This is a genomic window from Microbispora sp. ZYX-F-249 (assembly GCF_039649665.1).
In the GTDB taxonomy this organism is placed as follows: Bacteria; Actinomycetota; Actinomycetes; order Streptosporangiales; family Streptosporangiaceae; genus Microbispora; species Microbispora maris.
Genome location: NZ_JBDJAW010000014.1, coordinates 114,273 through 171,034, shown reverse-complemented (window position 1 = coordinate 171,034; position 56,762 = coordinate 114,273). Strand labels below are relative to the sequence as shown.

The window sequence follows — 56,762 nt, the reverse complement described above, 5'->3', positions numbered from 1 at the left end:
GCGTGCCTACGTGAAAGAGTGGGACGATGCACGACAACGAGGTCGTGGCCGTCGGCCCCGGGCCGCTCGCCTTCGACGACGTGGTCCGGGTCGCGAGATACGGCGCACCGGTCGGCCTGACGGACGACGCGATCGCCGAGATGGCGGCCTCCCGGGGGCGGATCGAGGAGCTCGCGGAGGCCGACACCCCCGCCTACGGCGTCTCCACCGGTTTCGGCGCCCTCGCCACCCGGCACATCGACCCCGCGTTGCGCGGCCGGCTCCAGCGCAGTCTCGTCCGCTCGCACGCGGCCGGTTCCGGGCCCGAGGTGGAGACCGAGGTCGTGCGGGCCATGATGCTGCTGCGCCTGCGCACGCTCGCCACCGGGCACACCGGCGTGCGTCCGGCCACGGCCCGGGTGCTGGAGTCCCTGCTCAACGCCCGGCTCACCCCGGTCGTGCACGAGTACGGCAGCCTCGGCTGCTCGGGAGACCTCGCCCCGCTCGCCCACGTCGCCCTGACGGTCATGGGCGAGGGCGTCGTGCGGGACGCGGAGGGACGGCTGCGTCCCGCCGCCGAGGCGCTCAAGGAATGCGGCGTCGAGCCCGTCGAGCTGGCGGCCAAGGAGGGGCTCGCGCTCATCAACGGCACCGACGGCATGCTCGGCATGCTGGTGCTCGCGCTGCACGACCTGTCCCGGCTCCTCACCACCGCCGACATCAGCGCCGCGATGAGCGTGGAGGCGCTGCTCGGCACCGACTACGTGTTCGCGGCCGACCTGCAGGCGCTGCGGCCCCATCCCGGCCAGGCCCTGGCGGCGGCCAACATGCGGACGCTGCTCGCCGGCTCCGGCGTGATGGCCTCGCACCGCGACGGCTCCTGCACCCGCGTCCAGGACGCCTACTCCCTGCGGTGCGCCCCCCAGGTCGCCGGGGCCGCCAGGGACACCCTCGCCCACGCCTCCGCCGTCGCCGCCCGCGAGATCGCCAGCGCCGTCGACAACCCCGTCGTGCTCGCCGACGGGCGCGTGGAGTCCAACGGCAACTTCCACGGCGCCCCGGTGGCGTACGTCCTGGACTTCCTGGCCATCGCCGTGGCCGACCTCGCCTCGATCGCCGAACGGCGCACCGACCGGATGCTCGACGTGGCGCGCAGCCACGGGCTCCCGGCCTTCCTCGCCGACGACCCGGGGGTGGACTCCGGGCACATGATCGCGCAGTACACCCAGGCGGCGATCGTCTCCGAGCTCAAGCGGCTGGCGGTGCCGGCGAGCGTCGACTCGATCCCCAGCTCCGCCATGCAGGAGGACCACGTCTCGATGGGCTGGTCGGCCGGCCGCAAGCTGCGCCGCGCCGTCGACGGGCTCACCCGCGTGCTCGCGATCGAGCTGCTGACCGCCGCCCGGGCGCTCGACCTGCGCGCGCCGTACGCGCCGGCGCCGGGGACCGGCGCGGTCGTCGCGGCGCTGCGCGAGTCCGTCGCGGGGCCGGGGCAGGACCGCTTCCTCGCCCCGGAGATCGAGGCGGTCGTCCGCCTCGTCGGCAGCGGCGCCGTGGTCGCCGCCGCCGAGTCCGCCACCGGCCCCCTGGCCTGAGGTCTAGAGGGCGGCGACCACCTCGACCTCGATCATCAGTCCCGGCCGGAACAGCCGCTCCACCTCCACGGTCGTGCTGGCGGGCGGCTCGCCGGTGATGAAGCGGCCGCGGACCTCGCCGTACTCGCGCAGCCGGTCCATGTCGGTCAGGAACGTCCTGATGTGCAGGATCCGGTCGAACGAGGAGCCCTGGTCGGCCAGGATCCGGCCCAGGTTCTCCATCACGACCTCGGACTGCCGGGCCAGGTCGCCCTCGCCGACGACCTTCCCGTCCTCGTCCAGCGCCACCTGCCCGGACACGAACAGCAGGTCCCCGAAGCGCACGGCGTGCGAGTAGTAGCCGTTGGTGGCCGGCACCGAGGGCGGGTTGACCGCGCGCACCGCCTTCCCGGTGGTCTCCGCCGCCCGGGATGCCGCGAAGGGGACGACGGCGGTGAGGTCGTGCCCCGCCAGCCCGGCCGCGACCGCCCCCGTCAGCAGGTCGCGGGCGGCGGCGGTGACCGTCTGGCGGCTCCCCGGCCCCTCGGTGGCCAGCCGCAGGTCCTTGGCGGCCAGGCCGAGGGCGTATCGCGTCTCGAACGGGCCCGACTCGGCCACGGGCCGCAGCCGCTCCGCCAGCCCGGCCAGCGGCGTGGCCCCGAGGACGTCCAGGAGCGCGGTGCGGCCCACCCCGAGCGCGTCCGCGTAGGCCAGCGTCTCCGCCAGCCCCACCTGGGCGGTCACCAGGGCGCTCATCACGGCGAGCTTGGTCGCGGCGCCCGCTCCCGGCCCGCCCGCCTCGTGGACCGTCCCGAAGACGCGCAGCACGTCCGACACGCGGTCCAGGTCCTCGCGGACGCCGCCGGCGAGCACGACCAGCGTGCCCTCGGCGGCCGGGCCCACGCTGCCCAGCACGGGCGCGTCGACCAGGCCCACGCCCGCGGGGAGCAGGCCGCGCAGCCGCCGCACCGCGCCGGGGCCGATCGTGGACATCTCCACCAGCACCGACCCCGGCCGCAGCCCCGGCAGCGCCGCCCGCACCACCTCGGACACCGCCTCGGGATCGCTCAGCATGGTGATCACCACGTCCGCTCCGGCGACGGCCGCGGCGGGGGAGGGGGCCGCCTCCGCGCCCGGCACGTCCCGTGGCGTACGGTTCCACACGGCCACCTTGTGGCCGGCGGCGACGAGGCGTCCGGCCATCGGAACGCCCATGCGGCCCAGACCAAGAAAAGCAATCATGTCCCTGGACGTTATGGGAGGAAGAAACCATTCCACCAGCGACTAGATTGCATGGCATCAATTCCCCTCGCTCATGGATCGGAGCATGTTCGACACCGACGCGCTTGTGCTGCTCGACGTCGTGGCCCGTACGGGGTCGTTCACGGCCGCCGCGGTGCAGCTCAACTACACCCAGTCGGCGGTCTCCCGGCGCATCGCGACCCTGGAGGCCCAGGCGGGCGGCCCGCTGTTCGCGCGGCTGCCCAGGGGGGTGCGGCTGACGCCCGCGGGCCGGACGCTGCACCGCTACGCCCGCGAGGTGCTGGAGCGGCTCGGCCGGGCGGGGGAGGAGCTCGCCGCCATCCACCAGGGCACCGGCGGGCGGCTGCGGGTCGGCGCGTTCGCCACGGCCAACGCCGTGCTGGTCCCCGCCGCCCTGCGCGAGCTGCGGGCGACCCGCCCGGAGGTGGCGGTCAGCATGGTGGAGGGCCTCAGCACGGCGCTGATGGACGGCCTCGGCCGCGCCGAGATCGACATCGCGGTGGTGAGCGACTACCCCTCCGGCCTCGGAGCGGGTCCGGAGGTGGAGGTCACCCCCCTGCTGGAGGACGAACTGCTCGTCGCCCTCCCCGCCGACCACCCGCTGGCCGGGTGCGAGAAGGTGGACCTGCGCGACCTGCGCGACGAGAGCTGGATCGAGGGCGCCCCTCCCGGCACGGTGACCATGCTCGGCGCCGCCTGCGCCCGGGCCGGTTTCGCGCCCAGGGTCGACCTGCGGATCGGGGAGTGGACCGGCAAGCTCGGCTACGTGGCCGCCGGGCTCGGGGTGACGCTGGTGCCCGCCATGGCCGCGCCCGCCGTACGCGGAGACGTGGCGCTGCGGTCGCTCGGCGAGTTCGCGCCGCGCCGCACGGTCTACGCGGCCCTGCCGCGCACGGCACCGCTTCCGGCCGCCCGCGCGCTGCTCGGCCTGCTGTCCCGATCCGTCCCCGGCTGACCTTCCGGCCCCGGCGGGGGAGCGACAATGGACACGTGTACGACGCCTTCGCCCATATCGGGGGCCGCCTGGCCACGGGCCTGAGAGAGGTGACCACCGACCTGGCCGCCCTCGACGGCTCCGGCTGGTGGGCGGTGGTCGTGTCGTACGAGGGAAAGGTGGTCTGCGCGCGGTTCGACCGGGTGCGGCCCGCTCCGCTGCCCCCGCCGCGCGGCCCCTGGCGGGGACCCGCCCGCGACGCCTGGGCCACGTCCCTCGACCGGGAGGGCTACGAGCGGGGCGTCCGGCGCATCAGGGACTACATCGAGCGGGGAGAGGTCTACCAGGCCAACCTCTGCCGGGTCCTGTCCGCGCCGCTGCCCTCCCCGGACGTGGATCCCCTCGCGCTCGCCACGCGGCTGGCCGAGGGCAACCCCGCGCCGTACGCGGCCGTGGTCGGCGTGCCCGGGCTGACCGTCGTGTCGGCCTCGCCGGAGCTGTACCTGTCCAGGAGCGGCGAGGTGGTCGAGTCCCGGCCGATCAAGGGCACCGGCGTGACGGCGGACGATCTCCTCGACAAGGACTACGCCGAGAACCTCATGATCGTCGACCTCGTCCGCAACGACCTCGGCCGCGTGGCGGAGGTAGGCTCGGTGACCGTGCCCTCGCTGTTCGCGGTCGAGGAGCACCCCGGGCTCGTGCACCTGGTGTCCACGGTGCGGGCGCGGCTCGCCGGCGGCGCCGGCTGGCCGGAGCTGTTCTCCGCCACCTTCCCTCCGGGTTCGGTGACCGGGGCGCCGAAGTCGTCGGCGCTGCGGATCATCAACGAGCTCGAACCAGAGCCCCGGGGGCCGTACTGTGGGGCCGTGGGCTGGGTCGACGCCGACCGGCGCGAGGGGGCGCTGGCGGTCGGCATCCGCACCTTCTGGATCGAGCACGACACGATCCGGTTCGGTACGGGAGCGGGCATCACCTGGGGGTCCGACCCCCGGAGGGAATGGCGCGAGACCGAGCTCAAGGCCGCCAGGCTCATCGGCCTCGCGTCCGGGGACGGCCCGCGACATCGGTAACGAACGGAGCAGGAGATGTCTGTACCCATCTGGGTGAACGGGGAGCTGTACGAGCCCGACAGGGCCGTGGTCTCGGTGTACGACCACGGGCTGATGGTCGGCGACGGCGTGTTCGAGACGGTCAAGGCGGTGAACGGGGAGTCCTTCGCGCTGACCCGCCACCTCGACCGGCTGGCGCTGTCGGCCAAGCGGATGGACCTGCCCGAGCCCGACCTCGGCGCGATCGCCGACGGGGTGCGCCGCTGCCTGGCGGCCGCGCCCAAGTGGCCGCTGGCGCGCATCAGGATCACCTACACCAGCGGCCCCGGCCCGCTCGGCTCCGACCGGGGGTCGGCCGGCACGAACGCGATCGTCATCGTGGGCGAGCAGGCGCCGTTCCCCGCCACCGCCGACGTCGTCGTGGTGCCCTGGCCCCGCAACGAGCGCGGCGCGCTGGCCGGCGTCAAGAGCACCTCCTACGGCGACAACGCCAAGGCCCTGGCGTACGCCAAGGAGCGCGGCGGCGCCGAGGCGATCTTCGAGAACCTGGCCGGGCACCTGTGCGAGGGCACGGGGAGCAACATCTTCATCGTCACCGGCGGGCGCCTGATCACCCCGACGCTCGCCTCCGGCTGCCTGGCCGGCGTCACCCGCGCGCTCACCCTCGAATGGTGCGGCGGCGAGGAGGCCGACGTGCCGATCTCGGCGCTGCACGAGGCCGAGGAGGCCTTCCTCACCTCCACGACCCGTGACATCCAGCCGATCGGGGCCGTGGACGGGAAGGTGCTGCCCCAGGCGCCCGGGCCGGTCACGCTGGAGGCCATGAAGGTCTTCGCCGAGCGCTCGGCGGCCGACGTCGACCCGTGATCCTCAGTAGGAGCGCTGGCTCTGGGCGTTGAGCTCCTCCATCCGCACGGCCTTGGCGGGATCGGTGCGGGGGTCGTCCACGCGCAGCACGTCGAGTCCCTTCGTGATGTCGCTGGAGTAGATGTAGCCGTTGTAGTAGTAGGCCGACCAGGAGCCGCCGAGATGGAGCTCCGGCGCCAGCGGCCCGCGCTCGAAGTAGGCGATCTCCTGCGGATGGGCGGAGTCGGTGAAGTCCCAGACCGAGACTCCGCCCATGTACCACCCCTGGACCATCACGTCGCGGCCCGGTACGGGCACCAGCGCCCCGTTGTGGGCCACGCAGTTCTCCTGGGCGTCCTGGGCCCGGGGGATCTTGAAGTAGCCCTGCCGGACGAGCTCGCGCTCCGGCGTCAGCGTGTAGATCGCGTCCGCGCCCTTGGTCTCGCTCACCGAGGGCAGGCAGGTGGCGGCCACCCCGCCGCCCATCTCGTCGCTGAAGACGACCTTGGTGCCGTCGTTGTTGAACGTGGCCGAGTGCCAGATGGAGAAGTTCTCCTCGTCGCGCACGGTCTGCAGCAGCTTCGGGCGCACCGGGTCGGAGATGTCCAGCAGGACGCCGTCGCCGAAGCAGGCCCCGGCGGCCAGGTCCTTCTCGGGGTAGACGGTGATGTCGTGGCAGCCGCCCAGGCCGTCCTCGCCCGCCGCCCTGCCCGCGAACAGCTCGGGCTTGGCCACGACCCGCGCCTCGCCTGGGTCGCCGACGGGAACCGCCACGATCGAGATGTTCTGGTGGGGCGGCGCGCAGTTCGTCGTGTCGGGCTCCGGGCCGGGGGAGGACACGTACAGGTAGACCGTCCCGGCGTCCTTCCCCGGCACGACCGCGTGGGTGTGGGAGCCGCACTCCGTGCGTACGGACTTCAAATAGCGCGGATGTGCCTTGTCGGAGATGTCGAAGACGCGGATGCCCTCCCACGCGCCCGCGGCCGCAGGGTCCCCGGCCTCGCTCGCGCAGGTGTCGTCCGTACGGGGCTCGTCGACCGACAGGAACAGCAGGTCGCCGGAGACCGAGATGTCGTTCTGCCCGCCCGGGCACTTCACCCGCGCGACGGCCTTCGGGTGCTCGGGGTCGCCGATGTCGTGCACCGTGAAGCCCCCGTAGTTGCCCACGAACGCGTAACGGCCCTGGAAGGCCATGTCGGTGCCCCAGTCGTCCGGGCCGTCGAACGGCGCCGCCAGGGGGACGTTGGCGACCACCTTCATGTTGGGGCTGTGCCTGATCTCGTCGCGGGCCGGAATGCCGTCCGTGCCGTCCGTGGCGGCCGTCGGCGAGGGAGCGGGCCCGGCGGGGGCGCATGCCGGGGCCAGGAGGACAACGGTCGCCACCAGCGCGGCCTTCAGCCTCGGTCTGCTCACATCGCCCCCATGTCCGCGGATCATCGCCCACTATGGAAGTTATGTCGAGCCCGCGGCCGGTGCGGACCGGTTTGGTAACGGTTGTGCTGGCAGTTGCGCCCGCGCTGGCCGCCTGCTCGTCCGGGGCCGCTCCACCTGCGCGCGCCGACGCCCCGGTGATCGCGCCCGGCGCCCCCGGGCGGTCCGGTTCCCCGCCGGGCCGTTCAGCCGCTCGGACAGGGCCGGTGGCGGCGGACGTCCGGTTCGCCGAGGCGATGGTCCCGCATCACCGGCAGGCGCTGGAGATGGCCGGGCTGGCCGCGGCGCGCACCGGCGACCCGCTGGTGACCGCGGTGGCCGGCCGCGTGCTGGACGGGCAGCGCCCGGAGATCGCGGTGATGGAGGCCTGGCTGCGGGGACTGGGCCGTACGCCGCCGTCCGGCCACGGCCACGTCACGAGCGATTACGGCATGGCCGGTGAGGAGGAGCTCAACCGGCTGCGTACGGCGCGGGGGCGCGCCTTCGACAGGCTCTTCCTCACGCTGATGATCCGGCACCACGAGGGCGCGGTGAGCATGGCGGCGGAGGAACTGCGCCGGGGACGAGACCACACCATGCGGACGATGGCCCAGGACGTCGTCACCGGCCAGCGGATCGAGATCGCGCGGATGAAAGGGATCCAGCGGAAGCTGGGCTGATTTCTAGGAGCTCCACAGCATGTTGGTGAGCTCCTCGTCCAGGTCCATGAAGTCGGTCTCACGGCCGGCGGAGACGAGCTCGTAGGTCCGATGCAGGAACTCGGTGAGTGGGGCCAGCGGCACCTCGAACAGGGCCTGGCCGAAGGGTGAGGTCAGGCTGATGTTGAGCGTGCGCTCGCCGTCCGACCGGGCCGGCCACACCTGGACGTCGCCGTCTCCGACGCGCCGCACGATGCCGACGGTCAGCAGCTCGCGGGCGAAGATCCACTCGACCGGCTCGTCATTCCCCACGTGGAAGGCCATCCGGATGGCGTACGGATCCTCGGCCGTGTAACTCAGCCCGGCGAGCAGGGGGACGGTCGTACGGTCGGGGACCACAAGCCGAAGGCCTAGCTCGGCAGAGACGGTGGTGCTGTTCATCGTCAGCCAAACCTTTTCGTCGTCGGGTCCCCTGTCAGGGGCTTTCACTGCGTCTTCACTGTCCGGTCGGGCCTCGCCGGGCGCTCGCGCTACGAGACGAACGAAGAGACCCGTAGGAAAGATTCCGCCTCCAGGCCCTTCTGTAACGCACATCACAGCTTGACATTCGGTCATCTACCAGCTCAAACATCACCAACAGGCTTGTCCTTACCTCTGCTTTGCGTGTCGGCGGGGCCGCGCCGGCGATGCCATTGCGGGCGAATGATCTCAGGTCGTGCGTATAGGTCGAGCATGGAGCATCACGATGCTATGACACCACACCCCCACGCCGGGGACGGTCTGGCGAACCTTTCGAAGGTGTTGACGAAGGCGGGACGATCGAGGCGACCGGGCCGTGCTTTCGCCATCACCCCCTCGAGTGCGGTATGGTTTTCCCCGTCGGCGCCGCGAGGCGCAGACGATCCCGGGCGATTAGCTCAGCGGGAGAGCGCTTCGTTCACACCGAAGAGGTCACTGGTTCGATCCCAGTATCGCCCACCACGTTCGTGCAGATCAGGAAGCCGGGCCGCTGTCCAGCGGACCGGCTTTTTGTTTCGCCTGAGTGACTACCGTTCCGGTGGCCCGCCGTTCCATGGATCGGTTGCACCATCAGTCCACCCAGTGGAACCAGACGTCGAAGATCGAATAGTGCGGCCCGTCGCCGAGGTTGGTATCGATCTTCAGGCGGGGCAAGGCCGGCCGGCTGAGGAGGCGAGGGCCGACGAGCATGATGCGGTGTCGATGCAGGACCTGGGAGATCTGTTCGCAGCCTTTCTCCCATCCGAGGATCGGTGTTTCGGCGACGGTATCCAGCGATGGCATGGAGTGGTGCCCGTGACCGGCGGGGTGATGGGAGCGCTCGGCGGGAGACAGGATGCATGCGATCGGGGCGAGGCGGCACAACGCCACTGACAATCCTTCAACCGTCGTATAGCCGTCTGGATCGACGCGGCGGGCGGATCCGTCTCGCCGGGTCAGGAGGACGTCGACGAATGACGCGTAGCCGGAGCCGTAGTGTCCGAACTCCGCGTGCTCAACGACCAGTTCGGGGATTCGGTTGAGATCGGCGACCACCCGGCGCAGGTGGCCCTCCACGGCCTCGGCCCCACTCGCGCAGGCGCTCTCACGGCCTGCCAACTCGTCCCGGGAGGCGCTGATCTGCGAATCGCGATCGAGGAGGAGGGCCTCGACGTCCGCAGGTACGTGATCGTCCGTGCGCATGCCGACAGTCTGCCGGGACGACGTGAGTTGATCGATGTGGCGGAACATTCGGGGTGCCCCAGGCTGCGGCGGTAGCCTGATGGCATGACTGCTGAGCCGGTGCATCACGCCGAGGACGACCCTGCGGAGATCTTGCGTGTGCTGCCGGAGCGGTGGCATGAGCAGTTTCTCAGCGAGTACCACAGCGCGTTGGATGCGGCCCACGAGGTATGGCGGTTCCAGCAACTTCGTGAGTTGTTGCGCGTGTGGCGGCTACATGCGACTGCGGTGTCCAATCCGGACTTCGCTCGTGCCGAGCAAGCGGTTCGTGAGAATCGGCGCGATGAGTTCGTTTCGATGGAGGACGCTTTTCCTGGTTGGGCCGACCACCGATGAGCTACCGCGTGAAGCTTCACGTGGCGGCGTTGTCTCAGATGAAGGGCCTCCCAGAGGAGGCGCTCGATGCTCTGATCTTGCGCACGACGGATCTCGTAGAAGAGCCTTGGGATGCGCGCGCCCTCTACAAGGACGAGCCTGAATTCCGCATGAGCACCTTCGGGGATTTCGGCGTCTTGTACTTCAAGGTGGACGAGGCCGAGGAACTCATCACGATCTTCAATGTGACATGGGCGGGGTAACTCGAGACGTAGAGCCGCGTTGCGTCCGGTGGTCCGCCTGAGTGACGAACTGGGTGACAACGGCCACGGACGCCCGTAGAACCGTACGGACGTCCGCGGACGGTCAGCCCAGGTCAACGCCGCTTCAGCGGCACGTCGGCGGTGTGGCCGATCTGCTTCACACCGAAGAGGTCACTGGTTCGATCCCAGTATCGCCCACACAGCTCAGAGGCCACTCGCGACCACGCGGGTGGCCTCTTCCGGTCTTCCCCGCGTCTGCTGCTTCGTCGGGTGACGTGTACTGATGTGAAGTGACAGTGGGAGCTCACGCCGCGTATCGCTGATCTACGCTCGGGTCTGTGTATCCCTGGCTTGATGCGTACGTGTGGGTTGCGGACCCTGGGCCGCCGATCCTCGACCGGTTCATCTCCACCTACGTGGATGTCGACGACCCCGGTGATGAGCGGCTCGCCGCGTTCCGGCGGATCTACCTTTCGGGTGTGGCGAACGATGCCGATCTGTGTGCGATCGACGAGTTGAGGCCCCGCAGCGGCGGCGGGTTCTCGCTGTACCTGAGAGGGCGCGACCATCAAGGAGCGATCATCACGATCACTGATGAGGGCGCGGCCGTCCTCGGCCTCAGCGTCGAGGCTCCGGACGACCTCGCGCCGACGGTTCGGCGCGCCGAGGAACTTGTCGATCATCTTCGCGCGGAGTTCTCCTCGCCAGCAGGATTGGCGGGCGTGGAGCTGCCGCCGCCGCAGACGCGTGCCGAGTGGGACGATGACGGTTTGGTGTTGCTCCGCGTGGGTGCGCCGCCCTTGCACCCGTCGCCGTCTGCGGAGATCGCGGGAGACAGATGACCCGGCAGGGCTCGTCGATGCCATGAGAAGGGCGAGCTGCAGGCCGCACGCGCCGGCTGGAGGACGAGGAGCCGGAATCTCGATCGACTCTGTGAGTCCCTGCTGGGTAGCGTCGGAGCAGTAGTCCGACAGTTGCGGAGGCGGTGGGTGGGGCGGCGTCGTAGGAGCCCTCAGGAGAAGAAGGCGCTGAGCTATGCCAAGGATCGCCGCAACGACTACGGCGAGAGCGACAAGAGCTCACGCAAGAACATCGCACGGAGCAAGAAGCTCCCGCATCGGGCCAACCGGCGGAATGCAAACCTCGTGCTTGAGGCGGCCAAGGGCGTTGTCGATGAAGTCGCCGGGGCGGCTGCGGAGGAGCGTCTTCTGACGCGACGGCCGAAGTCGTGGAAGAAGTGGAGGGATGCCCCACTCGGGGAGATCGTGCAGGACTCACTCAGGCGGCGCATGGATCTCGGATTCGGTGGCCGAGAGAGCGGCTCGGCCCGCATCCAGCGCGTTCGCCGGCGCATGCGGCAGCCGGTCGAGTGAAGTCGAACCGGAGTCAGGAAGGCGGGCCCGTGGTCCAGTGGGCCGGCCTGGCCGACGAAGGCCCGCCCGCTCAGCGTCCCCGCCGGTGACCGCGGCGTTCGTCCCCCACGCCGACGAACTCACCCGGCACGCCGGCGCAGGTGGTGCGGCGGAGTGTCCGGTCTGGCCGAGCTGTCAAAGGTCGGCCTTTTCAATCCCTCCCTTCGGTATTTATCAGTTCCTCGGGTGCATTGATCAGATATGCGCGGTGAGGATCGGGGTGCAAGGGGAGGAGGGAAGCGCATGATCACACAGGAGCAGATCCCCGCGGTGCTGGACCACGACCTCTTCGACATCAACGGAAACAAGATCGGCGAGGTCAAGCACGTCTTCCTCGACGAGGTCACCGGCAGGCCCGAGTGGCTGTGCATCAAGACCGGCCTGTTCGGCATCAAGGAGTCCTTCGTGCCCATGCGGGACGCGGAGCTGGTCGCCGACCACGTCGAGGTGCCCTACGACAAGGACCGCGTCAAGGACGCTCCGAACATCGACGTCGACGCCGGCGGGCATCTGTCGGCCGATGAGGAGCGCGACCTGTACCGCTACTACGGAATGAGCTGGGAGACCTCCTGGCGGGAGGCCAACCGGCCCGGTGAGGGCGGCTGGGCGCACGAGGGCGGCCTGCGTGAACGTGAGCGCCTCGGCTACGGCGAGACCGGTGGCGTGGAGACCGGTGGCATGGAGACCGGCACGGACATCGGCACCGGCACGGGCACGGGGATCGGCGCCGGCACGGGCACGGGGATCGGCGCCGGCACGGGCGGCATCGAGGACGCGATGACGCGCCCGGAGGAGCCGACGGACCTCGGCGCGACAACCCACGAGGGCGATCGGCCCCGGTTGCGCAGATACACCGTGACGGGCGAGTAGCGAATCGCGTCCCGTCGCGAAGGCAGAGGGGCGACCCTCCCACTACAGGGGCTTCGTCCGGAGGGGACAGATGGCGGTCTCCCGATCGCGAGACCGCCGGATCGGGGGAACCAATGCGCAAGATGCTCACGAGCCTGGGGCTGGCCTTCCTGCTCGCGCTCGCTCCGGCCGCGGCCGCCACGGCGGAGACGCCCGTCGCGCCGGCCACGTACAGCCAGCCCAGTCCGTCACCGCAACCCGGCCAGGGCAGGGACGATGGCGGCAGCGGAGGCCTGTGGGGTCTGCTGGGCCTGCTCGGTCTGCTCGGCCTCGCCGGTCTGCGCAAGCAGAAGCACCGCGTCGGCACGGCCGAGCACATGTCCAACCGTCCGTACAGCTGAGGCCTGCGGCGGCACGTGTCCCCGCGGCGGCCCGCCGCGGGGACACCGCTGTGTTCGGAGGCCCGCTGACAGGTTTGGCCCTCCTACCAGCGGGTACGGCGCGCGGACTGCTCGTAACCGCTTGATGGAGGAGTCGCACGATGGATGCCAGCAAGCCTGCCAAGGCGGTCAAGGAGGTCGTGGAGAACGCAGCGGAGAAGGTGACCGACTTCCTGACGCCGGACGTGCCCGGTTCGCCGGGCAGCGCCCCGGCGCCCCTGGAGGAGCCGACGACGCCGCGCGACCCGCTGCCTCCGAAGAAGGAGCAGGGCGCTCCCGCGACCGTCACGCCGACCGGAGCGGAGACCGGCGCGCCCGCCACGGCCAAGGGACAGCAGGGCGCCCACCTCACCACCGCGCAGGGGGCGCGGCTGCGCGACACCGACCACTCGCTGAAGGCGGGCGATCGCGGCCCGACCCTGCTGCAGGACCACCATCTGCGCGAGAAGATCACGCATTTCGACCACGAGCGCATCCCCGAGCGGGTCGTCCACGCCCGGGGCGCCGGCGCCCACGGCGTCTTCGAGGCGTACGGCACCGCCGAAGCGGTCACCAAAGCCGGTTTCCTGAAGAAGGGGAAGAAGACCGACGTCTTCGTGCGGTTCTCCACGGTCCTCGGTTCGCGCGGATCGGCCGACACGGTCCGCGACACCCGGGGGTTCGCCACCAAGTTCTACACCGACGAGGGCACCTTCGATCTCGTCGCCAACAACATCCCGGTCTTCTTCATCCAGGACGGCATCAAGTTTCCCGACGTCATCCACGCGGGCAAGCCGCACCCGGACCGGGAGATCCCGCAGGCGCAGAGCGCGCACGACACGTTCTGGGACTTCGTCTCGCTGCACACCGAGGCGCAGCACCACACGATGTGGAACATGTCCGACCGCGGGATCCCGCGCTCCTTCCGCATGATGGAGGGCTTCGGCGTCCACACCTTCCGGCTGGTCGACGAGGCCGGGGAGACGGTGCTGGTCAAGTTCCACTGGAAGCCCAAGCTCGGCGTGCACTCCCTGACCTGGGAGGAGGCGCAGATGCTCGGCGGCATGGACCCGGACTTCCACCGCCGCGATCTCTACGACGCGATCGAGGCCGGCGCCTACCCCGAGTGGGAGCTCGGCATCCAGGTCTTCCCCGACAATCCCGACCAGACGTTCGAGGGCATCGACCTGCTGGACCCGACGAAGATCGTGCCCGAGGAGCTCGCGCCGGTGCAGGCGATCGGGAAGATGACGCTCGACCGGACGCCCACCAACTTCTTCGCCGAGGTCGAGCAGGTCGCCTTCCACGTCGGGCACCTGCCGCCGGGCATCGACGTCACCAACGACCCGCTGCTGCAGACGCGGCTGTTCTCCTATCTCGACACGCAGATCACGCGGCTGGGCGGCCCGAACTTCGCGCAGATTCCGATCAACCGTCCGCACTGCCCGGTCAACGACATGTTGCGCGACGGCTTCCACCAGCACGCCGTCCACGCCGGCGTCGCGCCGTACCGGCCGAACTCCCTGGACGGCGGCAACCCGTTCGTGGCCGGCGACGGCGAGAAGGCGTACACCGACGTGCCGGTCGAGGTCGCCCAGGCGAGGAAGGTCCGTGCCAACCCCGTCTCCTTCGACGACCACTTCAGTCAGACGCGCCTGTTCTGGCTGAGCATGACGCCGGTGGAGAAGGAGCACATCATCCGCGCCTACACCTTCGAGCTGGGCAAGTGCTACGAGCAGGCGATCAAGGAGCGTCAGCTCCAGTGCCTGGCGAACATCGACCCGGTCCTGTGCCGGGAGGTCGCCACCGGGCTGGGGCTGCCCGCGCCGGAGCCGACCCTGCCGCTCGCCGAGCCGGCGCCCAGCCCCGCGCTCTCGCAGGTGGGGAAGGAGTGGCCGGGTGACGGCCGCATGGTCGGCATCGTGGTCGACGACGGCGCCGACCTCGACGGCGTACGCGACCTGCGCAAGGCCGTGTTCGCCGCCGGGATGGTGCCGCTGCTGATCGCGCCGCACGGCGGCATGCTGGGCGACCTGCCCGTGCAGCGGACCTTCGCCACCGCCCGCTCGATCGAGTTCGACGCGCTGCTGCTGGCGGCCGCGCCGGCGCCGGCACCGGACGCGCTGCCCGCGCGCGACGCCAAGGCGGGAGCGGGCGATGCGGCCATGGTCGATCCGCGGGTCATGCTCATGATCGACGAGTGCTGGCGGCACGCCAAGGCGATCGGCGCGTGGGGCGGCGGCGCGAAGCTGCTCGCGCAGGCCGGCATCACCGGCACGCCGGGCGTGGTCTCCGGTGACTCCGCCACCGAGGTGTTCACCGCCGTGCAGCGGTTGATGGCCGCCCACCGCGTCTGGGAGAGGTTCCCCGCCTCGGTCGCCTGACATCGGGCGCCCGCACGGCCTCCTCCCCCCATCCGGGATCGGGGGAGGAGGCCGCCGGGCCGCCGCCCGGCGCGAACGGTTCTGTGCTCGGTGCCCGGCCGGCGTACGCGGCGAGGAGGAGCGACGAGCTTCTGCTCGACGTCGGCGAGCGGACGGCTACCAGGTGATCGGCATCGTGGTCAGGCCGTGTACGACGGTGAAGGACCGGAACAGGGGCTCGCCCGCCAGTCGCAGGCCGGGGAACCGGCGCAGCAGGGCGGGGAACGCGATTCGCATCTCCATGCGGGCCAGGGGAGCGCCGAGACAGTGGTGGACGCCGTGCCCGAACGCCACGTGGCCGATGACGTCCCGGCGGATGTCCAGATCGTCCGGGTTCGAGACGAGCCCCGGGTCGCGGTTGGCGGCGGGCAGGGAGCAGATCACGGTCTCGCCGCGGCCGAGGGTCCGATCGCCCAGCCGGACCTCGGTCGTAGTGATCTTGACCGTGCCGGAGTGCACGATGCTCAGCCACCGCAGCAGTTCCTCGACGGCGGCGTCCACGCGGTCCGGCTCGTCGCGCAGCAGCGTGAGCTGGCCGGGGTGCCGCAGCAGGGCGAGGGTGCCCAAGGACAGCATGTTGGCCGTGGTCTCGTGCCCGGCGAGCAGCAGCAGCGTGCCGATACCGGTGAGTTCGGGGTCGCTCAACTCGTCGCCGTGCTCGCGCACGAGCATGCCGAGCAGGTCCTCACCGGGGTCCTTCCGCATCGTCTTGATCAGGCCCGCGATGTACGCCCGGGCCTCCGCCGCCGCGGCCGCGCGTTCGTCGGGGGACAGGGACGCGTCCAGCATCCGCTTGGACGTCCCCTGGAAGCCGGCCCGGTCGGCGTACGGCACGCCCAGCAGTTCGCAGATCACCAGGGAGGGAACCGGGAGGGCGAAGTCCGTCACCAGATCGGCGGGCGGTCCGCCGCGCTCCATGGCGTCCAGATGGTCGTCGACGATCTGCCGGACTCGGGGCTCCAGCCCGCGCATCCGGCGGACGGTGAACTGGGCGGTGAGCATCCGGCGCAGCCGGGTGTGCTCGGGCGGGTCGGAGCCGAGCAGGTTGCCGGCGCGCATCGCGGCGGCCTCCTCCGCGCTGGGCGGTGGCGCGCCGGGCGGCCGGAGCGGAGGCACGAGCGCGTTGCTGTACAGCTCCGGATGGCTCAGCACCGTACGGACATCCTCGTATCTGGTGACCAGCCAGGCGTCGGTGCCGAACACGGTGCGGATCCGGGCGACCCCCTCGTCGTTCCGCAGTGCGGTGAGCTCCGGGACGGGATGGAATCCGTCCCTTCGCATGTGCAGGGGCGGGGACATGTCGCGCACGCGACCTCCTCGAATCACCGGCAGTCTGATGATCACCTTGCCACAGTTCGACGATAACCATCAGGTGCCCGCCGTGGACGGTCGTGACGTGACTTCGGCGCCGGCGTGCGATGCCGTCCGGCCGGGCCGCCGCGGGTCAGGGGGCGAGTCCGGCCAGGGCGGAGGTGTAGATCTCGACGGCCTCCTCGATCCGGTGGACCAGGCAGTATTCGTCGGTGACGTGCGCCTGCTCCGGCTCGCCGGGGCCGCAGATGACCGTGGGCCCCCCGCCGCAGGCGGTGGCGAGGACCGAGGCGTCGGTGAAGTAGCTGGCCGCCGGATGCTCGCCGGGCGCGCCCGCCCCCGCGTCGACCAGGGCCCGCACGAAGGGGTCGTCCGGCTCCGTCCAGATCGCGGGCAGGTCCACGAGCACGTCGAGGGTCGCCTCGTCGCCGAGCGCGGCCTGCAACCGCTCGCGGAGCCGCCCGTGGTCCTGGCCGGCGACGGTCCGCAAATCGATGGTCGCGGCGGCCAGGTCCGGCACGGAGTTCACGTTGATCCCGCCGCGCACCGTCCCCACGTTCACCGTGGACGGACCGAGCCAGGGGTGTTCCGGCACCCCGGGATCGAACCGCTCGACGGCGCCGATCACACGGGCGAGCTTGTAGATCGCGTTGTCGCCGAGGTGCGGCATCGAGCCGTGCGCCGTCCTGCCCCGCGTGGTGGCCTCCAGCCAGAGCGCGCCCTTGTGCCCGAGCAGCACCCGGTTGGCGGTCGGCTCGGCCACCAGCAGCGCGCGCGACCTGCCCACCAGGCCCGCGGCCACCATGCCGGCCGCGCCGTCACAGCCGGTCTCCTCACCGACGGTGAGGACGATCTCAAGCGCCACCCGCGGCCCTGCGCGGCGCACGTGCCGCTCGGCGGCGACCACCAGGGCGGCCACGCCGGCCTTCATGTCGCTGGCACCACGTCCGTACAGGCGGTCGCCGTCGATCTCCGCGCCGTGCGGCGCGTGCCGCCACGCCTGCCCGCCCAGCGGCACCGTGTCGAGGTGCCCGGTCAGCGTCACCGGCTCGCCGGTGCCCCAACGGGCGACCAGGCCGGTCCGGCCGGGCGCGTGCTCGTGCCGCCGCACCGCGAAACCGGCGTCCGACAGTCGTCTCGCGAGCGGTTCGGCCACCGCGGCCTCGCCCCCGCCCACCGAGTCGATCCTGATCAGCTCGCGTGTCAGTTCGACCGCCTCGTCCACCCCGGCTCCTTCCCCTGACCTACTCTGCGACGCCGGCCGCCGACGGCCGGCTGGTCTGCCGTACGACGAGCCTGGGCGTGATCGCGATCCGCTGCGCGGGCCGCGGGTCGGCGGCCTTGACCTGGCCGAGCAGGCGCACCGCCTCCGCCGCCATCTCCTCCACCGGCTGGCGCACCGTGCTGAGCGGCGGGTCGCACATCGTCGCGTGTCCCACGTCGTCGAACCCGACCACCGAGACGTCCTCGGGGACGCGCGCCCCGCCGAACCGCAGCGAACGCAGCAGGCCCACGGCGATCTCGTCGTTCCCGCAGACCACCGCGTCCGGCAGCCGGCCGGAGTCGAGCAGCCTGCGCCCTGCCTCGATGCCCCATTCCAGAGTGAACTCGCCCAGCAGCGGCGGCAGGATCTCCACCCCGGCCCGCGCCGCGGCGCGTTCGAACCCGCTGAGCCGCAGCCGGGCGGAGGAGCTCACCAGCCGGCTGCCCGCGAAGACCACCGAGCGTGCCCCGCCCGAGATCACGTGCTCGACCGCCAGGGTCACCCCCGCCTCGTCGTCCACGCCCACCCAGTCGGCCGTGCCGCCCTCGATGTGGCGGTCGAGCTGCACGAGGGGCACCCGGCGGGCCGCGTCCAGCACCGCCGGGACGCTGGCCTCGATGTCGCACGGGCTGATGATGAGTCCGTCCACGCGCCGGGCCAGCAGGGTCTCCAGCCTCCGCGCCTCGACCTGGGGTTCGTACCGGGACGAGCACAGCAGCAGGTCGGTGCCGGAGTTCTGCAGCTCGTGCTCCACGGCCTCCACGATGGTGGTGAAGAACGGGTTCCCGATGCCCGGCACGACCATGCCGATGGTGCCGGTGGTCTGGTCCCGCAGCGCCTTGGCGACGGCGTTCGGCTGGTAGCCGAGTTCGGCCGCGGCACGCGCGACCCGCTCGGCGACCTCGGGCGTGACCTTGCGCCGCCCCGAGAGCGCGCGGGAGGCCGAGGCAACGGAGACGCCAGCTGCCCGCGCCACGTCGTGAATCGTCACGCCCATCGTGTAATCGATTTCCCTTGATCTTTACCAACGATCGACCTCACGGCGCCCTGTGGTGCCGAGATCACACGGAACGATAGAGGTTCAGTGAGAAAACCGCACCTTGACGGTGCTTTTTCGGTCCCACTAGCATGCCCGAAACTCGGGTAATCGATTACCCATCCGAACCATCCCTACCCCGCCCCCCCGAAAGGCTCATCTCTGATGGCTCGATCCACGAGACTCATCCGCCTGACCGCGGCGACGACGATCCTGGCCACCGGCCTGCTGGCGGCGGCCTGTGGCGGCTCGGACGACTCCGGCGCCTCCGGAGGCTCCGGCGGCGACCGGCCGAGGGTCGGACTCGTCCAGATCAACCAGCAGGCGATCTTCTTCAACGAGATGAACGCCGGCGCCCAGCAGGCGGCGAAGGAGGCGAACGTCGACCTCACGATCTTCAACGCCAACGACGACCCGGCCAAGCAGAACGAGGCCATCGACAACTTCGTCCAGCAGCAGTTCGACGCGGTCATCGTGGTCGCGATCGACGTCGAGGGCATCAAGCCCGCGGTGAAGATCGCCAAGGACGCCGGGCTGAAGGTCGTCGCCGTCGACGCCATCGTCGACTCGCCCGCCGTGGACACCCAGGTGGGCGTGGACAACGCCGCCGCGGCCCAGCAGGCGGGCGACTTCGTCAACAAGTGGGCCCAGGCGCAGGGCCTGACCGCGCCGAAGATCGGCGTGGTGGGCGCGCTCAACTCCTTCATCCAGAACATCCGCAAGGACGACTTCAACAAGACCGTCGAGGGCGCCGGCGCGAAGATCGTGCAGACCGTCGACGGGCAGAACAAGCAGGAGGCCGCGATGTCGGCCGCGGAGAACCTGCTCACCTCCCGCTCCGACATGAACATCGTCTACGCCACCGGCGAGCCGGCCCTGCTCGGCACGGTCGCCGCGGTGAAGTCGCAGAACGCGGGCGACCGGGTCAAGGTCTTCGGCTGGGACCTGACCAAGGAGGCCATCAGCGGCATCGACGCCGGGTTCGTCGCCGGGGTGGTCCAGCAGGACCCGAAGACCGAGGGCTACGAGGCCGTCAAGGAGGCCCAGGCCCTGGTCGGCGGCGCCCAGGCGAAGAAGAAGATCGACGTGCCCGTGACGATCGTGACCAAGGACAACGTCGATTCGTACCGCGCCACGTTCAAGTGAGCGGTGAAGGGACTCGCATGACCGACCAGAAGGCGGATCGCGTTGATCGGGTGGTCATGCGCGACATCCGCAAGCGCTACGGAATGGTCGACGCGCTGCGCGGCCCGACGCTGCGCGTCGGCCCGGGAGAGGTGGTCGGGCTCGTCGGCGACAACGCGGCCGGCAAGTCCACCCTCATGAAGGTGCTGGCCGGCGCCGTCGTGCCGGACTCCGGCGAGATCGTATTCGACGGCCGGCCGGTCGCCTTCGCCAGCCCGAAGGACGCCCGCGAACTGGGCATCGAGATGGTCTACCAGGACCTCGCGCTGTGCGACGACATCGACGTGGCCGGGAACCTGTTCCTCGGCAGGGAGCCGCGCAAGGCCGGCGGCATGATGCTCGACGTACGCAAGATGCACGCGGACGCCCGTCGCCACCTGGACGCCCTGAACATCCGGATCCCGCTGACGGACATCCCCGTAGGAGGACTGTCCGGCGGCCAGCGGCAGGCGGTCGCCATCGCCCGGGCCGTGACCTTCGGGCCCAAGCTGCTCATCCTCGACGAGCCGACGGCGGCGCTCGCCGTCGCCGAGGTCGAGACCGTCCTCGAACTGATCAAGACCGTCTCGGCCCAGGGCGTGTCGGTGATCCTCATCACGCACCGCCTGCAGGACCTCTTCCGGGTCTGCGACCGGCTGTGCGTCATGTACGAGGGCACGCTCAGGGCCGACCTCGACGCCCGGAGCACCAGCCTCGAACGGCTCGTGTCCGAGATCGTCGCCCACGACGAGGAAGACAAGGAGGGGAGGCGACGGTGACCGCCACCAAGACCGGGACCGGTCACGGGACCAGCCAGCGGGTCGTCACGACCAGGTCGGCCCGGGCCAACGCCCACATCGGCCGGCACGCGCAGACGATCGCGATCGCGGTCGTGCTGGTGGTCCTGCTGATCTTCTTCGCGTTCTCCGCCGACCGGTTCGCCACGGCGGGCAACCTGCTCAACCTGCTGCGGCAGATCGCCCCCACGCTGGTCGTCGCGACCGCGATGACCTTCGTGATCAGCACGTCCGGCATCGACCTGTCGGTCGGCTCCACGGTCGCGCTGTCGGGTTCGCTGCTCGCGATCGTGCTGCAGCACGGGTGGAACCCCACCCTCGCCCTGGTCGCGATCCTCGCGCTCGGCGCCCTGATCGGGTTCGTGAACGGGTGGTTCTCCTCCTACCAGAACATCCCGCCGTTCATCGTCACCCTCGCGATGCTGTCGATCATGCGGGGCACGGCGCTGCGCGCCACGGAGGGCTACTCGACCCCCATCGACGGAGACCTCTGGATCGTCCAGATCGGCCAGGGCCGCGTCGCCGGGGTGCCCGTCCCGGCCATCATCGCCGTGGTCGTCGCGCTGATCGGCTGGCTCGTCCTCACCAGGACGCCGTTCGGCCGCTACGTCATCGGCCTCGGCTCCAACGGCGAGTCGCTGCGCCGGACCGGCGTGAACACGCGAAAGGTCGGGCTGACCGTCTACGTGCTCGCCGGCCTCGCGGCGGCGGTCGCGGGCGTGCTCATCGCCACCCGCCTCAGCTCCGGCTCGTCCAACGCCGGCAGCGGCTTCGAGCTGGAGGTCATCACGGCCGTCGTGCTCGGCGGCACCAGCCTCTTCGGCGGCCGGGCGAGCATGCTCGGCACGATCCTCGGCGCGCTCACGCTCGGCGTGATCGCCAACGGCCTGGTGCTGCTGCACGTCTCGCCGTTCTACGTGCAGATCGTCCAGGGCGGCATCCTGCTGCTGGCCATCTTCGCCAACAGCAAGGTGTGGGCGAAGTTCGGGGCGATCCGGAAATGACCTCCCCGGCCCGGCCTCCGGCCGTGACGACGGCGCTTGTGAACACCGTGCTCGGCCCGGTGTCCCCCGACGACCTCGGGATCACGCTCTGCCACGAGCACCTGCGCAACGACGGCGCCCGCGCCTGGCACCCCGCGCCCGAGGGCGACGCCGAGGGCGAGCTGATCGCCCGCGACCGCCTGCGGATGGAGTTCCTCGGCAGGCTCCGCAACGACCCGTACCTCTCGCGCGACAACGTGTCGCTGGACGACACACCGGCCGCGATCGAGGAGGTGCGCCGCTTCGCCGAGCGCGGCGGGCGCACGGTGCTGGAGGTGACCCCCGAGGGGATCGGGCGGGCGCCCGGCGAGCTGGTCGCGATCGCCCGCGCCACCGGGCTGAACGTCGTCATGGGGTGCGGCTTCTACCTGGAGAAGAGCCACCCCGCCCGGGTCCGCTCGATGACGGCGGCGGACGTCGCCGACGAGATCGAGCGCGACCTCACCGAGGGCGTGGACGGCGTTCGCGCCGGCGTGATCGGGGAGATCGGCGTCTCGCCGGACTTCACCGCCGAGGAGGAGAAGGTGCTGCGGGGCGCGGCCCGGGCGCAGGCCCGCACCGGCGTGCCGCTCTCGGTCCACCTCCCCGGCTGGGTGCGGCACGGCCACCGCGTGCTCGACGTCGTCGCCGAGGAGGGCGGCCTGCTCGCCGGCACCGTGCTCTCGCACCTGAACCCCAGCGGGGCGGACCGCGACTACCAGGTGTCCCTCGCCCTGCGCGGCGCCTACCTCGGCTACGACATGTGCGGCATGGACTACCTCTATCCCGGCGAGGGCCAGTCCCCGTGCGACGAGGAGAACGCCGCCGCCGTGGCCTGGCTGGTCCGCGCCGGGCTCGGGAACCGGGTGCTGCTCTCCCAGGACGTGTTCCTGAAGACCATGCTCGTCCGCTACGGCGGCACAGGCTACGCCCACATCCTCACCCACTTCGTCCCGCGCCTGCACCGGCACGGGCTGACCGCCGGCGACACCACCCGGCTGCTCGCGGACAACCCGCGCGAGCTCTTCCTCGCCGCCGCTCGCGGCCACTGATCACAGACGTAGAAAGAAGGAGACGTTTTCCATGACCCGCGTGCTCGTCGCCGGTGAATCGTGGGTAAGCGTGTCGACCCACTACAAGGGCTTCGACGCGTTCACCTCGACCACCTACCACACCGGAATCGAACCCCTGCGGGGCGTCCTGGCCGCCGACGGCATCGAGGTCGACCACCTGCCCGCGCACGACGTGCCCGCGCTGTTCCCCGGCACGCCCGAGGCGCTGGCCGCCTACGACGTGGTCGTGCTCTCCGACATCGGGGCCAACAGCATCCTGCTGCACCCTGCTACCTGGCTGGCCAGCGAGAAGACCGTCAACCGGCTCGACCTGCTGGCCGGCTGGGTGGAGCAGGGCGGCGGCCTCGCCATGGCCGGCGGTTACCTGAGCTTCCAGGGCTTCGAGGCCAAGGCCGCGTTCGCCGGCACGGCGGTCGAACGGGTGCTCCCCGCCCGGATCTCCCGCTACGACGACCGCGTCGAGACCCCGCAGGGCGTGCCCGGCCTGCTCGCCGACGACGCGCACCCCATCGTGGCCGGACTCCCCGCCCAGTGGCCCGACCTGCTCGGTTACAACCGGTTCGCGCTGCCCGAGGACGCGACGCTGCTCGCGACCGTCGGCGGCGACCCCCTGCTCGCCGTACGGCAGGCCGGGGCCGGGCGCACGCTCGCCTGGGCCTCCGACATCGCGCCGCACTGGTGCCCGGACGAGTTCGTCTCCTGGGACGGCTACCGCACCCTGTTCACCCGGGCGGTCCGCTGGCTCGCGAAGGAGCTCTGACATGCCGATCCCGGTGATCCTCGACTGCGACCCCGGGCACGACGACGCCATGGCCATCCTGCTCGCGGCGGCCAGCCCGGCGATCGACCTGCGCGCGGTCACGACCGTCGCGGGGAACCAGACGGTGGAGAAGACCGCGCTCAACGCCCGCCGGATGCTGAGCCTCGCCGGCGTCACCGGGGTGCCGGTCGCCGCGGGCTGCGACCGCCCGCTGACGGCGCCGCTGGAGATCGGCGACTACGTGCACGGGGAGAGCGGCCTGGACGGCCCGGCGTTCGGGGAGCCGAGCGTCCCGCTCGACCCCCGCCACGGCGTGGACCTCATCCACGACACGCTGGCGGCCGCCGCCGAGCCGGTGACCGTGGTGGCCATCGGCCCGCTGACGAACATCGCCACCCTGCTGCGCCGTCATCCCGGGGACCGGGAGCGGATCAGAGAAGTGGTGATCATGGGAGGTTCCACGGATCGCGGCAACCACACGCCGTACGCGGAGTTCAACATCTACGCCGACCCGGAGGCGGCGGCGGAGGTGCTGGACAGCGGCGTGCCGACGACATGGGTCGGGCTCAACGTCAGCCACCAGGCGCTGGTGACCGCCGACGTGCTCGCCGGGATCGAGGCGCTCGGCACCCCGCTCGCCAAGGTCTGCGTGGAGCTGCTCACGTTCTTCGGCTCCACCTATCACGAGACCTGGGGGTTCCCCGCTCCGCCGCTGCACGACCCGATCACGGTGGCGTACCTGATCGACCCCGGGGTCATGACGTACGAGCGGGTGGGCCTGCGGATCGAGCTGGACGGCCGGCACACGCGGGGAGCGACCGTGGCGGACCTGCACCGCCGCATGGACTGGGAGCCCAACGCGAACGTCGGGATCACGCTGGACCGGGAGCGGTTCTGGGATCTCATGATCGGCGCGATCGAGACGCTCGGCCGGGTCTCCTGACATCCCTGAAGCACTGAAACAGGAGGAAACTCATGGAACCGCAAGGTGTCGTCGTCGTCGGGAGCATCTCCGCGGATGTCACCGCCTTCACCCGCCGCCTCCCGCGCCGGGGAGAGACCGTTCTCGGCGACGACGTCACCTTGGTCCTCGGGGGGAAGGGCGCCAACCAGGCGGTCGCCGCCGCCCGTGCGGGAGCGCCCACCTGGCTGGTCGGCTGTGTCGGCACGGACCCGTTCGGTGAGATCGTCTCGTCGGCGCTGCGCTCCCACGGCGTGGCGCTGACGGAGGTCCGCTCCGTCGCCGGCCGCACCGGCGTCGCGCACATCAGGGTGGACGCGTCGGGTGAGAACGACATCGTCATGACTCCACTCGCCAACGCCGACCTCAGCGCCGAGATGGTGGAGGAGAGCATCAGGGCCGTGCGCGACAAGGCGAGCGTGCTCCTGCTCCAGCTCGAGACCCCCGTCGACGTCGCCTGTCACGCGGCCGAAGCGGGGGCGCGGGCCGGCCTGACCGTGGTGCTCGACCCCGCGCCCGCGCAGCCGCTGCCCGACCGGGTCTGGCCGCACGTCGCGGTCGTCACCCCCAACGAGAGCGAGGCGGCCGCGCTGACCGGGGTGGAGGTCGTCGACGTCGCGTCCGCCGAGCGGGCCGCGGCCTGGTTCCTCGACCGCGGCGTGCGCCACGCGCTCATCACGCTCGGCGCGGCCGGGGCCCTGTCGGTCACCCCGGAGCGCACCCGGCACTTCCCCGCCTACGCCGTCACCCCGGTGGACACCACCGCCGCGGGCGACGCCTTCACCGGCTTCGTGGGCGCGGCCCTCGCGGCCGGCCTCGACACCGCCACCGCCATCCGCCGGGGGATGGCCGCGGGAGCCCTCGCGACGACGCTGCCCGGCGCCAGCCCCTCGCTGCCCGACGGGAAGGCCGTGGACGAACTGCTCGACGCCGAGGCGACCGCCCGATGACGCGCGCCCACATGGGCTGAGCGGCGCTCACCCGGCGGCGGCGTGCTGTGGGGAACGGGGCGTGCAAGAGCGGGCAAAGCCGCCTGCGGGCCGTGACGGCGGGCGTTAGCGTCGCGCCGACCCGCTGCGTCGTGCCGATTCCGGCGCGGCCGGTCACGACCGTACGAGGGCCGGCCGGGCACAGCCCGCCGCGACGAAGGGGCAGGCGTGGACCGAGCGCGTGGAGCCGCCGCCGTGACCGTGGCACTGATGATCGTGGGGGGATGCGCCCTCGTCGGACGCACGGCGGAGCCGCCCGCGCCGCGGGCCGGGACGGCGCGGATCACCGGCGCCCCGCCGGCGTCCGCCCCGCCGTCGCCGGCCGCGGTCGCGTCGATCGAGCCGGAGCACCCGGGGCGGACCGACGTGTACGCGGCCGACCGGCCGGGGATGCTCAGCCCCGTCGTGAAGGGCTTCCGCTCCCTCGTGTACGTGCCCAACAGCGAGAGCGGCACGGTCGACGTCATCGACCCCGAGACGTACCGCATCGTGCGGCACTTCACGGTCGGGGCGCTGCCCCAGCACGTGGTGCCGTCCTGGGACCTCAAGACGCTGTGGGTGAACAACAACCGGGGCAACTTCCTCACCCCCGTCGACCCCCGCACCGGCAGGCCCGGCCGCCCGGTGCCCGTGGAGGACCCGTACAACCTGTACTTCTCCCCGGACGGCGCGTACGCGCTGGTCATGGCGGAGCGGAACAACCAGCTCGACCTGCGCGACCCGCACAGCATGAAGCCGCTGCGCTCGCTGCCGCTGCCCTGCCGGGGCGTCAACCACGGCGACTTCACCGCGGACGGCAGGGTGTTCCTCGCGAGCTGCGAGTTCAGCGGCGACCTCGTCGTGATCGACTGGCGTGCGCCGAGCGTGATCCGCCGCATCCACCTGGGTCACATGAGCATGCCGCAGGACGTCAAGCTGTCGCCCGACGGCACCGTCTTCTACGTCGCGGACATGGAACGGCACGGGGTGTGGCTGGTGGACGCGGCGACGTACGGGGTCAAGCGGTTCCTGCCGACCGGCCGGGGCGCGCACGGCCTCTACGTCAGCCGCGACTCGCGCCGCCTGTACGTGTCGAACCGGGGCGAGGGATCGGTGTCGGTCGTGTCGTTCGCGAAACGGAAGGTGGTGGACGTGTGGCGGATCCCCGGCGGCGGCTCGCCCGACATGGGCGGCGTGTCGGCGGACGGCACGAAGCTGTGGCTCAGCGGGCGCTACCACGGGGTCGTCTACGTCTTCGACACCCGGCGCGGCAGACTCGTCCGCACCATCCCGGTCGGCGCCGGGCCGCACGGGCTGTGCGTGTATCCCCAGCCCGGCCGGTACTCGCTCGGTCACACGGGTGTCTTCCGGTGACCTGAGCCCCCGGGGCCGGCCGGGGAGCGCCCCTCGGTTGCCAAACCGATACAGGGATGGTCAATCGGTATCAAAGGTCATCATTATGATCGATTCCGATCGTGTTCCCCCATCCCAGGAGTAACTCCGTGCGTACCCGATCCCTGCTGACGGCCGCCGTGGTGGCCGCCGGCGTGATGGCCGTCTCCCAGCCCTCCTACGCGGCGGGCCCGGCCGTCCGGATCACCAAGATCTACTACGACTCGCCCGGTTCGCCGGACTTCGGCGCGAACAGCAGCCTGAACGGCGAGTACGTGCAGATCAAGAACACGACGAGGAAGGCCGTGAGCCTCAAGGGCTGGACCGTCCGCGACAGGACGAAGCGAGCGGACCACGTCTACACGTTCGGCAGGTTCACCCTCGGCGCCGGGAAGACGGTCACCCTGCGCACCGGCAGGGGGAAGAACACCGCGACCACCCTCCACTGGGGCAGGAGCGGGGGAACCTTCGCCTACATCTGGAACCAGACCGCGGACACGGCGTACCTCCGGAACGCCTCCGGCGCGCTGGTCGACTCCTGCTCCTACAACTCGTCGCGGCACGACTACACGATCTGCTGACCTCGGCCGGACCCGCGACCGGCCCCGGCGCAGTGCCGCCGGGGGCCGTCTTCGTGATCCTCGCGGGAATCGTCCCCGGCGCCTCACGCGGCATGAAACATTCAGCGGCCCCGCCGGGATTTCGACCGGCCTCGCCGCCGTCCCCGTCCTGGTCGTCGTGGAGCGGCGCCGCCAAGGTCCTCCCGTGCGCCGCGTTAACGCCGGACCGGATCCGCCCCCCGCGATCGCCCCGCTGGATCGGTCCCCGGCCGCCGCCATAGCCTCCGGGCACTCGCACTCCTGCAACGGATGAGGTGTGAATTGACCGCACGCTCGACAGGACGTCGCCTCACGGCGTCGTTCGCCATGGCCATCGGGGCGATGGCCGCCGCGCTCCTGCCGCTCACCCCCGCGCACGCGGCGTACGGCCCGGACCAGCCGGTCTACCTGCAGCTGGTGAGCAACGACGGCAACGCGACGCAGCTGGCCCTCCTGGACGGCACGGTGGCGTTCGACGACGGGAACACGAAGTACCGCTACTCGCTGCGCCTGTGCTGGCAGCACGCCTACCCGCAGCCCTACTTCACGATCAACGTCAACGGCACGAGCACGGCCTGGCCGACCCAGATCGGCCCGACGTCGATGCCCGGGTGCCAGCAGGCCTACCTGTACAGCGCCGAGGTGAACTTCGGCGGCACCGTCCGCAACGTCCGCTTCGACGTGACCGGCGGGTGGTTCGGCAGCAACGGCCAGTACCAGACGCGGACGAAGAGCACCGGCACCTACGACAACCCCTACAACTGAGCGCCGGATCGCGCCGGCGACGGCGTGCACCATGACCGGACGGAGAGGTCTCCGGCGGGCGGTCCACCGGGATCGCCGACGCCGGGGCCTCGCCGCCCGGCCTCCGGGCGGGCGGCGTCCCGGCCCTGGCTCGGCAGGGACGCGCCGGCGGGATCTAGCAGGGGTTGGCCGCGTTGCCGGTGACCACCCCGTTCCTCACGGTGCTGGTGCCGGCGCCGAGGGTGTAGTCCCTGCCGCTGTTGTTGTCCCAGGAACCCGAGCCGTTGTTGAAGGTGACCTGGAAGGCGGTGGCCGTGCCGAGGTTCACGGTCTTCTTCCTCCAGCCGGCGCAGGCGGCGTCCATGGCCGCGCCGGGGACGGTGGTCCAGGCGCCGTTGACGCCGTAGTGGATGTAGGCCGGGTTCCAGCCCGTGGAGTAGTAGACGGTGGCGGTGTTGCCGCCCGTCGGCGTCACCGTGGGCGTCACCGTGGGCGTCACCGTGGGCGAGGCCTGGGCGCCGACGCGGATGGCGACGGCGCTCCTGCCCGGGACGGTCACCGTCGCCGTCCCCGCGGCGTCCACCGTCACCGAGCCGCCGCCCGCGACGTTGGCGTACGTCCCGGCCGGCAGGCCGGTGGTGAAGGTGCGGGTGACGCCGCCGCTCTCGTTGTTGATCGCCACCCAGCCCCTGTTCCCACGGCTGAAGGCGATGAGGTTGCCCCCGTTGTCGGTCCAGTTCGCCACGGGGGTGCCGGCGACCGTGTTGTGGAAGCCGACCATGCCCGTCATCTCGCGGTCGAAGCAGGTCCACCGGCCGCCGGAGCAGTCGGTGTCGGTGACGAACCCGCCGTTCGCCGACGGCGGGCCGGCCTCGCCGTCGCTCCAGGTGAACGAGGAGTAGACGCTGGGCTTGCCGTACGGCCAGGCCAGCATGAAGACGTTGGCCAGCTTGTAGGCGGCGCCGTACTTGTAGTCGAGGGTGGAACCGTTGCGCTCGGTGTCGTGGTTGTCGACGAAGACCACCGCCTTGTCGTCGCCCACCGACAGGCCCCAGCTCTGGCCGAAGGTTCGCAGCCACTTGATCTGGCCGGTGAACTGTTCCTTGAGCTTGCGGCCGTAGACGAACTCGTCCACGTCGCCGATGCCGGTGTACTGGCTCGGCTGGACCGCCTCGTTCGCGCCCTGGACGACCTCCTGGTGGATGTACGGCGAGCCCCTCAGCCTGGACCTGATCGCCGCGAGGTCGTCGGGGCCGATGTGCTTGGCGGCGTCGATGCGGAAGCCGTCCACGCCGAGGTCGGTGAGCCTGTTCATGTACGCGGCGATCTGGCCGCGCACGTAGTCGGAGCCGGTGTTCAGGTCGGACAGGCCGACGAGCTCGCAGTTCTGCACCCGCCAGGCGTTGTTGCCGTAGTCGGCGTCGTCGATGCCGCAGGTGGGGGAGTGGAAGTCCCAGGAGGAGTACAGGCCGGGGTAGTCGTACTTGCTGAAGGAGTAGCCGCCGTAGCTGGTGGCGCCCTGCCCGGTCATGTGATTGATGACGGTGTCCACCTGCACCTTCACCCCTGCGGCGTGGCAGGCGGCGACCATGTTCCCGAACGCGGTCTCGTCGCCGAACTTGCCGGTGAGGACGTAGCGGGCGGGCTGGTAGACGTCCCACCACACCGAGCCGCCCTTGGACATGGAGTCGGCGGGCGGGGACACCTGCACCGAGCCGTACCCGGCCGGGCCCAGGACGTCGGTGCATTCCCTGGCCACCGACTTCCAGTTCCAGTGCCACAGGTTCGCGGTCACGCCGGGGCCGGTCGCGGCGCCGGCGGCGGTGTCGGTGAGCGCGGGCAGCGTCACCGCGGTGCCGGCCGTCACGGTCGCGGACAGCGCGCCCGCGACGATCGCTTTGTACAGTCGCATAGAGGGGTCTCCAGGACATCGGATCGGGATCCCTTGAACGCGGGCCGGGTGGAGCCGACACCCGGCCCGCCTCGTGCGCACGCCTGTGAGAGGCGCACGCGGTGCCGCGGACGCGCGGGGTGGTTTCCCGGCGGCACGAACGATCGGCGCCGCGCGGCCGGAACACGGACGAGGCGGGGGCGGCGCCCTCGCGCCGCGGGGAGACGGGCACACCATCGGGGCCTCCGTCGGGTTTCCGAGGTGTTGCCTGGAAGTTACTTAGCGGGCACCCCTTGTGCAAGAGATTGCAGCAACTTTCAGAATTTTTCCGGCAATGTATCGCGTGGTGGTCCGGGGCGCGTGGCCGGTGGCCGGGGGCGATAGCCTCGCGGGGTGAGCCCTGCTTCCCGCCGCGCGCAGCGCGCCGGCGAGCCCTGTCCCTGTGGTCTGCAGGCCGCCTACGGCGAGTGCTGCGGCCGGTACCTCGCGGGACGTGACGCGCCGACGGCCGAGGCGCTGATGCGCTCGCGCTTCTGCGCGTTCGCCGTCGAGGACGAGGTGTACCTGCTGCGGACCTGGCATCCCGCCACCCGCCCGGCGCGGGTCCAGTTCGAGCGGGGCATGCGCTGGACCGAGTTGGAGATCGAGGCGGTCACCGGCGGGAGCCCGATCCACACGGAGGGCACCGTCACCTTCCGCGCCCACTACGTCTACCGGGGACGGCCCGGCGAGATGCGCGAGCAGAGCCGCTTCGTCCGGCACGAAGGCGCCTGGGTCTATCTCGACGCCGTCGGCGAATGAATCCCACCAGGCCGGACATTTATCTGAATAGCGGTATAAGCGTCGAATGTCGGGGTCTAAAGGCATAGCGACAAAAAAAGCGTCATCATCCATGCCGCGCTCGGCATGAGCGGGGCCGAGGCCGTGACGCGGGGTATGAGGTCGGCGTTGCTCATTTCCGCGACGAAAGCCCACGCCGGATGGCCTTGGTAGGTAGGTGCGTTCCACGATGTCTCGCCGCTGTACGTTCCGCTCGCGGCCGCTCCGGGCCGTGACGGCCCGCCGCCTGACGCTGGCCACGCTCGCGGCCACGATCGCGTGGACCGCCGTGACCCAGGAGTCGAGCACGGCCGCGAGCGCGGCCACGAGCGCGGCCGCGCATTCCGCGCGTCGTGCTGCGGCGAACGTCGTCACCGGTCACGGCGGTGGCGGCGGGGAGCAGGTGGCGTCCGGCGGGTCGGCCAGGGCCCGGCAGGCGAATTCGGGCAACGGCAAGTTCAACCAGAACCTCAACGGCGTGTTCGCCCCGACCTTCATGATCGGCCAGCAGCAGACCGGCATCACGAACGGCGGGCGCATCAGCACGCAGGGCGCCTTCTGCGGCCCGGGCCCGAGGCTCTGCAAGGTCTGGCAGAACATGCCCATCACCTCCAACGGCTGGTGATCGGGGATACGCGGGCCCGGAAATTCCACGAATGGGAGAGTCGTGCTGACTGATATGGCAACGATGCCGTAAGACATCGCGCGCGCCGGGCGCGGAAAACCGGCGCGTGACTAGCCTGGGGGCGGCCTGGGCGAAAAGGGCCGCCCAAAGCACGGGAGCGCGCGATGAAGTGTCGGTGGTACGTCAGGACGGCTTCGAAGAAGATCGGTTTCGGTCTCCTCGCCTGCGCGTCGGTCGCGGCGGTGCTGGCCGCCGCCGGCCCCGCCGCCGGGGACACGCGCAGCCATGGGCGGGAGACGCCTCGACGGCAGGAGCCCGGGCTCCGGACCACGCCGGTCGAGCGGGCCGCCGCCCGGCCCGGGCTCACCGCCTCTACCACCACCACCAGTCGCGGCACGCAGCAGGTCTCCATCAACGTCGCGAACGGGGGGACCGGCGTCCAGAACGCGATGTGCAGGGGTAACCGCGGGTGCGACATCGTGCAGGCGCTGGGCGTGCCGTACACGGGCGATCCGGCCGGTCCGCCCGGGCAGCCCGCGGCTGCGCAGGCGTCGCCACGGGCGGGAGCGGCGGCAGGTCCGAAGGTGAAGGCACGGCACCGGGCGGGCTCTCCCGGCGCGCGGGGGAACGGGTCCGCGGACGGCGCGCGGCCGGGTGCCCGCGCCGGACGCGGGACTCCGCCGCGGACGCCTCCGTTGGTAACCTCGACAGTGGGAAGGGCGAACGCGTCCCCTCCTCTGTCCACGGCCCGTCAATGAGGATCACCCCGAGTCGTCAGGATTGCGCACCATGTCGAAAGCCGGTCGGTCCCAAGAGGAGATTCGCCGGCGCAACCTCGGTGATCTGCTGCGGCACGTGCACCTGTCCGGCGCGCTGTCCCGCTCGGAGCTGGCCGACCGGATGGGCCTGAACCGCAGCACCATCATGGCGCTGACCGCCGAGCTGTCCGCGGCGGGCCTGGTCGGCGAGGAGTTGCCGGGGGACACCGGCAGGGCGGGCCGGCCGTCGCTGGTGGTCCGTCCCGAGCGCGACCGGGCGCACGTGCTGGCCTTCGACGTCCGCGTCGACCGCCTGGTCGCCGCCCGGGTGGGGCTGGGCGGCGAGATCCTCGACCGCCGGGAGGCGGTCAGGCCCCGGGCGGGCGCGGACCTGGAGGACGTCGTCGGCGTGCTCGCGGGATTCGGCCGCGAGCTGCGGCGCGGCGCCCGGCCGGGCTCGGTGTGCGTCGGGGTCGGCGCGGCCTACTGCGGCATGATCCGGCCCGCCGACGGCACCGTCCGGTACGGGCCCTACATCGGGTGGGTGGACCAGGCGTTCGGCGTCGAGCTCGGCGCCCGGCTCGGGCTGCCGGTGCTCGTCGGCAACGAGGCCCACCTGGGCGCGCTGGCCGAGCGCGACCGAGGCGTGGGCCGCGGCTACGACAACCTGATCTACCTGCACGGCGACGTCGGCGTGGGCGGCGGGATCATCGTCGGCGGCAAGCTGCTGGACGGCGACGGCGGCTACGGGTGCGAGCTGGGGCACATGATGGTGAACCCGTACAACGGGCGGCCTTGCATGTGCGGCTCGCGCGGCTGCCTGGAGGCCGAGGTCGGCGAGCACGCCCTGATCGACGCCGCGGGCCGTTCCGGCGAGCTGAGCGGGCGCGAGGGCGTGCGCGCGGTGGTGGAGGCCGCCGCGGGCGGAGACGCGGCGGCGCAGGAGGCGCTGCGCCGGGTCGGCGACTGGCTGGGCATCGGCGTGGCGAACCTGATCAACCTCTTCAACCCCGGGATGGTGATCTTCGGGGGCATGCTGCGGGACGTGTACCCGGGTTCGGAGGCGCAGGTCCGCGGCAGGGTGGAGACGAACGCCATGCTGATCTCCCGCGAGCGGGTGCGGCTGTGCGTGTCGGCGCTCGGAGACGACGTCACGCTGGTCGGCGCCGCCGAGCTGGCCTTCTCCAGACTCCTGGCCGGCCCTCTGGAGGTGCTCGCGGAGATGCGCCGCCGTGCTGCGGGCCAGGCGGCGCTCCGGAGGCGCGCGCTGGCGCTGTGACGGCACCGCGCCGGCAGGGCTGAGCGGCAGGGCTGAGCGGCAGGGCTGAGCGGCAGGGCTGAGCGGCAGGGCTGAGCGGCAGGGCTCAGCGGCAGGCGAAGGTCTCGGCCTGGCGGCGGAAATCATCCGCCTTCGCCAGGTGGGAGTCCCCGTCGCAGGACAGGCCGGAACACGGCCGCTCCGCGAGCGCGTGGTGAAGGGCCGCCAGACGCTCCTGCGCGTCCGCCAGGCCCACGCAGATCGACTCGGCCCTCTCCCGCATCGTCGCCATGTGCGTGCGGGCCTGCTCGCGCAGCAGCCGCGAGCGTTCCAGCAGCGCCTCCCGGTCGTCCTGCCCGGACGCGCCGGGAAACGCCCTCACGGGGCGTACGGGCGCCATCCTCCAAGGCCGGCCGAGTCCTTCGCCCCGGCCCGGCAGCAGCACGAGCCGCCGATCCAGGGGCGCCATGGGCGCGGCGCGTACGACGGCGGGACGGTCCGGCCGTCCCTCCGGCCACAGGAGAGCGAGCAGCCGGCCCAGCGGGCGGCTCGCCCAGACGATGAGGCCTCCGGAGGCCTCGGCTGCGGCGATGTGCACGCGCTCGAGCGCGCGCACCCCCGCGAGGTCGCAGAACTTCAGGTGGACCGCGTCGAGCACCAGGTGCACGCAGCCGTCCCCGATCAGCCCCGTGACGATTCCTTCGAGCCTCGGACAGCTGGCGAGGTCCATCTCTCCGCTGACGCTCACGACGGCGGAGTCCGACTCGCGCTGTGTCACCTTCACCCACAGATTCATGGGTGACCTCCTTACCCCGCCTGCGGCGGGGAGACGGGCACCGGGCGATCGAATTTCTTTTCCGAGCGCTCCGCATGACTCCGGCAGTTCCAGGATATGGGGCGGATATGGATGCGCTCGTCCAGCGGGACGTCGTGGTCGTCGCCGCGTCCGCGGGAGGCATCGAGGCCCTGCGGACGCTGCTCGGCGGCCTTCCCGCCGGTCTGCCCGCCTCCATCCTGGTCGTCCTCCACATCTCGCCACGTGCGGGCAGCGCCCTGCCGGGAATCCTCGACCGCGCCGGACCGCTGAAGGCGGCCGCGGCGCAGGACGGCGAGCCGCTGCGGCACGGGCGCGTGTACGTGGCCCCTCCCGACCTCCATCTGCTCGTCAACGACGATGCCGTCCGGCTGTCGCGGGGGCCCCGGCACAACGGGCACCGCCCGGCCGCCGATCCGCTGTTCCTCAGCGCGGCCGCCTTCGCGGGCCCGCGGACCCTCGCCGTCATCCTGAGCGGCACCCTCGACGACGGGGCACGGGGGTGCGCCGAGGTGGAGCGCCGCGGCGGGCTGGTGGCCGTGCAGGACCCCGAGGAGAGCCCGTTCGACGGCATGCCGCGCGCGGCCATCGCCGCGACGAGGCGGCCGGCGGTGTCCTCCTTACGCGGCATCGCGGAGTGGATCGTGCGGGAATGCGAGGGAACGCGGGCCGTCGGGGAGGTCGCGGTGGACCGGAAGCTCCGGCACGAGCTGGCGGCGTTCTTCTCGGCACGCCCGCCGGACCCGCCTCCCGGGCGGTTGAGCGCTTTCACCTGCCCCGACTGCAACGGGCCGTTGTACGAGGTGGACGCGCCCCCCAACGGGCACTACCAGTGCATGGTGGGTCACGCCTGGTCGATGGAGAGCATGGTCGACGGGCAGTCGGAGGCCGTGGAGCGCGCCTTCTGGGTGGCGATCCTGCGGATCGAGGAACGGTTGCGGCTCCTGACGCGGATGCTGGGCAACGCCGAGGAGCGCGGGCAGGTTCTGACGGTCCGGCGTCTGCGGCAGCAGACGGCGCGGGATCGGGACGCCCTGGACACCCTGCGCCACCTGCAGAGTCAGCTCGGCCGGGAAGCACCCGCCCCGGTCACCCACGGCGACGAGCGGCGATAGCGTGGACCCATGGTCACCAGCGAGGAACGCGAGTTCGACGACCTCCTGCTGATGCTCAAGGAGACCCGGGGGTTCGACTTCACCGGGTACAAGCGCAGCACGCTGCAGCGCAGGATCGCGCGGCGGCTGGAGGCGCTCAAGCTCGAGACGACGGGGGAGTACCGCGACTACCTGGAGCTGGAGCCGGGCGAGTTCGCGGTCCTCTTCGACAGCCTGCTCATCAACGTCACCGGGTTCTTCCGGGACCCGCAGGCCTGGCAGGTCCTGCGGCACAGGGCCATCCGCGCCGTCCTCGCGGCCAAGGGCGGCGGCCGGCCGATCCGGGCCTGGAGCGCGGGCTGCGCCACCGGGGAGGAGGCCTACAGCCTCGCCATCGCCCTGGCGGAGGAACTGGGGCCGGACGAGTTCCAGGAACGGGTCAAGATCTACGGCACCGACCTGGACGACAGGGCCCTGCAGGTGGCCCGTACGGCGGTCTACGACGGGCGCAAGGTCGCCGACATGCCGCCCGAGCTGCGGGACAAGTACTTCGAGCCGACGGGAACGGGCTTGGCGTTCCGCCGGGACCTGCGCCGCCAGCTCATCTTCGGCCGCAACGACCTCACCAAGGACGCCCCGATCTCCCGCGTCGACCTGCTGCTCGCCCGCAACACCCTGATGTACTTCAACGCGGAAACCCAGCAGAACATCGTCCGCAAGTTCCACTTCGCCCTCGCCGACCCCGGCTACCTCTTCCTGGGCAAGGCGGAGATGCTGCTGAACCACAGCGACAAGTTCGAGCCGGTGGACCTGCGCATGCGCCTGTTCAGGAAGATCCCCCAGCCTGTGAGCGGGACGCGCATCGGCTGGAACTCCCCGGCGGCCCAGCCGGAGGAGAACACGCGTCTTCCGCGGCTGCAGGGCGCGGCTCTCGCCTCCGGTCCCGTCGCCCAGCTCACGCTCGACGCGGCGGGCAGGCTCGCCCTGCTCAACACCCGTGCCGAGGTCATGTTCGGCCTGCAGGCCCGCGACGTGGGCAGCCCGTTCCAGGATCTCGAGGTGTCCTACCGGCCCGTCGAGCTGCGGTCGCTGATCGAGCAGGCCGAGCTGGACCTGCGCACGGTCGAGCTGCACGACGTCATCTGGCAGCGCCCCGGAGCGAAGGAGCCGGGCGTCTTCGACGTCGCCGTCGTCCCGCTCATGGACAGGACCGGCGAGCTCGTCGGAGTCACGATCAACTTCCACGACGTCACCCGCTATCGCCGGCTTCGCGACGAACTGGAGCAGGCCAACAAGGAGCTCGAGCACGCGTACGAGGAGCTGCAGTCGCTCAACGAGGAGCTGGAGACCACCAACGAGGAGCTCCAGTCGACGAACGAGGAGCTGGAGACCACCAACGAGGAGCTCCAGTCGACGAACGAGGAGCTGGAGACGATGAACGAGGAGCTCCAGTCCAGCAACGACGAGCTCCAGCAGATCAACGAGACGCTCAACGTCCGGACGCGGGAGCTCGACCGGGCCAACCAGTTCGTCGCCTCCGTGGTGCGCTCGCTCGGCGACGTGGTCGTCGTCGTCGACCGTGACCTGCGGGTGCTGCTGTGGAGCCCGGGGGCGGAGGAGCTGTGGGGGCTGCGCGCCGACGAGGCCGACGGCCGCGACCTGCCCTCACTCGACATCGGCCTGCCCCTCGGCCCGCTGCTGCCCGTGGCGCGGCGCGTGCTGGACGGCGCGGCGGCCGCGGACGGCCAGGGGGACCCGGTGAGCGTCGAGGCCGTCAACCGCAGGGGCCGTCCCGTCCGGCTCGCGGTCACGCTGGCGCCGCTCCACGAGGACGACGCGTCGGTCCAGGGGCTGATCCTGGTCATGAGCAGGGGGGAGTGAGGCTCCGGGTTCGCGGCCGCCTCACGTGACGAGACCGACCCCGCCGATGATGGCGCCTCCGGGCATGCCGTCCCAGCGGCGCTGCGCGGGATCGGGCCGCCACAGGTGCAGCGGCACCACGCCGGGCTCCAGCACGTCGAGGCCGTCGAAGAAGCCCCGGACCCGGGCCGCGGTGCGGGGCACGATGCCGCCCGCGGTGGTCGCGGTGTAGACGTCACGGCCCCGCCTGACCGCGTCCTCGTCCAGGTCGCCGTGGGTGATGTGGGAGAGCACCAGGTGACTGCCCGGGACGAGCGGCTTGCGGAACGCGTCGACGACGCGCGCCGCCTCCACGTCGTCGGTCACGAAGTGGAGGACGGCGAGCATGATCAACGCGACCGGCCGGGTGAGGTCGAGGTGGGCGAGGACCTCGGGGTGGCCGAGGACGGACTCCGGCTCGCGCAGGTCCCCCTCGACCACGACGGACCTGGGGTTGTCGGCGAGCAGGGCGCGCGCGTGGGCGAGCACGATCGGGTCGTTGTCGACGTAGACGACCCGTGACTGCGCCGCCTCGGCCTGCGCGACCTGGTGGACGTTTTCCTGCGTCGGCAGCCCGGTGCCGATGTCGAGGAACTGCCGGACGCCCGAGCGCGCCAGGTGCCGTACGGCCCGCACGAGGAAGGCGCGGTTGGTCCGGGCGACCTCACGGGCGTTGGGCAGGATCGAAATGATCTTCTCCGCCGCCTCGCGGTCGGCCGCGAAGTTGTCCTTGCCGCCCAGGTAGTAGTCGTACATCCGGGCCACGCTCGGCGTGCCGGGGTCCACCACCCACGCGGGAGTCTCCTCCTCGTGCACGCTCTGCCCTCCACTGCTCGGGTCCGGTACGCGGCACGCGACGACGACCATCCTAAAGACACGATCGCCGGTTTTGACCGCCCGATCCGACAATCGGCAATGTCGGATGTCCTCGTACGAGCCGGCCGCGGCCCCGCCGGGGATTCACAGAAATAGAACAAGTTCTCGTACGCTCCGGGGTATGCGTTTCACCTATGCCGAGGCCATGACCGACCCGTCGTACTACCTGCCGCTCGCCCGGGCCGCGGAGGCGGCGGGGTACGCGAGCATGACCGTGGCCGACTCCCTGGTCTATCCCCGCGAGTCGGACGCGAGGTACCCGTACACGGCGGACGGGGACCGGGAGTTCCTGGAGGACAAGAGCTTCATCGAGACGTTCGTCCTGATCGCCGCCATGGGGGCGGTGACCTCGGCGATCCGGTTCACGCCGTTCGTCCTCAAGCTCACGGTGCGCCCGCCGGTGCTGGTGGCCAAGCAGGCCGCCTCCGCCGCCTGGCTCACCGGCGGCCGCCTCGCCCTCGGTGTCGGGCTCAGTCCGTGGCCGGAGGACTACGCCGCGATGGGCGTGCCGTGGGCGCGGCGGGGCAGGCGCATGGACGAGGCCGTCGAGATCGTCCGCGGCCTGACGCGCGGCGGCTACTTCGAGTACCACGGCGAGTTCTACGACCTGCCGGCGGTCAAGATGTCCCCGGTTCCGGCCGAGCCGATCCCGATCCTGGTGGGCGGGCACAGCGAGGGGGCGCTGCGCCGCGCGGCCAGGCTGGGGGACGGCTGGATGCACGGCGGGGGCGACCCCGCCGAACTGGACGCGCTGCTCGCCAGGCTCGCCGCGCTGCGCGCCGAGGAGGGCACCGCCGGCCGGCCCTTCGAGATCCACGTGATCTCCCCGGACGCCTACAGCGCCGACGGCGTGAAGCGACTGGCCGACAAGGGCGTCACCGACGTGATCGTCGGCTTCCGCAGGCCGTACGTGAAGGGGCCCGACACCGAGCCGCTGAGCCGGAAGATCGAGCACCTGGAGCGCTTCGCCGAGAAGGTGATCGCCAAGGTCGGCGGGCTGCCGTGAGACCCGTGCCGCGCGGCGGGCAGCGAGGCTAGAACGCGTTCTTGTCAGCCGTTCCGCGCTCGCGCATGCTGGGGCGCATGGACCTGATCGCGCTGGAGGAGATCCGCCGGACCAAGTACCGCTACCTGCGCTGCCTGGACCTCAAGCACTGGGACGGCTTCGCCGACACGCTCACCGGCGACGCCGTGGCGGCCTACGACAACCCGGTCGCCGGCGACCCGCTGCGGTTCGCCGGGCGCGAGGCCATCGTGGGCTACATGCGCGCCAGGCTCGGGCCCGAGGTGATCACGACGCACCTCGCCGGTCACCCCGAGATCGAGATCGACGGCGACGACGCGAGCGGCACCTGGTGCCTCGACGACACCGTGATCATCCCGCGCCACCGCCTGATGATCCGCGGATCCGCCTACTACGAGGACACCTACCGGCGCTGCTCCGACGGGCGCTGGCGGATCAGCGGCACCGGATACCGCCGGACGTACGAGTACACGGTCTCCCTCGACGACCTGCCCGGCCTGCGGTTCACGGCGAACCGCTGGGCGGCGTCCTGACTCCTTCCGGCCCCGCCGTTGACCGTGCCTAGAACGAGTTCTACTCTCACGATGAGCAAGGTCATCGTCAGCGCCGCGCGGCGGAGGGAGTCCGATGGCCACGGAACCGTTCGCCCTGGCGATCGCGGAGGCCGAGAAGATCATCCGCTCCGCCCGGCACGTACGGACCGAGCAGGACCTGGCCGAGGGCCTGGACTACCTGGCGGGCGGCATCAAGGCGGCGTTGCACATGACGTGGGCCTACGATCGCGACTTCCCCTTCTTCGCCGCCTCCACCGGTCCGTACGCCAAGCTCGGCCTGGACAACCCCGACACGCTCTACTTCCACGCCTACATCCGCGACGACGCCGAATACGTGGTCACGGGCCGCCGGGGGACGACCGCGGACCTGAGCTTCCAGGTGCTCGACGGCGACTACTCGCCCGCGCGGTCGCCCGGCAGCCTCACCGCCTTCGACGACCGCGACATCGAGATCGCCCCGGACGGGTCGTACGAGCTGCGCTTCGGCCCGGCCGGCACGGGGGCGCGCCACACGCTGGGGCCCGGCGCGGCGATGCTGATCGTGCGCGAGGTCTTCTCCGACTGGGACGCCGAGCGGCCCGGCGAGATCCGCGTCCACCGCGCCGACACGCTCGGGTCGGCGCCCCCGCCCCCGGCCGTGGACAGGATCGCGAAACGCTACGAGGTGGCCGCGAGGATGCTGCTGGGCCGGCTGCGGACGTTCCTCGCGTTCCCGGAGCGGCACTACCTCACGCTGCCGGTCAACACGATGACCGAGCCCCGGCCCACCCCGGGCGGCCTCGCGACGCAGTACTCCTCGGTCGGCCACTACGACCTCGACGACGACCGCGTCATGGTCGTCACCGTGCCCGCCGCGGGCCGTGACGTCGCGCCCTACCAGGGCTTCCAGCTCGGCAGCATGTGGTACGTCTCGCTGGACTACGTCAACCACCAGACCAGCCTCACCGCCGACCAGGCCCGCCACGACCCCGACGGCAAGATCCGCTACGTGATCGCCGAGCGCGACCCCGGGCTGGCCAACTGGCTCGAACGCACCGGGCACCGCCGCGGCTACCTGCAGATCCGCTGGCAGCGGCTGACCCGCCCGCTCGGGCCCGGGGACGGCCCGGAAGTGGAGGTCATGCGGTTCGAGGACCTGCCGTCCCGGCTGCCCTACCACGACCGGCAGCGGGTGAGCCCGGGGGAGTGGGCGGCCCGGATCGCCGCGCGGCAGGCCGCGGTCGCCCGAAGGATGCTGGGCTGATGCCGCTGGAGGGCCGGGTCGTCGTGATCTCGGGGGTCGGGCCCGGGCTGGGGCGCGGCCTCGCGCTTGGGTGCGCGGCGGCCGGGGCCGACGTGGTGCTGGCCGCCCGCGGCGAGGAGCGGCTGGCCGCGGTGGCGGAGGAGGTCGCGCGGCTCGGCCGCCGCGCGGTGCCGGTGCCGGCCGACGTGACCGACGAAGCGTCGCGGCGGCGGCTGCTCGCGACGGCGCTGGAGAGTTGCGGGCGGGTCGACGGCCTGGTCAACAACGCCTTCGCGATGCCGCCGATGACCGACCTCGTCGACGTGGACCTCGGCGCGGTGCGCGCCGCCTTCGAGACCAACGTGCTCGCCGCGTTGCGGCTCACCCAGCTGTTCGCGCCGGCGCTCGCCGAGCGGGCGGGCTCGGTCGTGATGGTCAACTCGGCGGTGCTGCGGCACTCGCGGCGCACGTTCGGGGTGTACAAGATGGCCAAGGCGAGCCTGCTCGCCCTCGCCCAGAGCCTGGCGACCGAGCTCGGGCCGCGCGGGGTGCGGGTCAACAGCGTCGCGCCCGGCTACATCTGGGCGGACAACCTGAAGCGCTACTTCGAGGCCCTGGCCCGGCGGCGCGGCGTCCCCGTGCGGCAGGTGTACGACGAGACCGCGGCCACGCTCGACCTGCGCAGGCTGCCCGAGCCCGACGAGATCGCCGACGCCGCGGTGTTCCTGCTGTCCCCGCTCGCGCGGGCGGTCACCGGCCAGTGTCTCGACGTCAACTGCGGCGAATGGCACCACTGAGCGGTTTCCATCAGCATGTGGAGGCGACCGGATGAGCACGGGACGCGACGGCATCGGCACGATCGAGGACCTGCACGCCCGGGCGAGCGGCGCCACCGGCCTGACCGACTTCGGGGACGACCCCTACCTCGACGGCCTCGGGGTGCTGCTCGAGTCGTACGCCCGGGACGCGGCGCTCACCCCGTCCGGCGCCCGGGCGGCCCGCGCGATGCTGCGCGGCGCGCTGACCGCCCGGCTGCGGTGCGAGGAGGCGTGGCGGCGGCACCCGGAGCACGCGGCCGTGCCGGTCGAGCGGCCGATCTTCGTCACCGGGCTGCCGCGCACCGGCACCACCGCACTGCACCGGCTGCTGACCGCCGACCCCGCCAACCAGGGGCTGGAGCTGTGGCTGACCGACGCGCCCCGGCCGAGGCCGCCGCGCGAGGCGTGGGCGGGCGACCCGGAGTATCGGGCCGCCCGGGCCGCGTACGAGCGGCACCACGTGCGCCATCCGGAGTTCATGGGTGTGCACTACATGTCGGCGGACATGGTCGAGGAGTGCTGGCGGCTGCTCCAGCAGTCGATGCGGTCGGTCTCCTTCGAGTGCCTGGCCCACCTCCCGGCGTACTCGGACTGGCTGGCGGCGCAGGACTGGACGCCCGCCTACGAGCGGCACCGGCGGATCCTCCAGCTCGTCGGGCTGGGCGACCCCGGCCGGCGGTGGGTGCTGAAGAACCCCAGCCACCTGTTCGCCCTGGACGCGATCATGGACGTCTACCCCGGCGCGCTGGTCGTCCAGACCCACCGCGACCCGGTCACCGCCATGGCCTCGATGTGCAGCCTTGCCGCGCGGGCGACCGCCGGGTGGTCGGAGGCGTTCACCGGCGCGGTGATCGGACGGGACCAGCTCGGCCTGTGGAGCCGGGGCCTCGACCGCTTCCGCGCCGCCCGGGCCCGGCACGATCCGGCGCGGTTCTTCGACGTGCACTACGAGGAGTTCGTCCGTGACCCGCTCGGCACGGCCGAGGCGGTCTACGCCCGTTTCGGGCTGCCGCTCGGCGACGCCGCCCGCGCGGCCATGGCCCGCCTGCACGAGGAGAGCCGTTCGGGGGAGGCCCGGCCGTCCCATCGGTACGAGTTGTCCGGCTTCGGGCTGACCCCCGAGGAGGTCGAGGCGCGTTTGTGACCCCGGCGTGGGGGCCGGATGCCGCCCGGAGGGTCAGCGCCCGGCCCTGCCGGTGGACCAGGCCCAGACGGCGACGGCGACGCGGTTCCTGGCTCCGATCTTGCGCTGGATGGACGCGACGTGGTTCTTGACCGTGCCGGGGGCGAGGAACAGCTCCGCGGCGATCTCCGCGTTGGTCCTGCCGTAGGCGACCATGGCCACGATCTCGTCCTCGCGCTCGGTGAGCACCACGTGCGGCGTGCCGCGTGCCGCGACCCGGTCGCGGAGCAGCCGGACGGTGAGCTGCGGACTGATGAGCACGTCGCCGTTCATCGCGGCGCGGACGGCCTCGACGAGCAGGGTGGGACCGGAGCGTTTGAGGACGAACCCGTCGGCGCCGTGCTCCAGCGCGGCGTGGACGTACTCCTCGAGCCCGAACGTGGTGACGATCACGACCCGGATGCCGGTCCCGGCGAGGGCGCGGGTCACTTCGATGCCGTCGGCCCCGGGCATGCGGATGTCGGCGAGCACGACGTCGGGCCGGACGGCCATGGCCGTGTCGATCGCGGTGCGGCCGTCGGCGGCCTCGGCCACCACGGTCATGTCGGGCTGGGCGTCGAGGATCATGCGGAAGGCGGCGCGGATGCCTTCCTGGTCGTCGGCGAGGAGGATTCGGGTGACCACGCGGGGGATTGTGCCAGCGGCAGGCGGGCGGTCAGCGACCACCCGTCCGGTACGGCCCGGGCGACGAGCTCGCCGCCCCGCTCCCGGACGAGTGCCGTGAGGCCGGCCAGCCCGGCCCCGCCGCGCCGGCGGCCGGGAGCCCGGCTCACCCCGTCGTTGGTCATCGTGATCTCCAGGACGTCGTCCGCGGCGCGGAGGCCGAGGTCCACCCGGCCGGCCCGGGGAGCGTGCCGCCGGACGTTGGTGAGTCCTTCGACCACGACCCGGTAGGCCAGGGCCGCGATCTCCGCCGGGACCGCCGCCGGCGTGTCCGTGCTCAGATGGACGCGCGCGGGCCCGGCGGCCGAGAACCGCGCGGCGGTCTCGCGGATGCCGCTCAGGTCGCCGGTGGGCACGTGGGGCCGGTCGTGCCGGAGCATGTCGAGCGTGCGGTCGAGCATCGACATGGCTCGCTGGCCGGCGGCCTCCACGCGTACGAGGGCCTGACGCGGATCGCCCGCGACCCTGCCCGCCTGGGCGTGCGCCACCATCTCGCTGATGTCGTGGGCGACGAAGTCATGCAGGTCCTGGGACAGTCGCAGCCGCAGGGCGGTGCGGGCGTCGGACACCGCGCGGTCCCGCCGTACGTCGAGAAGACGCAGGTAGGCGCCCGCCCCGATGGCGGCCAGCGCGCCCAGCCCCCAGAACGCGCACACGCCCATCCCTTCCACAGGAGAGGCGGGAGTGAAGACGCGGAGCACCCACACGGCCGCCGCCGTGCCGGTCGCCGTGGCCGCCGGCACGGCGGCTCGCGCCGGCGCGTACCGGACCAGCAGGCCGGCCAGCACCATGAGGGCCACGCTCTCGGCCATTCCGGACACGTCGGCGACCCGCGTGTGCCGCGGCCCGCCGACGAGGTGCGCCAGCGTGACGGCGAGGGACAAGGCCGCCGCACCGGCCGGCAGGGTCAGGCGCGAGCGCGTCTTCGGCCGGAACAACGCCGTGGCCGCCGCCACGACGGCGACCGGCGCCGGCACGACGGCGGCGGCGACCGGAACCAGGCTCACCCGGGAGACGATACGCGCCCGGACCGATCGATCCGAAGGGCACGAACGGCACATTCACCGGCGCCGGGACCTGCCGAACGGCATATGGCCCGGCGACCGGCGGTCCCGGGACAGTGATCACATGACAACCATGACCTCTGGCCGGCCAGGCCGTTCGGCGGCGCTGTGGGCGGCGCTGTGGGCGCTGGTCTACGGAGCGCTCGGCGTCGCGTGGGCGCTCGGCATGCCGGGCTTTCCCTGGGGCTCCTCGGATCCCGATCCGGACCGGGCGCTGTCGATCCTGGCCGGGACGGGACCCCGCTTCGGCTGGTGGATCGCCGCCTTCGCGTTGCCGACCGCCGTGACGGCGCTGGCGCTGACGCGCGGGAGCGACAGCCGGCTACCGCTGTTCTTGGCCTGGCCGATCGCCGCTCTGCTGATCCTGGTGGTCCCCGACTCCCGGGTGATGATGGGCGTCGCGTACACGCCGCTGCTGCTGGTGGCGCCGGTCTTCGGCTGGGGCCTGGGCGGAGCCACTCTCGCCGACGCCTGGCCGTGGCCGGTGCTCAACCAGCTCGTGTGCGTGCTCGGGGGGCTGCTGCTGGCCGCCGCGGCGCTGGCCTACGGCCGGCGGCGGCGACGGGCGAGCTGGTTCACGCCCGAGCGGGGACGCCGGGCGGTGTACGTGGCGGTGGCGGTGCCGCTGCTGTACTGCGCCACCCGGTGGGCGTGGGCGCTGGGCATCCCGCTCGGCATCAGCCGGGAGTTCCTGGCGCAGGGCCAGGACGACGGCATGTGGCTGGCGGGGGCCTATCTCGCGACCTTCGGCGCGTTCGGCGGCCTGCTCACCCTCGGCCTGACGCAGCGATGGGGCGAGATCTTCCCCCGATGGCTGCCCGTCCTGCGCGGCCGGAGGGTGCCGCCGCCGCTCGCGGTCGTTCCCGCCGGATTCGTCTCGATCATCGTCACCGTGGCCGGGCTGACCTACATCAGGTGGACCGTCGCCGGCCGGTTCGCCCTGGACGAATGGGGCGCCTGGCTGCCGGAGTGCTTCTGGCCGATCTGGGGCGGCGCGCTCGCCGTCGCCACCGTCTCCTATCGCCTCCGCCGCCTCGGCGGACGCGACGGGGAACCGGCGGCGGAGGTCAGCCCGCGGCGAGCGCTCCCATGATGCGGTCCTCGCTGACCTCGGGGCCGGCGAGTTCGCCGACCACCGCGCCGTCACGCAGGACCACCACGCTGTCGCAGTTCTCCACCAGCTCCGACACGTCGGAGGAGATCAGCAGGATCGCCAGCCCGTCCACCGCCAGGTCGTCGAGCAGCGCCCGCATGGCCAGCTTGGTCGCGATGTCGACGCCCCGGCTGGGCTCGTCGAGCAGCAGCACTTTCGGCTGCATCGCCAGCCAGCGGGCCAGCAGCACCTTCTGCTGGTTGCCGCCGGACAGCTCCCCGGCGGCCTGACGGGGCGAGACCGCCCGGATGTCCAGCCGCCGCATGAACGTGGCGACGATCCGGTCCAGATGCGCGTCGGAGACGATGCCCGCGCGGGACAGCCGGGGGAGCGCGGCCAGCGCGATGTTGTCGCGGACCGACAGCGTCGGCACGATCCCCTCCACGCGGCGGTTCTCCGGAACGAGACCGACCCCGGCGCGGATCGCGTTCCTGATCGACCACTTGCCCGTGGGCGCGCCCGCGATCGTCACCTGCCCGGCGTCCACCCGCAGCGCGCCCGCGATCGCCTTCGCGGTCTCGCTGCGCCCCGCGCCCCGCAGGCCGCCCAGGCCGACCACCTCTCCCGTACGCAGGGCGAGGGAGACGTCGCGCAGGACGTGGCGGCGGGTCAGCCCCCGGGCCTCGAGCAGGGGCTCGTCGGCGGGCGGGCCGGCGGGCTCGCCGGTGACGGCGGCGTCGGCCCCGCCGGCATGGAAGGGCCGGCCGAGCAGGAGCGAGACGAGCCTGCGGCGGTCGAGGCCGGCGAGCGGCCCGGTGTGCACCACCCGGCCCTCACGCAGCACGGTCACGCGGTCGCAGATCTCGTAGAGCTCGTCGAGCCGGTGGGTGACGTACAGCACCGCCCGGCCCTCGGCACGCAGGCGGGAGATCGCGCCGAACAGGACCTCCAGCTCGTCGCGCTCCAGCGCGGACGCGGGCTCGTCCAGGACGACCAGCCACGCGTCCGCGGACGCGGCCCGGGCCAGGGCGACGAGCTGACGCGCGCCGCCGCCGAGCGAGCCGAGCGGGCGGCGCGGGTCCGCGCGCAGCCCGTAGGCGGTCAGCAGCTCGGCGGCCCGCGCGTGCATGGCGGCGAAGTCGATCAGCCCGAAACGGCCGCGCGGCTCCCGTCCCAGGAACAGGTTGGCGGCGATGCTCATCGTGGGGACGAGACCGGCGTCCTGGTGGATGGTGGCGATCCCGAGCCGGGCCGCCTCGGCGGGGGAGGAGAGCGCGACCTCCTCCCCGAGGAGGCGCAACCGGCCGGCGTCCGGCCTGCACACTCCGGAGAGCACCTTGACCAGGGTCGACTTGCCCGCGCCGTTGCCGCCGACGAGCGCGTGGACCTCCCCGGCCCGCAGGGCCAGGGTGACGTGGTCGAGCGCGGGCGCGCCCTGAAAGCTCTTGCATATACCTGCGGCCTGCAGCACGGTTGCCTCCGCCTCGAATGGTGAGCCCGGCAGGAAACAATCTCGTAACGAGGCCGTCACATTCGATCAAATCTGAGCAACGTGCAGGCGGACGCCCTTGCCGCCGAGTTCGTCGAGCACGTCGCGCGGGGCGGCGTCGTCGGTGACCAGGTGGTCGATCTGCTCGGCGGACACGGTCTGCACCATCGCGTCGATGCCGATCTTGGTGTGGTCGGCCAGCACGACGACCTCCTCCGCCGCGGCCGCCAGGGCCTGGTCGACGCAGGCGACCTGCATGTTCGGGGTCGACAGGCCGCGGTCGGCGGTGAGTCCGTTGCCGGAGATGAAGGCCCGGCGCACGCGCAGTCCCGCGAGGGACCGCTCGGCCGCGCTCCCGACGAGGGCGAGGATCGGACCGCGCAGCGTGCCGCCCGTCAGCATCACCTCGATGCGCGGGGAGCCGGCGAGGGCCTGGGCGACGAGCAGCGAGTTGGTGACCACGGCGAGCTCGGTGTGCCTGCTCAGCCTGCGGGCGAACTCCTGGGTGGTGGTCCCCGGGCCGACGACGATCGCGTCTCCGTCCTCGACCAGCGACGCGGCCAGGTCGGCGATCGCGGACTTCTCCGCCGAGGAGAGCGCCACCTTCTGGACGTAGCTGGCCTCCCTGTTCAGGTCGCCGGGGAGAGTGGCGCCGCCGTGGTGCCGGTTGAGCAGGCCCTCCGACTCAAGCGCGCGCAGGTCGCGGCGGACGGTGACCTCCGACGACTGGACCGCCTGCGCGAGCTCGCGCAACGAGACGGCGCCGTTGGCCCGCACCAACTCCAGGATGCGCTGGCGGCGCTCGGCCGCGAACACGGGCCGGCGCCCGTCGCTGTCCGTGTCGACCACGCCCTCACCCTCCGCTGTGACCGGTTCCGATCATAGTAGACCGGCGAAACCGGCGCACTGTTGACCGGAAATGAACGAATCTGATCCGATCTCTTGACCGGACGCCCATGGCGATGCTTATTTGAGGGCGATAACCGACTCGATCCTGTCCGATTCTGATCGGTCCCGTTCGGAAGGCGCGATCCCCGCGTGCCCGGTCCGCGACGCCGATCTCGACCCACCCCCCACGTCACGGCAGGAGGGCGTCGGCGTGCGCCGCCTCTGAGCGCCGCCGCCGCGCCGGCCGGTCGCGGTCACGCCGTACGGCGCGTCCGCCCGGCCCGGCCCTGCCCTGCCCGCAGGAAAGGATCCCTGTGAGAAAGCCCATCCTCTTACTCCTGGCCGTCGTTCTCGGCGCGGTCTGGCAGGTCGCGGGGCAGGGTCCCGCGACCGCCGCCGACGCCGAGCGGCACGGCCTGCGCGGCGACTACTACCTGTCCTCGGCGGCAGGGAAGTTCGACTTCGCCCAGCTCAAGGCCACCGTGATCGACCCGGATCTGGAACTGCCGGACCTCAACCCGGTCTTCACCTCGCTGACCGGGCGGGAGGACGACGTCACCGTGCGGTGGACGGGCCGCATCCAGCCCGCGTACTCCGAGCCGTACACCTTCTCGATCATCGGGGACAACGGCTTCCGGCTCTGGGTGGACGACACGCTCGTCATCGACCACTGGGTGGACGACTGGGACAAGGAGCAGACCGGCACCCCGATAACCCTGCAGGCCGGCCGGAAGTACAACTTCAAGGTCGAGTATTTCGAGCACTTCGGCGGTGCCAACCTCCACCTGCGCTGGCAGAGCCCCAGCCAGGCCAAGCAGGCCGTGCCGGCGGAGGCGTTCTACCTTCCCGAGGGCTTCGACCCGCCCGGGCCGGCGAGCGTCACCGTCGACGCGGCGGGCGGCACCGCCACCCTCGACTTCGGCGGCACCGCGCTCGCGCCGCTCCCCGCCGGCGCCGCCGGGCACTTCGGCCTGACGGTCGCCGCGACGAAGTGGCCGGTGGAGTCGGCCGCCCTCGACGGGACCACGAAGGTCACGCTGAAGCTCGGCGCTCCCATCCCGCGCCTGGCCGCCGACGTGCGGGCCTCCTACGACGGTGACGGCGGCCTGGCGAAGGCGGACGGCACCGCGATCGAGGCGTTCTCCTGGGTGCCGGTGACCAACGCCTCCACGTACGTGCTGAAGACCCGCTGGGCGGACAAGGTGAACGCGGACAACCCGCTGCCCGAGTATCCCCGCCCGCAGCTCGTCCGCGACCGCTGGCAGAACCTCAACGGCACCTGGCAGTTCGCCGCCGCGAAGGAAGGCGAGGCACCGCCCTTCGGCCGCGACCTCGCCGAGAGGATCGTCGTGCCGTACCCGGTGGAGTCGAGCCTGTCCGGCATCGGCCGCCACGAGGACCGCATGTGGTACCGCCGCACCTTCGAGGTGCCGTCCTCCTGGAAGAAGGACCGCGTCCTGCTCCACCTCGACGCCGTGGACTACGAGGCGGTCGTCTACGTCAACGGCAAGCAGGTGGGCGCGCACAAGGGCGGCTACGACAGGTTCACCGTGGACGTGACCGACGCGCTCACCCGCAAGGGCCGGCAGGAGCTGGTCGTGGGCGTGAGCGACCCGACCGGCGCCGGCGGCCAGCCCAAGGGCAAGCAGACCCTGACCCCGGGCGGCATCTGGTACACCCCGGCCTCCGGCATCTGGCAGACCGTCTGGATGGAGCCGGTCGACCGGACGTACATCGAGGCCGTGGACACGATCCCCGAGGTGCTCGGCCAGTCCCTGCGGGTGACGGTCCGGGCCGGCGGGGACGCCACCGCCGTCGTCACCGCCCGCGCCGGCAAGCGCGTCGTCGGCAGGGTCACCGGCCCGGCCGGCAAGGAGCTGGCCGTGCCGATCCCGGACCCGCACCTCTGGACGCCCGACGACCCGTACCTGTACGACCTCACGGTCGAGCTGAAGGGCGGCGACAAGGTGGAGAGCTACTTCGGGATGCGCTCCATCTCGACCGGCAGGGTGAACGGCACGACCAGGGTCATGCTCAACGGCACGCCGGTCTTCCAGTTCGGCCCGCTCGACCAGGGCTACTGGCCGGACGGCATCTACACCGCGCCGACCGACGAGGCCCTGCGCTACGACCTGGAGCAGACGAAGGCGCTCGGCTTCAACATGGTGCGCAAGCACATGAAGGTCGAGTCCGACCGCTGGTACGCGTACGCCGACAGGCTCGGCCTGCTCGTCTGGCAGGACATGCCGTCGACGAACGGTTCGCCGGGCGCGGCCGACAAGGAGCAGTTCGAGAGCGAGCTGCGGGAGATGGTGGACCAGCACCGCAGCAGTCCGTCGATCGTGATGTGGGTGCCGTTCAACGAGAGCTGGGGCCAGTACGACGTCTCCAGGATCGCCGACTACGTCAAGAGCCTCGACCCCTCCCGTCTCGTGGACAACCAGAGCGGCATCAACTGCTGCGGCGCCCAGGACGGCGGCAACGGCGACGTGATGGACTACCACATCTATCCCGGCCCCGGCAGCCCCGGCCGGCCCGGCTTCTTCCGTGCGTCGGTGCTCGGCGAGTACGGCGGGCTCGCCCTGCCGGTGGTCGGCCACACCTGGACCGGCGGCGGCTGGGGCTACGCGGTCGAGGCCGACGGCGAGGCGCTGACCAAGCGCTTCCTGGAGATGGACGACGCCCTGCGCAGGCTGCACGCCTGCAACGGCCTGAGCGGTGCCGTCTACACCCAGACGACCGACGTGGAGACCGAGATCAACGGCCTGATGACCTACGACAGGGCCGTGACCAAGCCCGACGTCAAGCGCGTCCACGACGCCAACAAGGCCCTCACCGCGGAGATCCTCCCGGCCTGCGCCTGATCTCTCGGCACCACGGCGGCCCGGACGACGGTCCGGGCCGCCGGCCCCCGAGAACCGCGCACGGCGTGTCCTCCCGGCCCGCCGTGTCACCCCCCTTCGGAAGGATCAGCATGAAGTCATCTCCCCGCACGGCCGTGCTCACCCTCGCCGTGCTGCTCGGCGCGGCCGGCTGCGCCAAGTCGGAGACCCCGGCCGCGTCGGGGGCCGGAGCCGCGGCGACCGCGCAGCGGCAGGTGGTGCAGACCCCGGCGGGCTCGGCCGGCCCGACCTGCACGCTGGAGCAGTTCGGCGGCGCGAAGTTCGACCTGAAGACCGCCACGGTCGGCTTCTCCCAGTCGGAGAAGGAGGCCAACCCCTTCCGCATCGCGGAGACCAAGTCCATCAAGGACGAGGCGGCCAAGCTCGGGATCGCCGATCTCAAGGTCACCAACGCGCAGTCGCAGTTCTCCAAGCAGATCACCGACGTGCAGCAGCTCATCGCCCAGGGGGTGAAGCTGCTCGTCATCGCGCCGCTGAACTCCGACGGCTGGGAGCCGGTGCTCCAGCAGGCCGCGGCGAAGAAGATCCCCATCATCACGGTCGACCGCAAGATCAACGCCAAGCCGTGCGGCGACTACCTGACGTTCATCGGCTCGGACTTCTACGAGCAGGGCAAGCGGGCCGCGGACCAGATGATCACCGCGCTCGGCGGCACCGGCAAGGTGGCGATCCTGCTCGGCGCGCCGGGCAACAACGTCACCACCGAGCGCACCGACGGCTTCAAGGACCGGATCAAGGAGAAGGCGCCCGGCATCCAGATCTCCTTCGAGCAGACCGGTGAGTTCGCCAGGGAGAAGGGCCAGCAGGTCACCGAGCAGCTCATCCAGTCCAATCCCGACATCAACGGCATCTACGCCGAGAACGACGAGATGGCGCTGGGCGCGGTGACCGCGCTGAAGGGCGCGGGCAAGGACCCGGGCGCCGTAAAGATCGTCTCGGTTGACGGCACCCGCAGCGCCGTCCAGGCCATCGCCGACGGCTGGCTGCACGCGGTCGTCGAGTCGAACCCCCGGTTCGGGCCGCTCGCCTTCGAGACCGCGCGGAAGTTCCTGGACGGGCAGCCGATCCCGGACAAGGTCATCATCTCCGACCGCGAGTACGACGGTTCCAACGCCGAGGCGTCCCTCGGCGAGGCCTACTGACCCGCGAAGGCCCGCGCGGGCACCCGGTTCCGTACGCGGACACCGGGAGCCCGCGCGCACGCCGCGCGGAGATCCGCGCGAGGAAGGGAAGTCATTGAGCCAGTCGGCCGCACCGGTGCTCGAAGCCAGGCAGATCAGCAAGCGCTTTCCCGGCGTGAGGGCCCTCGACGGTGTGTCCCTCGCCCTCTTCCCCGGCGAGGTGCACGCCCTCGTGGGCGAGAACGGCGCGGGCAAGTCCACGTTGATCAAGGTCTTCACCGGCGTCCACCGCCCCGACGCCGGTGAGCTGATCTACGACGGTTCGCCCGTGGCCTTCGGGACGCCGCTCGACGCGCAGCGCGCCGGGATCTCGACCATCTACCAGGAGGTCAACCTCGTCCCCATGATGAGCGTGGCCCGCAACCTGATGCTCGGCCGCGAGCCGCGCGGCCGCCTGGGCGTCATCGACACCGCCGCGATGTACGGCGAGGCGGAGCGGATCCTCGCGGGCTACGGCGTCGTCACCGACGTGCGCCGCCCGCTGCGCACGCTCGGGATGGGCGCCCAGCAGATGGTCGCCCTGGCCAGGGCCGTGGCGATCGACGCCCGCGTGGTCATCATGGACGAGCCCACCTCGTCGCTGGAGCCGCGCGAGGTCGAGACGCTGTTCTCGGTGATCAGGAGACTCAGGGACGACGGCATCGCGGTCGTCTACGTCAGCCACCGCCTGGACGAGCTGTACGCGGTGTGCGACCGGGTCACCGTGCTGCGCGACGGGCGGGTCGCGCACACGGGCCCGCTCGCCGGGCTCGAACGGCTGAGGCTCATCGCCCTCATGCTGGGCCGCGACCTCGACGAGGTCAGGACCGGCGGCCTGACCAGGTTCTCCCGGGACCGCCACCGGGCCGGTGACGGAAACGGCGCCCCGCCCGCCGTACAGGCCGTGGGCCTGACCCGGCGGCAGGCGCTGCGCGGGGTGGACGTCTCGGTGTGGCCCGGCGAGGTCGTCGGCCTGGGCGGGCTGCTCGGAGCGGGGCGCAGCGAGACCGCCAAGGGCATCGTGGGCGCGCTCCCGCTGGACGCGGGCCGGGTGCTCGTCGCCGGCCTGCCCCTGCGCACCGGCTCGACCACGGCGGCGATCAGGGCCGGGGTCAGCCTGCTGCCCGAGGACCGCAAGGCCGAGGGCATCATCCCGGCGCTGTCGGTCCGGGAGAACATCGCGCTCGCCGCCCTGCCGTCGCTGTCGCGGGCCGGAGTCGTCTCCGACGCGAAGATCGACAAGGTCGTCGAGGTCTTCATGCGCCGGCTCAGGATCAAGGCGGCCTCGCCCCACCAGCCGGTGCAGGAGCTGTCCGGCGGCAACCAGCAGAAGGTGCTGCTCGCGCGGTGGCTCGCCGTCCGGCCGAAGGTCCTGCTGCTGGACGAGCCCACCCGCGGCATCGACGTGGGCGCCAAGGCCGAGGTGCAGGCCCTCGTGGACGAGCTGGCCGAGGAGGGCCTGGGCGTGTTACTGATCTCGTCGGATCTGGAGGAGCTGGTGGAGGGCGCCGACCGGATCCTGGTGCTGCGCGAGGGCGCCGTCGTCGGCGAGCTGTCCGGCGACGACGTCACGGAGGACAAGATCATGGCGTCCATCGCCGAACGAGGAGCGGGGTCCGATGGCTGAAGCGGTCGCACCACCCGGGCGGCGGGTGCTCGCCTGGGCCCAGGAGTACGGCGTCTACGCCGCGGTCGGCGTCCTGCTGCTGTTCAACGTGCTGTTCACCCCCCACTTCCTCGACGTGGCGAACTTCCGCACCCAGCTCGTGCAGGTCGCCCCGATCGTGATCGTGTCGCTCGGCATGGCGCTGGTGATCGGCACGCAGGGCATCGACCTGTCGGTCGGCTCGGTCATGGCGCTGGCCGCCGCGCTCGTCGCGCTCTACCTCGGGTACGGCGCGTGGCCGGCGCTGCTGGTCGCCCTCGCCGGCGGGGCGGTGGCCGGCACCGCGGGCGGCGCGCTGGTCGCCTACGTGGGCGTGCAGCCGATCGTGGCCACGCTCGCGCTGCTGGTCGGCGTCCGGGGCCTGGCCAACGTGCTCGTCCCGCAGCTCGTCGAGTTCCGCAACCCCGACCTGATCGCGCTCGGCAGCAGCTCGCTGTCCGGCGTCCCGGTGATCGTGGTCATCGCGGCCGTGCTGACGCTGCTGATGGCGTTCGTGGTCCGCAGGACGACGTTCGGCAGGCAGGTGGTGGCGATCGGCGGCAACCGCGCGGCCAGCGAGCTGTCCGGGCTGCCCGTCCGCCGGGTGCTGCTGCTGGTCTACGTGATCTCGGGGGTGCTGGCCGCACTCGCCGGGGTGCTCGCGACCGCGCGGCTGCAGGCGAGCGATCCGACCTCGCTCGGCCTGTTCATCGAGCTGTCGGCCATCACGGCGGTCGTGGTGGGCGGCACGCCGCTCAGCGGCGGGCGGATCCGGGTGCTCAGCACGGTCATGGGCGCCCTGCTCATGCAGTTGCTGTCGGCCACCCTCATCAAGCACAACCTGCCGCAGTCGTGGACGCAGATCGTGCAGGCGGTCATCATCCTGGCCGCCGTGTACGCCACCAGGGAGCGAGGAACCCGATGACCCGATCGCCCGGACGTGAGCAGGTGAGCCGCGTCCTCCAGCAGCACGGCGCGCCGATGGTGCTGGCGGCGCTGGTGATCATCGGCAGCCTCGCCTTCGACTCCTTCGCCACCGCGGGCAACGCCGCCAGCGTCCTCGTCTCCTCGTCGTTCACCGCGGTCATCGCCATCGGCATGACCTTCGTGATCATCAGCGGCGGCATCGACCTGTCGGTGGGGTCGCTGTTCGTGTTCGGCGGGGTCCTCGCGGCGTACGGCTCGCAGTACGGGCTGTTCGTCGCGCTGGCGCTGCCGCTCGCCGCGTGCGGGCTGGTGGGGCTCCTCCAGGGGCTGCTCATCGCCAGGACGGGGATGGCGCCGTTCATCGTCACCCTGGCCGGGCTGCTGGGCGTGCGCGGGCTGATGCTGGCGATCTCCGGCGAGGGCGCCACCACCTACCTCGTGGAGGACTCCGCGTTCGCGCGGCTCGGCCAGGGCGGCCTGCTCGGCCTGACCTGGCCGGTCTACATCACCGCGCTCCTGGCGGTGGCCGCCATGGTCCTGCTCCAGCGGACGGCCTTCGGGCAGAACGTCTACGCGGTCGGCGGCAACGAGCAGGGGGCCGCGCTGATGGGCGTGCCGGTCGCACGGACGAAGGTCTACGTCTACCTGATGTCGGGCCTGCTCGCGGGCCTCGCCGGGGTGCTGAACGCGGCCCGGCTCTCCTCCGGCGTCACGATCCTCGGCATCGGCCTGGAACTCGACGTGATCGCCGCGGTGGTGATCGGCGGCACGCTGCTGACCGGGGGAGCGGGGGGCATCACCGGCACCATCGCCGGGGTGCTGCTGCTCGGGGTGATCCAGAGCCTGATCAACCAAGTGGGCAACCTCACGTCGGCCTTCCAGCAGGTCGTCAGCGGCCTGTTCCTCGCCCTGGTCGTGGTCGCCCAGCGGCTGCTCGGCCGCGCCCAGCGCCTCGGCTGACCGCCGGGACCGCGGGGTGGGTCAGGCCGCGGGGCCGCCCAGGCGCACCAGCTCCCGCAGGGTCTCGCCGGGGAGGTCGATGCCGGCGAAGGTCAGGAACCGTCCCATCGGCATCGACGAGGCCATCCGCAGCCCGTCGGCGTCGTGCTCCGCGGGCCGCTCGCTCCTCCCGGAGGTGAGGACCCTGAGGAGAGCCGGCCCGGCGTGCGGATGGGAGAGCCACTCGCCGAGCGTCGAGTCGAGCGACACCACGGGGACGGCGGCGTCGCCGTCGAGGCCGATCGTCGTCTCGGCCACGACGGCCGAGGCGTTCTCGCCGATCTGGATCGTGTAGTCGCCCGGCGCCACCACCCACCGGCCGAGCGTGACGTCGTAGTAGGCGAACGCCCGCCGGCCGAGGGGAAGGGTGACCGTGCGCGACTCGCCGGGGGCGAGCGCGACCTTCGTGAAGGCCCGCAGCTCCCGGGCGGGCCGTCGTACGGGACCCGCGGTGGTCGCGACGTAGACCTGCACGACGTGCTTGCCCGCCCGCCTGCCGGTGTTGGTCACCGTCACGGTGACGGTCGCCGTGTCGTCGCCCGTACGGACGACCCTGAGGCCGCTGGTCGCGAACGTCGTATAGCCGAGCCCGTGGCCGAACGGGTAGCGCACGGGCCGCTCGGCCGTCTCGTGGTAGCGGTAGCCCACCATGACGCCCTCGCCGTAGCGCACGTGCCCGGCCTCGCCGGGGAAGTTGAGGTAGCTCGGCGTGTCCTGCAGCCGGAACGGGATGCTCTCGGCGAGGCGCCCGGAGGGGTTCACGACACCGAAGAGGAGGTCGGCGACGGCGGAGCCGCCCGCCTGGCCGAGCAGCCAGCCTTCGAGGACGGCGTCCACGTCGTCGTGCCAGCCCTCCAGCGAGACGACGCC

General features: G+C 71.8%; 53 protein-coding genes and 1 tRNA gene (1 of these 54 only partly in view). 39 read left to right on the top strand and 15 right to left on the bottom strand.

Features of this window, described 5'->3' with window-relative positions:
- The first annotated feature begins 26 nt into the window (after positions 1 to 26).
- On the top strand, positions 27 to 1,574 hold the full coding sequence (gene hutH / locus AAH991_RS18915) for a histidine ammonia-lyase (protein ID WP_346227171.1): 1,548 nt from the start codon (positions 27 to 29) through the stop codon (positions 1,572 to 1,574).
- 3 nt (positions 1,575 to 1,577) lie between these two features.
- On the opposite strand, the gene AAH991_RS18910 is transcribed toward hutH, so the two are convergent.
- Positions 1,578 to 2,795: an NAD(P)-binding domain-containing protein gene (locus AAH991_RS18910; RefSeq protein WP_346227170.1), complete on the bottom strand. Its 1,218-nt coding sequence runs from the start codon at positions 2,793 to 2,795 to the stop codon at positions 1,578 to 1,580.
- Between the two features lie 85 nt (positions 2,796 to 2,880).
- Here AAH991_RS18910 and AAH991_RS18905 point away from each other — a divergent pair, with 85 nt between their 5' ends.
- Genes AAH991_RS18905 through AAH991_RS18895 form a run of 3 tightly spaced genes read left to right on the top strand, consistent with a single transcriptional unit; the run spans position 2,881 to position 5,666 of the window.
- Positions 2,881 to 3,771, top strand: a complete 891-nt coding sequence (locus tag AAH991_RS18905) for a LysR family transcriptional regulator (RefSeq protein ID WP_346227169.1) — start codon at positions 2,881 to 2,883, stop codon at positions 3,769 to 3,771.
- Between the two features lie 35 nt (positions 3,772 to 3,806).
- Positions 3,807 to 4,820 carry a chorismate-binding protein gene (locus tag AAH991_RS18900; protein WP_346227168.1) on the top strand — a complete coding sequence of 338 codons (1,014 nt, stop codon included), beginning with the start codon at positions 3,807 to 3,809 and terminating at the stop codon, positions 4,818 to 4,820.
- 15 nt (positions 4,821 to 4,835) lie between these two features.
- A complete protein-coding gene (locus AAH991_RS18895; protein WP_346227167.1) occupies positions 4,836 to 5,666 on the top strand; it encodes an aminotransferase class IV in 831 nt (276 codons plus the stop codon).
- A 3-nt stretch (positions 5,667 to 5,669) separates the two neighbouring features.
- Here AAH991_RS18895 and AAH991_RS18890 read toward each other — a convergent pair whose 3' ends face one another.
- Positions 5,670 to 7,058, bottom strand: coding sequence for an LVIVD repeat-containing protein (locus AAH991_RS18890; RefSeq protein ID WP_346227165.1), 1,389 nt, complete (start codon positions 7,056 to 7,058; stop codon positions 5,670 to 5,672).
- Here AAH991_RS18890 and AAH991_RS40650 point away from each other — a divergent pair.
- Positions 6,998 to 7,735 (top strand): DUF305 domain-containing protein, encoded by a 738-nt coding sequence (locus AAH991_RS40650; protein ID WP_507185151.1) that lies wholly within the window; start codon positions 6,998 to 7,000, stop codon positions 7,733 to 7,735. The two genes, AAH991_RS18890 and AAH991_RS40650, sit on opposite strands and share 61 nt — an antisense overlap.
- 3 nt (positions 7,736 to 7,738) lie before the next feature.
- Here AAH991_RS40650 and AAH991_RS18880 read toward each other — a convergent pair whose 3' ends face one another.
- The gene (locus tag AAH991_RS18880; protein ID WP_139575157.1) at positions 7,739 to 8,155 is read right to left on the bottom strand and encodes an SsgA family sporulation/cell division regulator; all 417 of its coding nucleotides are present in this window, start codon (positions 8,153 to 8,155) and stop codon (positions 7,739 to 7,741) included.
- Between the two features lie 465 nt (positions 8,156 to 8,620).
- On the opposite strand from AAH991_RS18880, the gene AAH991_RS18875 reads away from it, so the two are divergent.
- Positions 8,621 to 8,695: transfer RNA gene (locus tag AAH991_RS18875), tRNA-Val, on the top strand.
- Positions 8,696 to 8,803: 108 nt separating this feature from the next.
- Here AAH991_RS18875 and AAH991_RS18870 read toward each other — a convergent pair.
- Positions 8,804 to 9,415, bottom strand: coding sequence for a hypothetical protein (locus AAH991_RS18870; RefSeq protein WP_346227163.1), 612 nt, complete (start codon positions 9,413 to 9,415; stop codon positions 8,804 to 8,806).
- Positions 9,416 to 9,499: 84 nt separating this feature from the next.
- Here AAH991_RS18870 and AAH991_RS18865 point away from each other — a divergent pair, with 84 nt between their 5' ends.
- The 7 genes from AAH991_RS18865 to AAH991_RS18835 all read left to right on the top strand — a co-directional run bounded on the left by AAH991_RS18865 (position 9,500) and on the right by AAH991_RS18835 (position 15,096).
- Positions 9,500 to 9,790, top strand: a complete 291-nt coding sequence (locus AAH991_RS18865; RefSeq protein ID WP_346227162.1) for a DUF6247 family protein — start codon at positions 9,500 to 9,502, stop codon at positions 9,788 to 9,790.
- An 8-nt stretch (positions 9,791 to 9,798) separates the two neighbouring features.
- Positions 9,799 to 10,032: a hypothetical protein gene (locus AAH991_RS18860; protein WP_204049475.1), complete on the top strand. Its 234-nt coding sequence runs from the start codon at positions 9,799 to 9,801 to the stop codon at positions 10,030 to 10,032.
- A 338-nt stretch (positions 10,033 to 10,370) separates the two neighbouring features.
- Positions 10,371 to 10,874 (top strand): hypothetical protein, encoded by a 504-nt coding sequence (locus AAH991_RS18855; protein WP_346227161.1) that lies wholly within the window; start codon positions 10,371 to 10,373, stop codon positions 10,872 to 10,874.
- 147 nt (positions 10,875 to 11,021) lie between these two features.
- Entirely contained in the window at positions 11,022 to 11,405 is a 384-nt protein-coding gene (locus AAH991_RS18850; protein ID WP_346227160.1) for a hypothetical protein, read from the top strand.
- Between the two features lie 282 nt (positions 11,406 to 11,687).
- Complete coding sequence (locus AAH991_RS18845) at positions 11,688 to 12,314, top strand: PRC-barrel domain-containing protein (RefSeq protein WP_346227159.1); 627 nt, start codon at positions 11,688 to 11,690, stop codon at positions 12,312 to 12,314.
- 113 nt (positions 12,315 to 12,427) lie between these two features.
- A complete protein-coding gene (locus tag AAH991_RS18840) occupies positions 12,428 to 12,694 on the top strand; it encodes a WGxxGxxG family protein (protein WP_346227158.1) in 267 nt (88 codons plus the stop codon).
- Positions 12,695 to 12,834: 140 nt separating this feature from the next.
- Positions 12,835 to 15,096, top strand: coding sequence for a catalase (locus AAH991_RS18835; RefSeq protein ID WP_346227157.1), 2,262 nt, complete (start codon positions 12,835 to 12,837; stop codon positions 15,094 to 15,096).
- Between the two features lie 156 nt (positions 15,097 to 15,252).
- On the opposite strand, the gene AAH991_RS18830 is transcribed toward AAH991_RS18835, so the two are convergent.
- The 3 genes from AAH991_RS18830 to AAH991_RS18820 all read right to left on the bottom strand — a co-directional run bounded on the left by AAH991_RS18830 (position 15,253) and on the right by AAH991_RS18820 (position 18,707).
- On the bottom strand, positions 15,253 to 16,434 hold the full coding sequence (locus tag AAH991_RS18830; protein WP_346227201.1) for a cytochrome P450: 1,182 nt from the start codon (positions 16,432 to 16,434) through the stop codon (positions 15,253 to 15,255).
- A gap of 145 nt (positions 16,435 to 16,579) precedes the next feature.
- A complete protein-coding gene (locus AAH991_RS18825; protein ID WP_346227156.1) occupies positions 16,580 to 17,671 on the bottom strand; it encodes a M20 family metallopeptidase in 1,092 nt (363 codons plus the stop codon).
- A gap of 19 nt (positions 17,672 to 17,690) precedes the next feature.
- Positions 17,691 to 18,707, bottom strand: coding sequence for a LacI family DNA-binding transcriptional regulator (locus AAH991_RS18820; RefSeq protein ID WP_346227155.1), 1,017 nt, complete (start codon positions 18,705 to 18,707; stop codon positions 17,691 to 17,693).
- Between the two features lie 204 nt (positions 18,708 to 18,911).
- Between AAH991_RS18820 and AAH991_RS18815 the strand changes: the two genes are divergently transcribed.
- The 10 genes from AAH991_RS18815 to AAH991_RS18770 all read left to right on the top strand — a co-directional run bounded on the left by AAH991_RS18815 (position 18,912) and on the right by AAH991_RS18770 (position 28,247).
- Entirely contained in the window at positions 18,912 to 19,892 is a 981-nt protein-coding gene (locus AAH991_RS18815; protein WP_346227154.1) for a substrate-binding domain-containing protein, read from the top strand.
- A 17-nt stretch (positions 19,893 to 19,909) separates the two neighbouring features.
- Positions 19,910 to 20,689 carry an ATP-binding cassette domain-containing protein gene (locus tag AAH991_RS18810; protein WP_346227153.1) on the top strand — a complete coding sequence of 260 codons (780 nt, stop codon included), beginning with the start codon at positions 19,910 to 19,912 and terminating at the stop codon, positions 20,687 to 20,689.
- On the top strand, positions 20,686 to 21,711 hold the full coding sequence (locus AAH991_RS18805) for an ABC transporter permease (RefSeq protein ID WP_346227152.1): 1,026 nt from the start codon (positions 20,686 to 20,688) through the stop codon (positions 21,709 to 21,711). The genes AAH991_RS18810 and AAH991_RS18805 overlap by 4 nt, the downstream gene beginning before the upstream one ends.
- A 23-nt stretch (positions 21,712 to 21,734) precedes the next feature.
- Positions 21,735 to 22,781 carry a phosphotriesterase family protein gene (locus AAH991_RS18800; RefSeq protein WP_346227151.1) on the top strand — a complete coding sequence of 349 codons (1,047 nt, stop codon included), beginning with the start codon at positions 21,735 to 21,737 and terminating at the stop codon, positions 22,779 to 22,781.
- A gap of 31 nt (positions 22,782 to 22,812) precedes the next feature.
- Positions 22,813 to 23,562, top strand: coding sequence for a glutamine amidotransferase (locus tag AAH991_RS18795; RefSeq protein WP_346227150.1), 750 nt, complete (start codon positions 22,813 to 22,815; stop codon positions 23,560 to 23,562).
- A gap of 1 nt (position 23,563) precedes the next feature.
- The gene (locus AAH991_RS18790) at positions 23,564 to 24,505 is read left to right on the top strand and encodes a nucleoside hydrolase (protein WP_346227149.1); all 942 of its coding nucleotides are present in this window, start codon (positions 23,564 to 23,566) and stop codon (positions 24,503 to 24,505) included.
- A 32-nt stretch (positions 24,506 to 24,537) separates the two neighbouring features.
- Positions 24,538 to 25,473 (top strand): ribokinase, encoded by a 936-nt coding sequence (locus AAH991_RS18785; RefSeq protein ID WP_346227148.1) that lies wholly within the window; start codon positions 24,538 to 24,540, stop codon positions 25,471 to 25,473.
- Positions 25,474 to 25,680: 207 nt separating this feature from the next.
- Positions 25,681 to 26,865 (top strand): YVTN family beta-propeller repeat protein, encoded by a 1,185-nt coding sequence (locus tag AAH991_RS18780; RefSeq protein WP_346227147.1) that lies wholly within the window; start codon positions 25,681 to 25,683, stop codon positions 26,863 to 26,865.
- A 128-nt stretch (positions 26,866 to 26,993) separates the two neighbouring features.
- Positions 26,994 to 27,464, top strand: coding sequence for a lamin tail domain-containing protein (locus tag AAH991_RS18775; RefSeq protein WP_346227145.1), 471 nt, complete (start codon positions 26,994 to 26,996; stop codon positions 27,462 to 27,464).
- 300 nt (positions 27,465 to 27,764) lie between these two features.
- Positions 27,765 to 28,247, top strand: coding sequence for a hypothetical protein (locus AAH991_RS18770; RefSeq protein ID WP_346227144.1), 483 nt, complete (start codon positions 27,765 to 27,767; stop codon positions 28,245 to 28,247).
- Between the two features lie 154 nt (positions 28,248 to 28,401).
- Here AAH991_RS18770 and AAH991_RS18765 read toward each other — a convergent pair whose 3' ends face one another.
- Positions 28,402 to 30,138, bottom strand: coding sequence for a carbohydrate binding domain-containing protein (locus tag AAH991_RS18765; RefSeq protein WP_346227143.1), 1,737 nt, complete (start codon positions 30,136 to 30,138; stop codon positions 28,402 to 28,404).
- A 372-nt stretch (positions 30,139 to 30,510) separates the two neighbouring features.
- Between AAH991_RS18765 and AAH991_RS18760 the strand changes: the two genes are divergently transcribed.
- From AAH991_RS18760 to AAH991_RS18750, 3 genes are all read left to right on the top strand, one after another.
- Complete coding sequence (locus AAH991_RS18760) at positions 30,511 to 30,918, top strand: YchJ family protein (protein WP_346227142.1); 408 nt, start codon at positions 30,511 to 30,513, stop codon at positions 30,916 to 30,918.
- A gap of 208 nt (positions 30,919 to 31,126) precedes the next feature.
- Positions 31,127 to 31,561, top strand: coding sequence for a hypothetical protein (locus AAH991_RS18755; protein WP_346227141.1), 435 nt, complete (start codon positions 31,127 to 31,129; stop codon positions 31,559 to 31,561).
- Positions 31,562 to 32,350: 789 nt separating this feature from the next.
- Positions 32,351 to 33,598, top strand: a complete 1,248-nt coding sequence (locus AAH991_RS18750; protein ID WP_346227140.1) for an ROK family transcriptional regulator — start codon at positions 32,351 to 32,353, stop codon at positions 33,596 to 33,598.
- Positions 33,599 to 33,683: 85 nt separating this feature from the next.
- Here the strand turns inward: AAH991_RS18750 and AAH991_RS18745 are convergent, their stop codons facing one another.
- On the bottom strand, positions 33,684 to 34,373 hold the full coding sequence (locus AAH991_RS18745; RefSeq protein WP_346227139.1) for an STAS domain-containing protein: 690 nt from the start codon (positions 34,371 to 34,373) through the stop codon (positions 33,684 to 33,686).
- A gap of 107 nt (positions 34,374 to 34,480) precedes the next feature.
- Here AAH991_RS18745 and AAH991_RS18740 point away from each other — a divergent pair, with 107 nt between their 5' ends.
- Entirely contained in the window at positions 34,481 to 35,506 is a 1,026-nt protein-coding gene (locus tag AAH991_RS18740) for a chemotaxis protein CheB (protein ID WP_346227138.1), read from the top strand.
- Between the two features lie 9 nt (positions 35,507 to 35,515).
- Positions 35,516 to 37,366: a CheR family methyltransferase gene (locus tag AAH991_RS18735; RefSeq protein ID WP_346227137.1), complete on the top strand. Its 1,851-nt coding sequence runs from the start codon at positions 35,516 to 35,518 to the stop codon at positions 37,364 to 37,366.
- 21 nt (positions 37,367 to 37,387) lie between these two features.
- On the opposite strand, the gene AAH991_RS18730 is transcribed toward AAH991_RS18735, so the two are convergent.
- A complete protein-coding gene (locus tag AAH991_RS18730) occupies positions 37,388 to 38,200 on the bottom strand; it encodes an SAM-dependent methyltransferase (RefSeq protein ID WP_346227136.1) in 813 nt (270 codons plus the stop codon).
- A gap of 181 nt (positions 38,201 to 38,381) precedes the next feature.
- Here AAH991_RS18730 and AAH991_RS18725 point away from each other — a divergent pair, with 181 nt between their 5' ends.
- From AAH991_RS18725 to AAH991_RS18705, 5 genes are all read left to right on the top strand, one after another.
- Positions 38,382 to 39,266, top strand: a complete 885-nt coding sequence (locus AAH991_RS18725; RefSeq protein WP_346227135.1) for a TIGR03619 family F420-dependent LLM class oxidoreductase — start codon at positions 38,382 to 38,384, stop codon at positions 39,264 to 39,266.
- Between the two features lie 77 nt (positions 39,267 to 39,343).
- Positions 39,344 to 39,817, top strand: coding sequence for a nuclear transport factor 2 family protein (locus tag AAH991_RS18720; RefSeq protein WP_346227134.1), 474 nt, complete (start codon positions 39,344 to 39,346; stop codon positions 39,815 to 39,817).
- A gap of 94 nt (positions 39,818 to 39,911) precedes the next feature.
- Positions 39,912 to 41,081 (top strand): hypothetical protein, encoded by a 1,170-nt coding sequence (locus tag AAH991_RS18715; RefSeq protein WP_346227133.1) that lies wholly within the window; start codon positions 39,912 to 39,914, stop codon positions 41,079 to 41,081.
- Positions 41,081 to 41,857: an SDR family oxidoreductase gene (locus AAH991_RS18710; protein ID WP_346227132.1), complete on the top strand. Its 777-nt coding sequence runs from the start codon at positions 41,081 to 41,083 to the stop codon at positions 41,855 to 41,857. Before AAH991_RS18715 ends, AAH991_RS18710 begins: the two co-directional genes overlap by 1 nt.
- A gap of 31 nt (positions 41,858 to 41,888) precedes the next feature.
- Positions 41,889 to 43,022 carry a sulfotransferase family protein gene (locus tag AAH991_RS18705; protein ID WP_346227131.1) on the top strand — a complete coding sequence of 378 codons (1,134 nt, stop codon included), beginning with the start codon at positions 41,889 to 41,891 and terminating at the stop codon, positions 43,020 to 43,022.
- 33 nt (positions 43,023 to 43,055) lie between these two features.
- On the opposite strand, the gene AAH991_RS18700 is transcribed toward AAH991_RS18705, so the two are convergent.
- Together AAH991_RS18700 and AAH991_RS18695 are read right to left on the bottom strand one after the other, a co-directional pair.
- A complete protein-coding gene (locus tag AAH991_RS18700) occupies positions 43,056 to 43,685 on the bottom strand; it encodes a response regulator (protein WP_346227130.1) in 630 nt (209 codons plus the stop codon).
- Positions 43,625 to 44,731: a sensor histidine kinase gene (locus AAH991_RS18695; RefSeq protein WP_346227129.1), complete on the bottom strand. Its 1,107-nt coding sequence runs from the start codon at positions 44,729 to 44,731 to the stop codon at positions 43,625 to 43,627. The genes AAH991_RS18700 and AAH991_RS18695 overlap by 61 nt, the downstream gene beginning before the upstream one ends.
- A 121-nt stretch (positions 44,732 to 44,852) precedes the next feature.
- Between AAH991_RS18695 and AAH991_RS18690 the strand changes: the two genes are divergently transcribed.
- Complete coding sequence (locus tag AAH991_RS18690) at positions 44,853 to 45,881, top strand: hypothetical protein (RefSeq protein WP_346227128.1); 1,029 nt, start codon at positions 44,853 to 44,855, stop codon at positions 45,879 to 45,881.
- On the opposite strand, the gene AAH991_RS18685 is transcribed toward AAH991_RS18690, so the two are convergent.
- Both AAH991_RS18685 and AAH991_RS18680 read right to left on the bottom strand, forming a co-directional pair.
- Complete coding sequence (locus AAH991_RS18685; protein WP_346227127.1) at positions 45,856 to 47,352, bottom strand: sugar ABC transporter ATP-binding protein; 1,497 nt, start codon at positions 47,350 to 47,352, stop codon at positions 45,856 to 45,858. The two genes, AAH991_RS18690 and AAH991_RS18685, sit on opposite strands and share 26 nt — an antisense overlap.
- Before the next feature lie 66 nt (positions 47,353 to 47,418).
- Entirely contained in the window at positions 47,419 to 48,219 is an 801-nt protein-coding gene (locus tag AAH991_RS18680; protein WP_346227126.1) for a DeoR/GlpR family DNA-binding transcription regulator, read from the bottom strand.
- Positions 48,220 to 48,572: 353 nt separating this feature from the next.
- Between AAH991_RS18680 and AAH991_RS18675 the strand changes: the two genes are divergently transcribed.
- The 5 genes from AAH991_RS18675 (at position 48,573) to AAH991_RS18655 (ending at position 55,853) form a co-directional block, all read left to right on the top strand.
- Positions 48,573 to 51,122: a PA14 domain-containing protein gene (locus tag AAH991_RS18675; protein ID WP_346227125.1), complete on the top strand. Its 2,550-nt coding sequence runs from the start codon at positions 48,573 to 48,575 to the stop codon at positions 51,120 to 51,122.
- Positions 51,123 to 51,232: 110 nt separating this feature from the next.
- Positions 51,233 to 52,303: an ABC transporter substrate-binding protein gene (locus AAH991_RS18670; protein ID WP_346227124.1), complete on the top strand. Its 1,071-nt coding sequence runs from the start codon at positions 51,233 to 51,235 to the stop codon at positions 52,301 to 52,303.
- Positions 52,304 to 52,397: 94 nt separating this feature from the next.
- The gene (locus AAH991_RS18665; protein WP_346227123.1) at positions 52,398 to 53,948 is read left to right on the top strand and encodes a sugar ABC transporter ATP-binding protein; all 1,551 of its coding nucleotides are present in this window, start codon (positions 52,398 to 52,400) and stop codon (positions 53,946 to 53,948) included.
- Positions 53,941 to 54,891, top strand: coding sequence for an ABC transporter permease (locus AAH991_RS18660; protein WP_346227122.1), 951 nt, complete (start codon positions 53,941 to 53,943; stop codon positions 54,889 to 54,891). Before AAH991_RS18665 ends, AAH991_RS18660 begins: the two co-directional genes overlap by 8 nt.
- Positions 54,888 to 55,853 carry an ABC transporter permease gene (locus tag AAH991_RS18655; RefSeq protein WP_346227121.1) on the top strand — a complete coding sequence of 322 codons (966 nt, stop codon included), beginning with the start codon at positions 54,888 to 54,890 and terminating at the stop codon, positions 55,851 to 55,853. Before AAH991_RS18660 ends, AAH991_RS18655 begins: the two co-directional genes overlap by 4 nt.
- Positions 55,854 to 55,874: 21 nt before the next feature.
- Here the strand turns inward: AAH991_RS18655 and AAH991_RS18650 are convergent, their stop codons facing one another.
- A protein-coding gene (locus tag AAH991_RS18650; RefSeq protein WP_346227120.1) for a glycoside hydrolase family 3 C-terminal domain-containing protein crosses the window boundary here: on the bottom strand, positions 55,875 to 56,762 show its 3' end. The gene runs 1,350 nt beyond the window's last position; 888 of the gene's 2,238 nt are visible here — the last part of the coding sequence; its start codon lies off the right edge, out of view; its stop codon occupies positions 55,875 to 55,877.

Coding starts and splice junctions, on each gene's coding strand:
- AAH991_RS18895 (WP_346227167.1), top strand. CDS start 4,836: ATGTCTGTACCCATCTGGGTGAACGGGGAGCTGTACGAGCCCGACAGG.
- AAH991_RS18795 (WP_346227150.1), top strand. CDS start 22,813: ATGACCCGCGTGCTCGTCGCCGGTGAATCGTGGGTAAGCGTGTCGACC.
- AAH991_RS18910 (WP_346227170.1), bottom strand. CDS start 2,795: ATGATTGCTTTTCTTGGTCTGGGCCGCATGGGCGTTCCGATGGCCGGA.
- AAH991_RS18715 (WP_346227133.1), top strand. CDS start 39,912: ATGGCCACGGAACCGTTCGCCCTGGCGATCGCGGAGGCCGAGAAGATC.
- AAH991_RS18790 (WP_346227149.1), top strand. CDS start 23,564: ATGCCGATCCCGGTGATCCTCGACTGCGACCCCGGGCACGACGACGCC.
- AAH991_RS18815 (WP_346227154.1), top strand. CDS start 18,912: ATGGCTCGATCCACGAGACTCATCCGCCTGACCGCGGCGACGACGATC.
- AAH991_RS18845 (WP_346227159.1), top strand. CDS start 11,688: ATGATCACACAGGAGCAGATCCCCGCGGTGCTGGACCACGACCTCTTC.
- AAH991_RS18820 (WP_346227155.1), bottom strand. CDS start 18,707: ATGGGCGTGACGATTCACGACGTGGCGCGGGCAGCTGGCGTCTCCGTT.
- AAH991_RS18865 (WP_346227162.1), top strand. CDS start 9,500: ATGACTGCTGAGCCGGTGCATCACGCCGAGGACGACCCTGCGGAGATC.
- AAH991_RS18750 (WP_346227140.1), top strand. CDS start 32,351: ATGTCGAAAGCCGGTCGGTCCCAAGAGGAGATTCGCCGGCGCAACCTC.
- AAH991_RS18765 (WP_346227143.1), bottom strand. CDS start 30,138: ATGCGACTGTACAAAGCGATCGTCGCGGGCGCGCTGTCCGCGACCGTG.
- hutH (WP_346227171.1), top strand. CDS start 27: ATGCACGACAACGAGGTCGTGGCCGTCGGCCCCGGGCCGCTCGCCTTC.
- AAH991_RS18745 (WP_346227139.1), bottom strand. CDS start 34,373: ATGAATCTGTGGGTGAAGGTGACACAGCGCGAGTCGGACTCCGCCGTC.
- AAH991_RS18835 (WP_346227157.1), top strand. CDS start 12,835: ATGGATGCCAGCAAGCCTGCCAAGGCGGTCAAGGAGGTCGTGGAGAAC.
- AAH991_RS18880 (WP_139575157.1), bottom strand. CDS start 8,155: ATGAACAGCACCACCGTCTCTGCCGAGCTAGGCCTTCGGCTTGTGGTC.
- AAH991_RS18735 (WP_346227137.1), top strand. CDS start 35,516: ATGGTCACCAGCGAGGAACGCGAGTTCGACGACCTCCTGCTGATGCTC.
- AAH991_RS18870 (WP_346227163.1), bottom strand. CDS start 9,415: ATGCGCACGGACGATCACGTACCTGCGGACGTCGAGGCCCTCCTCCTC.
- AAH991_RS40650 (WP_507185151.1), top strand. CDS start 6,998: ATGCCGGGGCCAGGAGGACAACGGTCGCCACCAGCGCGGCCTTCAGCC.
- AAH991_RS18705 (WP_346227131.1), top strand. CDS start 41,889: ATGAGCACGGGACGCGACGGCATCGGCACGATCGAGGACCTGCACGCC.
- AAH991_RS18670 (WP_346227124.1), top strand. CDS start 51,233: ATGAAGTCATCTCCCCGCACGGCCGTGCTCACCCTCGCCGTGCTGCTC.
- AAH991_RS18690 (WP_346227128.1), top strand. CDS start 44,853: ATGACAACCATGACCTCTGGCCGGCCAGGCCGTTCGGCGGCGCTGTGG.
- AAH991_RS18660 (WP_346227122.1), top strand. CDS start 53,941: ATGGCTGAAGCGGTCGCACCACCCGGGCGGCGGGTGCTCGCCTGGGCC.
- AAH991_RS18830 (WP_346227201.1), bottom strand. CDS start 16,434: ATGTCCCCGCCCCTGCACATGCGAAGGGACGGATTCCATCCCGTCCCG.
- AAH991_RS18740 (WP_346227138.1), top strand. CDS start 34,481: ATGGATGCGCTCGTCCAGCGGGACGTCGTGGTCGTCGCCGCGTCCGCG.
- AAH991_RS18755 (WP_346227141.1), top strand. CDS start 31,127: ATGTCTCGCCGCTGTACGTTCCGCTCGCGGCCGCTCCGGGCCGTGACG.
- AAH991_RS18655 (WP_346227121.1), top strand. CDS start 54,888: ATGACCCGATCGCCCGGACGTGAGCAGGTGAGCCGCGTCCTCCAGCAG.
- AAH991_RS18810 (WP_346227153.1), top strand. CDS start 19,910: ATGACCGACCAGAAGGCGGATCGCGTTGATCGGGTGGTCATGCGCGAC.
- AAH991_RS18720 (WP_346227134.1), top strand. CDS start 39,344: ATGGACCTGATCGCGCTGGAGGAGATCCGCCGGACCAAGTACCGCTAC.
- AAH991_RS18725 (WP_346227135.1), top strand. CDS start 38,382: ATGCGTTTCACCTATGCCGAGGCCATGACCGACCCGTCGTACTACCTG.
- AAH991_RS18905 (WP_346227169.1), top strand. CDS start 2,881: ATGTTCGACACCGACGCGCTTGTGCTGCTCGACGTCGTGGCCCGTACG.
- AAH991_RS18710 (WP_346227132.1), top strand. CDS start 41,081: ATGCCGCTGGAGGGCCGGGTCGTCGTGATCTCGGGGGTCGGGCCCGGG.
- AAH991_RS18840 (WP_346227158.1), top strand. CDS start 12,428: ATGCGCAAGATGCTCACGAGCCTGGGGCTGGCCTTCCTGCTCGCGCTC.
- AAH991_RS18785 (WP_346227148.1), top strand. CDS start 24,538: ATGGAACCGCAAGGTGTCGTCGTCGTCGGGAGCATCTCCGCGGATGTC.